This window comes from Klebsiella sp. CN_Kp091, assembly GCF_040065095.1.
GTDB lineage: Bacteria > Pseudomonadota > Gammaproteobacteria > Enterobacterales > Enterobacteriaceae > Klebsiella > Klebsiella aerogenes.
Genome location: NZ_JBEAIO010000010.1, coordinates 114,550 through 160,232, shown reverse-complemented (window position 1 = coordinate 160,232; position 45,683 = coordinate 114,550). Strand labels below are relative to the sequence as shown.

Below are 45,683 nucleotides of genomic sequence, written 5' to 3'. Positions count from 1 at the left end.
TTTTCTCTTCAACCGAACCGGCTGTTTGTGTGAAGTGATTCACATCTGCCGTGTCAGTGGGAGCGCATTATAGGGAGCTGCTGAGATATAGCAAGCCTTAAAATACAAAAAACTTATCAAGCGCTCATTAATTAAGCTTTTCACGTTTATCCGCGGTAAGACCGAATCGACAAAACCCAGTATTCATGCGGCCTGCAGCGCATTTCCTACCGAAACCACTTTTTTGCGAAAACGCGATTTTTCTCGTTTCCCCACCGCCGCTATCACGCCAATGGTGAATTAAGCACCACTCTTGACCCATGACAAAGCGCCCCGCTTCGTCATCTTTCTATAATCAGAGCCGTTTCTTCCTATTGGTAATAATCTATGGCTTATCAACTCAACATTAACTGGCCCGAGTTTTTAGAGAAGTACTGGCAAAAGCAGCCGGTCGTATTAAAGAAGGCGTTTCCGAACTTCATCGACCCCATCACGCCAGACGAGCTGGCCGGGTTAGCCATGGAGCCGGAAGTCGATAGCCGGCTGGTCAGCCTGGTTAACGGTAAATGGCAGGCCAGTAACGGCCCATTTGAGCATTTCGACGGGCTGGGCGAAAGCGGCTGGTCATTGCTGGCCCAGGCGGTAAACCACTGGCATATGCCGGCCGCCGAGCTGGTGCGCCCGTTCCGCGTGCTGCCTGACTGGCGTTTAGACGACCTGATGATCTCCTTCTCCGTCCCCGGCGGCGGCGTAGGCCCGCATATCGATCAGTATGACGTCTTTATTATTCAGGGCATGGGCAGCCGCCGCTGGCGCGTGGGCGATAAACTGCCGATGCGTCAGTTCTGTCCGCATCCGGCACTGCTGCACGTCGATCCGTTCCCACCGATCATTGATGAAGATCTGGAGCCGGGCGACATCCTCTATATTCCACCGGGATTCCCGCACGACGGCGTAACTCACGAAACGGCGCTGAACTACTCCGTCGGCTTCCGCGGTCCAAATGGCCGCGACCTGATCAGCAGCTTCGCCGACTATGTGCTGGAAAACGATCTCGGCGGCGAACACTACAGCGATCCGGACCTCACCTGCCGCGACCATCCGGGCCGGGTTGAAGAGTATGAACTCGACCGTCTGCGCAACATGATGATCGACATGATTCGCCAACCAGAAGACTTCAAGCAGTGGTTCGGCAGTTTCGTCACCACGCCGCGTCACGAGCTGGATATTGCTCCGGCGGAACCGGCATATGAAGAAGAGGAAGTGGTCGATGCGCTGCTAGGCGGCGAAAAGCTTTCTCGCCTGAGCGGACTGCGCGTTCTGCATATCGGCGACAGCTTCTTCGTACATAGCGAACAGCTGGATACCACCGATGCCGAAGCGCTGGATGCATTGTGCCGCTATACCTCATTAGGTCAAGAAGAGCTCGGCAGCGGCCTGCAAAATCCAGAATTCGTGAGCGAGCTGACGCGGCTGATTAATCAGGGCTACTGGTACTTCGAAGAGTAAAAGAACGGCAATACTGCGGGCAGCCGCCTGGCGCTGCCCGCTTGCTTTCAGCCGTTATTGCGCATATTTCGGCAGCACGATAATAAAGCGCGTAGAGCGCAGATCGGACTGCACCGCTACGCTGCCGTGATGGGCGCTGACAATCGATTTTACAATCGCCAGACCGATGCCGCTGCCCTCGCCTTTGCGCTGGCGCGACGGGTCGACGCGATAGAAACGGTCAAACAGGCGCGGCAAATGTTCAGCAGCAATCGGCGCGCCGGGGTTCTCCACCACCAGACGGATCTTTTCGGCACTTTCGCTCAACTGAATGGTCACCGCCTGTCCGGCCGGCGTATAGCGGATCGCGTTCGACAGCAGGTTGCTGATTGCCCGCCGCAGCATCAGCGGGTCGCCAATCACCCGGCAGTGGCTACCGACAAAACGCAGCGCCACCTCTTTCTCTTCCGCCCACGCTTCAAAGAACTCAAACACCTTATTCACTTCCTCGGCCAGATCCAGCGCCCGTTGTTCAGGGATTAACTGGTTATTATCCGCCTGGGCAAGGAACAGCATATCGCTGACCATCCGCGACATGCGCGAAAACTCTTCGAGATTGGAATAGAGCACCTCTTCCAGCTCCTGCTGGCTGCGGCTTTGGCTCAAGGCGATTTCGGTTTGCGTCACCAGGTTGGTAATCGGCGTACGGATTTCATGGGCGATATCGGCGGAGAAATTAGACTGGCGGGTAAAGACATCCTCTATCCGCTCCAGCATATGGTTAAACGACAGCGCCAGCCGTTCCAGCTCGATGGGCACCGCCTGCGGGTCGAGGCGCACATCGAGATCCCGCGAGGTAATATTCTGGATCTGGCGGCTGATTTGGCGAATCGGCTTGTGCCCCTGATAGACCACAAACAGCACGATGGCGATAATCAACAGGCTGATTATCGACGCCGCGGAAATCAGCTTCGCTTTGAGTTCATTAATATAGTGCAGGTGAAAGTCGATCGATAAAGCCATCAGCAGATGCCAGGCCGGTTTACCGTCCGACTGCTTGCCGAGCGGCAACATGATTAGCCGCCAGGAGCGGGTCTCCATTTGATGATTATCATGAACCATTTCCCGCGGCTGCGGGTCAGTCCATGAAATCACATTACCGTCGCGCAACTTCATCGCCAGCCCCGGCGTACTCATAATATGGCTGAGTTCCGGGCCGTCTGGCGACTGAAATAAGATATTGCCCTCGGCATCATCCAGACAGATAAAGACGTTAGCGTAGCCGCCGATCACGTTTTTTAAGATCTCCAGCCGCCGCTCCTGCGGGTAGTCGGCGTGGTTGAGCACCGTCTCAAGCGTGGTGCTGAGCTGCTTGAGATCGTGAACGTCGCGCTCTTCAAAATGAGCCTTCACCGAATGGATCATGATCCAGGTGAAGGCAAAGAAAGCGATGATAGTGGCGAGGCTGATAAAGAAGGTCAGCCGGGTGGCCAGCGAAAAGGGGCGCTTAGCGGCCATCCGGCACCTCAAGCATATAGCCGACGCCGCGCACGGTCTGGATAAGCTTCGGCTCGAAGTCGTTATCGATTTTGGCGCGCAGCCGCTTCACCGCCACGTCGATGGCGTTAGTGTCGCTGTCGAAATTCATATCCCACACCTGCGACGCGATCAGCGAGCGGGGTAGCACCTCGCCCTGATGGCGCAGGAAGAACTCCAGCAGAGTGAATTCTTTACTGGTCAGGGTGATACGAGTCGCGCCGCGCATCACCTTGCGGCTGACCAAATCAACGCTGAGATCGGCCGCCTGAAACTGGCTTTCTACTATTACCGCCGCTCCGCGACGCAGCAGAGTGCGCACCCGCGCCAGCAGTTCCGCAAAAGCAAAGGGCTTCACCAGATAGTCGTCGGCGCCCAGCTCCAGCCCCTTCACCCGATGCTCGATAGTGCCAAGCGCGGTGAGCAGCAGGATCGGCATCCCTTTATTGGCGGCGCGCAGCATGCGCACGATATCCCAGCCGTTGACGTCCGGCAGCATGATGTCGAGGATCAGCAGATCGTAGTCGCTGGTCATCGCCAGGTGATAACCGTTAAGGCCGTTGTCGGCCAGGTCGACGACGAATCCGGCTTCGGTAAGCCCTTTGGTCAGGTACTCCCCGGTTTTCTTCTCATCTTCGACAATCAAAATCTTCACGGCTGGCTCCTTCACGCGCGCTCTGTGCGGGTATTCAATTTTAGAGGAGCCCCTCCGGATAGCAATGAAATATCAGGAAAATGACAGCTTTGTCATTTTCCTGTCACGCGTTGAACAGAGCCCGCTGCGTAAAGTATCCGCCATTGATAAATCGCCGAAAACCGTCTGCCGTCATGCGCCCAATTAAGCTTCTTTCTCTCAGCGTGATATTCGCCTTAACCGGCTGTCTGTCACTTGCTCCGGACTATCAGCGCCCCACCGCGCCGGTGCCGCAGCAGTTCTCTCTCAGCCAGAACAAACTGGTTACTGCGACTGCGGGCTACCAGGAAACCGGCTGGCGTACCTTTTTCGTCGACCCACAGGTAAAAAGCCTGATTAGTACCGCGCTGACCAACAATCGCGATCTACGGATGGCGGCGCTGAAAGTGCAGGAAGCCCGCGCCCAGTACCGGGTGACCGACGCCGACCGCTACCCGCAGCTTAACGGCGACGGCAGCACCACCTATGGCGGCAAGCTTAAAGGCGATACCACCACCAGCAGCAATTATGCCGCTGGCTTGAATCTCAGCTACGACCTCGACTTCTTTGGCCGGTTGAAAAACCTTAGCGAGGCCGACCGACAGAACTTCTTCGCCAGCGAAGAGGCGCGGCGCGCGGTGCATATCCTGTTGATTGCTAACGTTTCACAAAGCTACTTCAACCAGCGGCTGGCGGCGGCGCAGTTGCAGGTGGCGAACGACACCTTGCAGAACTATCAGCAGTCTTACGCCTTCGTTGAAAAACAGCTGCTGACCGGCAGCACCACCGTCCTGGCGCTGGAACAGGCGCGCGGCATGATCGAAAGCACTCGCGCCGATATCGCCAAACGGCAAGGTCAACTGGCGCAGGCTAATAACGCCCTGCAGCTACTGCTCGGCAGCTATCAACGGCTGCCGGACGATAGCGCCAGCAGCGCGGTGGACCTGAAAGGCGTAACCCTGCCGCCGTCGCTCTCCTCAGAGATCCTGTTGCAGCGGCCGGATATTTTAGAGGCCGAACACAGCCTGCTGGCGGCCAACGCCAATATCGGCGCCGCGCGGGCGGCCTTCTTCCCGTCGATTACCCTGACCAGCTCGCTCTCCGGCAGCAGCAGCGAGCTCTCCAGCCTGTTTAACGCCGGCAGTGCGATGTGGAACTTTATCCCCAAAATTGAACTGCCGATTTTCAACGCCGGGCGTAATCAGGCCAACCTCGATCTGGCGGAGATCCGCCAGCAGCAGCAGGTGGTCAACTATGAGCAAAAAATACAGTCCGCCTTTAAAGAGGTGGCCGACGCGCTGGCCCTGCGCCAGAGCCTGGCCGATCAAATTGCCGCCCAGCAGCGTTATCTCGCTTCACTAAATATCACTCTGCAGCGCGCCACCGCGCTCTATCGTCACGGCGCGGTCAGCTACATCGAAGTCCTGAGCGCCCAGCGCGACATTTTCACCACCCGACAAACCCTGCTGGAACTCAACTATTCCCGTCAGGCTAATGAAATCACCCTGTTCACCGCCCTCGGTGGCGGCTGGATGGAATAACCCGAGGAGTCTTGATTATGAATTCACTGTCTAAAATCGCCCTGTTCACGCTGTTATCCGGTGTGATGTTCGTGGCCCAGGCCGCCGACCCACACGCCGGTATGGCAATGCACGAGCAGCCCGCAGCCACGCAGACGCAAAGCATCACTGGCAAAGGCATCATTAAAGCCATTGATATGGATAATAAAAAAATCACCATCGCCCACGAAGCCATCCCGGCGGTGAACTGGCCGCCGATGACCATGCGCTTCACCATCACCCCGCAGACACAGCTCAACAATGTGAAGAACGGCGACAGCGTGGATTTCACCTTCGTTCAGCAGGGCAATCTGTCGCTGTTACAGGATATCCGCGCCCAATAACGGCCCGGCGACGGTAGGCTCCTCAACAACTGAATGGACGACACATGGCATCCCTGACACTGAAAAATACGGCGCTGATCCTCGGCAGCATGGTAATTGGCGGCGCGCTTACCGCGGCGCTGTATACCCGACTGACGCCGCCCCTGAATAGCGCATCCGCGACCGAGCAGCAGCGCAAAGTGCTGTTCTGGTACGACCCGATGTACCCGAATACTCGCTTTGATAAACCGGGTAAATCGCCGTTTATGGATATGGATCTGGTGCCGAAATACGCTGATGAGGAGAGTGCCGCCGCCGGTGCGCCGGGGGTGCGTATCGACCCGACGCAGACCCAGAATCTCGGCGTAAAAACCGCCGCGGTCAGCCGCGGGCCGTTGCGCTACGCCCAGACCTTCCCGGCCAACATCAGCTATAACGAGTATCAGTACGTAATTATGCAGGCGCGGGCTGCGGGCTTTATCAATAAAGTCTATCCGCTAACCGTCGGCGACAAAGTCAAGCAAGGCACGCCGTTACTCGAGCTGACCATCCCAGACTGGGTGGAAGCGCAGAGCGAATATCTGTTGTTGCAGGAGACCGGGGGCACCGCCACGCAGGTCGAGGGGATCCTCGAGCGTTTGCGCCTCGCCGGAATGCCTGATGACGATATCCGCCGCCTGAAAACCACGCGTAAAATCCAGACCCGCTTTACCCTCAAAGCGCCGATCGATGGCGTTATTACCGCCTTCGATCTGCGTGCCGGAATGAATATCGCCAAAGATAATGTGGTGGCGAAAATTCAGGGCATGGACCCGGTGTGGGTCAGCGTGGCGGTGCCGGAATCCATCGCCTGGCTCATTAAAGACGCCTCGCAGTTCGCCATTCAGGTTCCCGCCTGGCCGGGCAAAACCTTCAACATCAACAAATGGACCATTCTCCCCAGCGTCGATAGCGCCACCCGTACCCTGCAGCTGCGCCTGCAGGTCAACAACCCGGATGAAGCGCTGAAGCCGGGGATGAACGCCTATCTGAAACTGACCAGCGAAAGCGCGCCGATGCTGCTGATCCCATCAAAAGCGTTGATCGACAGCGGCAACGAGCAGCGAGTGATTACCATGGATAACGAGGGGCGCTTCGTGCCGAAGCTCGTGCAGGTATTCCACGAATCCAATGGCGTTACGGCCATTCGTAGCGGGCTACAAGAGGGTGAGCAGGTGGTCGCCAGCGGCCTGTTCCTGATCGACTCGGAAGCCAATATCTCCGGCGCGCTGGAGCGCATGCGCGCGCAGGCTCCTGATGTCACAGCCCCTGCCGCCCACGCGCACTGAGGAACGGAACAATGATTGAATGGATTATCCGCCGCTCGGTGGCCAACCGTTTCCTGGTGATGATGGCGGCGCTGTTTCTCAGCATCTGGGGGACCTGGACTATCGTCCATACCCCGGTAGACGCCCTGCCGGACCTCTCCGACGTACAGGTAATCGTCAAAACCAGCTATCCGGGGCAGGCGCCGCAGATCGTTGAAAACCAGGTCACCTGGCCGCTGACCACCACCATGCTGTCAGTCCCTGGCGCCAAAACGGTGCGCGGCTTCTCGCAGTTTGGCGACTCCTACGTGTACGTGATTTTTGAAGACGGCACCGATCCTTACTGGGCGCGCTCGCGGGTGCTGGAGTATCTCAACCAGGTGCAGGGCAAACTGCCCGCCGGGGTCAGCGCCGAAATGGGCCCGGACGCCACCGGCGTTGGCTGGGTCTTCGAGTACGCGTTGGTCGACCGCAGCGGCAAACACGACCTCGCCGAACTGCGCTCGTTGCAGGACTGGTTCTTAAAATATGAGCTGAAAACCATTCCTAACGTCTCGGAAGTGGCGTCGGTAGGCGGCGTGGTCAAGGAGTATCAGATTGTCGTCGACCCGATGAAGCTGACCCAGTACAGCATCAGCCTCGGCGAGGTGAAATCGGCGCTGGATGCCTCTAACCAGGAGGCGGGCGGCTCTTCCGTCGAACTGGCGGAAGCCGAATATATGGTGCGCGCCAGCGGCTACCTGCAGACGCTCGACGACTTCAAAAATATCGTGCTGAAAACCGGTGACAACGGCGTGCCGGTCTATCTCGGCGACGTCGCGCGGGTGCAGATTGGCCCGGAGATGCGCCGCGGTATCGCCGAGCTTAACGGCGAGGGCGAAGTGGCCGGCGGCGTGGTGATCCTGCGCTCCGGCAAGAACGCCCGCGAGGTGATCTCGGCGGTCAAAGAGAAGCTGGCGTCGCTGCAAAGCAGCCTGCCGGAAGGGGTTGAAGTGGTCACCACCTACGACCGCAGCCAACTTATCGACCGCGCCATCGACAACCTCAGCCACAAGCTTCTGGAAGAGTTTATCGTTGTCGCGCTGGTCTGTGCCCTGTTCCTGTGGCACGTGCGCTCGGCGCTGGTGGCGATTATTTCGCTGCCGCTCGGCCTGTGCTTCGCCTTTATCATGATGCATTTCCAGGGGCTCAACGCCAACATCATGTCGCTGGGCGGGATCGCCATTGCGGTAGGGGCGATGGTCGATGCCGCCATCGTGATGATCGAGAACGCCCATAAGCGGCTGGAGGAGTGGGAACATCAGCACCCGGGAGAGAAGCTCGGCAACGACATCCGCTGGAAAATCATTACCGATGCGTCGGTGGAGGTCGGCCCCGCTCTGTTTATCAGCCTGCTGATCATTACTCTGTCGTTTATCCCGATTTTCACCCTCGAAGGCCAGGAGGGCAAACTGTTCGGCCCGCTGGCCTTCACTAAGACCTGGTCGATGGCCGGGGCGGCGCTGCTGGCGATCGTGGTGATCCCGATCCTGATGGGCTTCTGGATCCGCGGCAAGATCCCTGCGGAGAACAGCAACCCGCTGAACCGCTTTTTGATCCGCATTTATCACCCGCTGCTGCTGAAGGTACTGCACTGGCCGAAGACTACCCTGCTGATTGCGCTTCTGTCGATCCTGACGGTGATTTGGCCGCTTAACCGGGTCGGCGGCGAGTTTCTGCCGCAGATCAACGAGGGCGATCTGCTGTATATGCCGTCAACGCTGCCGGGGATCTCCGCTGCGCAGGCGGCGGATATGCTGCAGAAAACCGATAAGCTGATCATGACGGTGCCGGAAGTGGCGCGGGTGTTCGGCAAAACCGGCAAGGCCGAAACCGCCACCGACTCGGCGCCGCTGGAGATGGTAGAGACCACGATTCAGCTCAAGCCGCAGGATCAATGGCGACCGGGGATGACCATGGAGAAGATCGTCGAGGAGCTGGATAAAACCGTGCGTTTGCCGGGGCTGGCAAACCTGTGGGTGCCGCCGATCCGCAACCGCATCGACATGCTCTCCACCGGCATCAAGAGCCCGATCGGCATTAAAGTTTCCGGCACTAACCTGGCCGATATCGACGCCATCGCCGAACAAATTGAAGTGGTGGCGCGCACCGTGCCGGGAGTCACTTCGGCATTAGCCGAGCGGCTGGTCGGCGGGCGCTACCTCAACATTGATATTCAGCGTGAGAAGGCGGCCCGTTACGGCATGACCGTCGGCGACGTGCAGTTGTTTGTTTCGTCCGCCATCGGCGGCGCGATGGTTGGCGAAACGGTAGAGGGCATCGAGCGCTATCCGATCAACATCCGCTACCCGCAGAGCTATCGCGACAGCCCGGAGACCCTCCGCCAGTTGCCGATCCTCACGCCGCTGAAGCAGCAGATCGTGCTCGGCGACGTCGCCGAGGTTAAGGTCGTTATCGGGCCATCGATGCTGAAGACCGAGAACGCCCGCCCGACCAGTTGGATCTACATCGACGCTCGCGACCGCGACATGGTATCGGTGGTGCGCGATCTGCAGCAGGCCATCGGCAAAGAGGTGAAGCTGAAGCCGGGCATCAGCGTCTCCTACTCCGGGCAGTTTGAGCTGCTGGAGCGCGCCAATCAGAAGCTGAAGCTGATGGTGCCGATGACGCTAATGATTATCTTCGTGCTGTTGTACCTGGCGTTCCGCCGCTTCGGCGAGGCGCTGCTGATTATCACCAGCGTGCCGTTCGCCCTCGTCGGCGGGATCTGGTTCCTCTACTGGATGGGATTCCATCTGTCGGTGGCCACCGGTACCGGCTTTATCGCCCTGGCCGGGGTGGCGGCGGAGTTTGGCGTGGTGATGCTGATGTATCTGCGCCACGCCATCGAGGCGGAGCCATCGCTGGAGAACCCGCAGACCTTCAGCGCCGATAAGCTCGACGAGGCGCTGTATCAGGGCGCGGTACTGCGCGTGCGGCCAAAGGCGATGACCGTGGCGGTGATTATCGCCGGCCTGCTGCCGATTTTATGGGGCACCGGTGCCGGTTCGGAAGTGATGAGCCGTATCGCCGCGCCGATGATTGGCGGGATGATCACCGCGCCGCTGCTGTCGCTATTTATCATTCCGGCGGCATATAAGCTGATGTGGCTGTACCGGCATCGGGGCAAGCGCGGAGAATAAATAAAGGCAAGCCCGTTGGTATTTCACCGGCGGGCTTTTTTATTATTAGACCCACAAATAATTACCTCATTTAACCCTCACCCGTTCTCATATTATCTCATCCTCTGCGCCAATCGGCCTTCACTCCTCGTTATCCCCTTTAGCTTCATTGATTTTCCTGCTCTCCCTGGCTGCGTATTTATCACGTGGAAAAAAGGTGGGCCTTAATTCAATGAGCGCTATCGATGAACCAGAATCCTTTTCCACCTTGTTTATTTTTGCTGTTATTACTTTCCACCCTGAGCACGATATCCCCCTGCCATGCCGCGACAGTAAAGATGGATAATTGCGAAGTTGGCTGCCCAACCGGCGGCAGCCAACAGACGCTCTTCCGCGCGGCCTACACCCTGAACAACAACCCTCACCGTAAGCTGGCCAACTGGGTAGCGTATAAAATCACCCGCGCCAGCGAGGCCAGTAACCGGGAGAGAGTATGGAAACAGGACCCCGATCTCCCCGCTGCCGATACCCTGGCGCCCGCCGACTATCGCCGGGCTAATACTTTACTGGCGGTCGATCGAGGCCATCAGGCGCCGCTGGCGAGCCTCGGCGGCGCGGCGGACTGGCCTGCGCTGAACTATCTGTCGAATATCACCCCGCAGGAAGCGGCGCTGAATCAGGGAGCATGGGCGCGGCTGGAAGACGCGGAGCGCGCGTTAGCCGAGCGCCCGGAGGTGACGGCGGTTTATGCGGTTACCGGACCGCTGTTCGAGCGGCATATCGCCACCCTGCCCGCCGCGCCGGGCGTGGAGATCCCCAGCGGTTACTGGAAGATTATTTTCCTCGATAGCGGCCCGCAGAGCGGGCAGTATGCGGCATTTGTGCTGGACCAGGCAACGCCGCGCGATGCTAATTTTTGCGACTATCAGGTGACGGTGGAAGAGATCGAGCGCCGCACCAGTCCGCATTTGACGCTGTGGCCGGCATTGCCGGCGGCCGTTGGCGCAATCTTAAAAACGCAGCCGGGGAGGTTGGCGCGGGAAATGGGTTGCAGGTAGGGAACGGAGGGGTAAAGTTGTCGACCTGTCGCGATTAACAATCGGCGTCTTACCGCCAGCTAGCAAACCAGGTATAGTTGCCGTCTCTGCCACCGCTAAGCGCTGTTGATATTGTATGAAGCTCGGTTATTTTTGTTACTTCCTGCTGGCCATCGCCGCCGTCGGCAGCGTGTTGCTACCCTATTCCATCGCCATGTGGTTCCTGCTGGCGAACGTGCTAACCTGGCTTATCTACGGCATCGATAAATTAGCCGCCCGTAAAGCCTGGAGCCGGATCCCGGAATCCACCCTGCTGACGTTCGGCCTGCTTGGCGGATGGCCCGGCGCGATTGCCGGGCAGCAGTGTTTTCGCCACAAGACCCAGAAGCAGCCATTCAGGACATATTTCATTATTAGCATCGTGCTGAATGTTGTGGTGCTGGTTGGCGGATATTGGCTGTACCGGGATTATGGGGTGTAGGGTTGGTGTAATTTATTATCACTACATTTACGCTCAATATGCTCAACACCAGGTCTGCAAACGCAGCGTTGAGCAATATTTTTTACTACCTATTGCTCTACTTTTTCAATAATAAAACCATCGCGTCGTAAAAAATCAATTACACGCTGGATATTACCAAGCCCCCATTGGTTCGATATTGCGATAACTTCGCCAGATTGAAGCTCAATTACCGCATCTTCACTCAAATGATATCGATTCTTTCGCCCATCAGGAACTTGATCAGCCAAAACAATTGTTCGATTTTTGAGAATTTCACCCAGCTTAGTATAAATGTCCTCAAGGCTGTGGGGATTATGCTTATTTATCCAATCAGTAAATAGTTCAAGGGCTAACTTACGCTTATTATAAACACCACCATTATACCTATATTCAGAGTAATCTTTTTCAGACTTCTGGCTACTTATATTTTGCTCAACCAGCTTTTCCCTGAACTTAACTTGATATTCTTCTAATTCTGGAACCGGAATTATTTGCTCCGCATTTATTAGTATATCATCGTTAAACTTGTAAGGTGTAAGACGAACACAACGAATATCAACACCTTTATCTCTCAGCCAAATCGCTGTAGTGGTCAGTTCTTTCCCAAAATCAGCTGAAGCAAGAACAATTCTAACATCCTTACCAAAGTCAGAGAGCTCATTCTCCTCAAGACCAATAAATTCTAATATTTTTGCTTTAGCATTAACATCTGAATCAGTACCTAAATATGACTGATAATATTCGCATGCTTTTGTAAAACTCATTGTAGAAATCATAGCTGCATAACGCAATGCTTGTAATTCCATATGAGCGCCGATTTCATCTCGCTTTAACTCTATTACGACAAGATTAGCCTGCTTATCAATCGCTAATAAGTCAATCCGTCTTCTGCTGTCCTCCCAATCTGAAAACTCCTCAGCAATGACAAGACAATCAGGTGCAAGGATATCAATATTATTTTTTATAGCTTCTTGCAAATCGTAACGTTCCTGAAGCCCCTCTATTGAGTAGGTAGTTTTTTCCAGCGCAACTAAATTTTTATCAGCAATATTATATAATGCCATTTTTCAAATCCGTTTATGAAAGTATTACTATGATTGTATCAGAGTTTTTAATTCATCTGGCGTATATGGCGGGTTTCGCCGATGCAGCATCGCGTGACAGTTGGGGCAAACTGGGATCAGGTCAGTTTTCGGATCCAAACGATAGTCCTGTTTAATCTCCGATAGCGGCACCAGATGATGAATATGGATAAAGCCCTGGCCGATATCACCGTAGCGCTTAGCCATATCAAGGCCGCACACCTGACACCGGGTACCGTGATAGCGCAACGCAGCCTCGCGGGCCTGGCGATCGCGCTCATAGCGGTTAACCATAACCTGAACCGCAGCCCCTTCCACAAACTCACTTTTCGGCTGTAGCTCGTCGGGAAAAAGGGTAATGCCGGCATCATCTACTCGCTCCTGAACGATCTTGAATCCTTGTTCCAGCAACAGACGGACGCATTTGGATTTGATCCCACCGCTGAAATCCGCCGGGGTGAACTCCGTTTTCGTCGCCATGGTGGCCGCTATCCCAACGATAGCTTTAGAGGGATAACGACGTCCTTCGAATTCGACTTCATACAGACGCGCGTCTTTAAACTGATGCGCTATACCCTCGTCGTATGCGCGGATGGCTTCGATGATGCATTCTCGCGATAGATGATCTGGCAACCGTTTCATATGGCTGAGCTATTTGATGATGAGTGACCTCATTATAGATAGAAAGCGGAATAAATTTCGAATAGATAAATCATGGTGATAGTTGAAAAGAGACCTGGGTTGGATATCGAATCCCGGTGGCTTGATCGACAGCAGTTTTGCGAGCATCATCGCAATTATTTAGCAAAATACGTAACGCGATGCCTTCTAGTAAAACTCTGCAACAAGCGATCGCCAATATCACTATCTGGCGCAAAGGCGAACAGCGCGCGCCGCATAAACCTCTGCTATTGTTGCACGTGTTGTCTCATTACCAGCACGGACATACGCGGATGTTCGATTACGCCTCTGAGGTTCGTGATGAGTTACATAGTCTGCTGGAGCGTTTTGGTCCACAGCGCGCGCAATACCGCCCCGATATGCCCTTCTGGCGTCTAAAAGGCGACGGCTTCTGGGAATTACGCAACGCTGAGCAATGTTCAACTGAAGGCAGCAGACAGCCACCCTCTAAAGAACTGGAAACCTATCACGTCGCGGGCGGCTTTGACGAAGAGCACTTCGCGCTGCTGAGCAAGAATAAGAGGCTGATTAACACCTTGGCGCATCAGATCCTGCAGGCCCATTTCCCGGAGAGTATTCAGGAAGAGATCGCCGATGAGATGGGGTTTGATATCCAGCAAATTCGCAAAGAACGCGACCCGCTGTTCCGCCAGCAGGTGCTACGCGCTTATAACTATGAATGCGCTATCTGCGGCTTTAATATGCGCCATGACAACACCTCCGTCGCGCTGGAGGCTGCGCATATCAAATGGAAGCAGCACGGCGGCCCATGTGAAATTCCCAACGGTCTGGCGCTATGCGCCATTCACCACAAAGCGTTTGATAAAGGTTCGATTGGCCTGGATGAGCATATGCGGGTACAGATTTCTCCCGCGGTTAACGGCGGCGGGATTGTCGGAAAGCTGTTCTGGGACTTTGATGGTAAGCAAATTGGATTGCCTCAGGGGAAGGACTGTTACCCGAAAGAGGGATTTGTGGAGTGGCACAGGAGAGAGGTATTTAGGGGGTGAGGTAAGGCACGCGACTATATGTCACGGAGTCACCCCTCCGCTATTTAGTCAACGTCCCAGCACTATCAATAAAGAATTCATGAACATATTTTTTATTATTTAAACCGTAGTTAATGACATAAGTATGATTCTTCTTCCATTCAATATCGATGCAATTGTCAGGATATGATGACATTAACTTGTCATAACCAGAACTCATTACCGTTTGCGTCTTACCGTTTTCGCCTGAATCAATAGTGTAGTAATTCAATACATCCCTTTTATCCAAACTAAAGCAAAGATGCTCTCCATTAATAATGGTATCTCTTGGGTGTGGCGCAGGATTACCACCAGGACAACCGGAAATAAGAAAAGTTAAAGGTAAGATAGCGAATCTCTTCATTGTGGAAATCCCTTCATAACTAATTTATATTTTTGAAGCAATATATAGTCAGATTCTTTATGATCATAATCTCGTAATGCAGGCAGATACAGATAATTTTTAAAACCGTAAGCTTGCAACAACCAGTAATCACTAACTAATGAAGCCTGCTGTTCTAAGCTATAATGTCGTATGTTCTCCTTGTCTAAACTGTAACTGTAATCAGCAAATCGGGAGAACAACCCTCTGGTTCTAACAAACATTCCGTGCTGCGCTTGCCATACATGCATTAACTCATGCATGAATCTATGTTTTTTTTGCACATCAACTTCCATTGAAAAATCATGGGAGTAGGTGTCTTCCCTAAACCACATTTCTCCGTTAGGACTCATAGCAATATCAGTAGGCTGCAGATTGAACGGCAAATAACTTTCCCGATGAATCCACACTGTATTGTACCGGAGACCGTAGCTAAATAGCGTTCTTGCTAACCCAATCTCACCAGTGGTTATAAGCCTCGTTCCACCGGGCTTAATACGTGTCCCGGATGTCGCGTTAATCCTCTCGTTTACAGGCATTCAAAATCCCTCTGAATTGCAGCGGTATTGTTTATTTATCGTACGCCAATGCAATCGACAAGGGAAAGATTTTTATCCGAAAAAATTTGCAGCTGACTTAGCATAGTTAATGGGAATACAATACTCACATGCGTTACACGAAGTGTTTAAACAGATACTGAATTTCCGGCACAAAAAGATGCCTTCAGGTGAATTGGTTGTCGATTGGGTTCGAAGGCCGGACTCGAATTTCACACCTAACAAACTGATATTAATGTATTTTACAATCAGGAATAAGTAATTATACCCGCACTTGTACCCACAAATCAGAATCCATACAAAAAATAGACATTGCGAGTGGATACAATATCAGTAGACCACCGATAAGGCCCTTAAGCAAGGGCATGCATTTAAAATGACACCTTCTTAGTTACTTTATATTTATCCATTTCAACAGTTCGTAATTGACATTAAAAATATAATCTGTATCCATAACTGTTTCTGTTTAATAAAAAACATAAAACCTGTACCTGTACCTGTACCTGTACCTGTATCTGTATCTGTATCTGTATCTGTATCTAAATTTTATTTACCCTGTATGTTACTCAATATTAAAAGCATGAAAGAGCTATAATATTGCAACAGCTTCTGTACCATCTTCCTTTAGTACAGTTTCAAAAGCAGGCCATATATCAAAAAACGGATAAGAGAATTTTATGTCTCCGCACTGGACATTATATGCAAGCTGCTTTACTCTTCGACGCTTTGCAGTAATAGATGGTAATTCATTCAAGAAGCCAAGCATTTTTTCAATAGTAATCTCACCATGGTAAAAACGATCACTTTCAGGAATTATCTGTGTACGCATTCCATTTTTCACTTCGGTAGTTACACTCACCATACGCTCAATAAAGCTATAAAATGCAGTTTTATCGACAACAAAGCACCCCTCTTGATGATAAATCCCCCCAAACACCGAGGTGGTGACAATCATTTTATGAAAACACTTTGGCTTCCATCCCGCGGGTAAACCTAGAGCATTTCGGACCAATTCTAATTGAGTAGAATAATAATTAGCATATCGTGTCACTTGTTTAATCCAAGAGGTTTTAGTTTTCTGTGCAACATTACCACCATTAATATTCACAAGCGTCTGGTAATAGCGATTAAAATGTACCGGATGTCCATTAGATTTCAACTCAACAAAGAATAAATGATCTTGAATCACCATTGCGCAGTCACAGTCATAATCTTTTCGTACTGAAAGTTGAGCAGCACAAATTTTAGAATTCCTGACCTTCTGAATAAACTCTCGTTCGTGAACTTTTCCCTTATCATCGATTGAAATATTTTTGGCACTAAAAAGTGATAATAGTGAGCGAGTCACACAACTCATTGAAACAATGGAAGGCAACATACAAAGACCATCGTTACATTGTAGTAACGGGCAATCATTTATATCTAAAGCTTTATCATCAAATGTAAAGTAATCAGTGACTAATGCCGCAGTAACCCAACAAAGGCCGCCCTCAACAAAAAGTCGTATCCATTCATCACGAGTATGATAAATAACCCAATCTTTAAGTTGTAATTTCCCAGGCGTTGTTCTGCGGAAACGTTCAACCATCTCCTGTTTCGCTATCGCCACTAATATTCCATATGCATGTATCCATGCATAAATATTAACTCCCCCATACTCAATATATAAATCCTCCGGTGACATATTTTCCATTTCACTAAAATAAGCGATGGGGAAAAAATCGTTTTCATTAATCCACTCAGGAACTATCGACTTCAGTTGTTCAATGAAATTAGGATTTTCTTCCAAAACCCTCTGAATTTCATAATAGACCCCCGTCCCCCTCATGGTAAATCTTGAGCGTGCAACCTCATAATCCTTATAAATACAATCCTCATTCACTTCTATGGAGATGTTATTCAAATCTAAATAGTTAACCTTTGCATTACAAAACCGGAAAAGATCACTGATACGATTAAGTGAATCGTAATCGTCCCATTCTTTTATCCAACCACCTGCATTTTTTACTGCTTCCTCTGAACAATGATGTTCAATTTCAAGAAAATTAGAATGCCGTAACTCTTTAAATATGTTACCAGTATAACTGCACACTTGGTCAAATATCATACTGATTGATTTTACATTATGTGGAGTGACATCTTCCGACAGTGGAAGTCCATGCATTCTAAATATGATGGGAAAAATTGATTCAAGCCGACTGCTTGGTATATCATCAAGGAGTGAGCACATAACACTCAAGCTTATTTCAGAAAAAATTAAAAATGCACTAAGCTTATATTCCTCTTTCCTGTAAAAACGTTCATTCATAACCCTAATGCGTCTAAAAAAATCATTATATGCCACATGAATAGTACGGCAGTCCTTCTCCATCTTTAAAATCTCATCACAATGAGAAGGAAAACGGACTAAAAGCAGATAGATACATTGACCAAAATAACACGTATAATCATCTTCAGATTGTTCAGATAAGCGATTATAGTAAAGCGCTGAAATTTTGAGAACATTCAAAGCTGGTTCAAGCTCTACTTTATCAATCCACTCCTGAAAAAACACAATAAATCCCTCAGCATCTTCGGCTAATTTTTTTATCACCCGCGCATCATAGTAAGTCATTGAACTATACCATTAAGAATATATTATTGTTTTATAAGTATGTAATAGAACAGTCACTAATTGCCAGTATTTTCTATTAAAAATTGCACACCAGAGGTGTTGTAAGCACACCTGTTTTAGTTCCACGCACTTTTTGAGAGCTCCGGGTTTTTGACCCTGGCCCAAATTCAGTGCAGTGCTAAATCAGAGATCTTCGTCTTTTTGCAGACTCCGGATAAATTCAGCCGGAGTCATGTCATTTAGTGATGAATGCGTCCTCTCATGATTATATTCCCTGCGCCACTTGTCGAGTTTGTCCTGCGCATCTTCCAGTGACAGGAACCAGTGAATGTTCAGACATTCGTCCCGCAGGCTGCCGTTAAATGACTCAATAAACGGGTTATCGGTCGGTTTCCCGGGACGGGAGAAGTCCATCGTGACACCGTGCTCATACGCCCATTTATCCAGACTTTTCGAGATGAACTCGCTGCCGTTATCCGTCTGGATACGTACCGGCAGGCGTTTATCCAGCACCCGTAATGCTTCCACTATGCTGACCACATCCTCGCCTTTCAGCGATTTTCCGGCATGGATCGCCAGACACTCCCGACTATAATTATCCACTACAGTCAGCGCCCGAAAACGCCGCCCGTTAAACAGACTATCCGACACTAAATCCATACTCCAGCACTGATCGATATGCGTCAGGGCCGGGCGCTGCTGGCGGCGTGCGGCACTGACATGCCTGCGGGGGCGCTTTCTGCGCAAATTCAGGCCTTCCAGACAATAAATCCGGTGTGTTTTCTTGTGGTTAATCTGCCAGCCTTCCCGCCGCAACTGGATATGAATACGCGGGCAACCGTACCGTATCCGGGTTTCCGCTATTTCCCGGATACGCAGGGTTATCGCCCGATCGTCACGCCGGCTCTGCCAGTGGTAGACAGTTCTGCTCTGCATCAGCAACCCGCATCCCCGGCGGACACTGATACGATAGGCCTCCTGCAGAAAATGCACCGCCTGGCGCTTCTGAGCCGGCCTCAGAACTTTTGTTTCAGTACCTCCTGCAGCATCTCCTTGTCCAGACTCAGGTCTGCCACCAGTTTCTTCAGCCGCTGATTTTCATCCTCCAGTTGCCGTAGACGGCGCAGTTCCGTTACGCCCAGACCGGCGAATTTCTTCTTCCAGTTGTAAAACGTGGCCTCAGAAATGCCCATCTTTCTGCAGACTTCCCCGACGCGGGTGCCGGTTTCGGCCTGTTTCAGCGCAAACGCGATCTGTTCTTCGGTATAACGGGTCTTTTTCATGGCGATGTGCCTCTCTGTGAGATCGAAGAAAGACCGGAGACTTCAGTTTAGACTGGTACTGTTTTCAGGGAGGAGATCACACTGAGAGCACATGAGTGCATGTCTATGGCGCATGAAAACGCATGAGTCTTATGCACTATTTTTGGCACGAAAGCCCTTGGGGGTCGGTTCTGAGACGATTTGCAGGATGCATGAAAACCATTCTGTTAAGCTAGGCGGGCGAGGCTGCGCACGGAGATGCCAAAACTTGAGATCGAGTGGCTACTGTAACCTATGATGCCTTGCACTGATGCAGATTGAAAATGAGCGTACAAAAACATTATTTATCATAAAGATACACATGAAATCTTATTTCTATTATGATGACTATGCTGCACTTTCCGTACATCATCAAAAGATTTCTTAGTTTTGAAGTCCCTGTTATACTTTTAACAAGAACCTTGTTTAACTGATTGACGAACGGGATTTTTCATTACAAGGGTCAATTATGTTTAACAAATTTGCTTGCGTTATAAATTAAGTACGGTGTTTCTATGATTCTGAATGATAAAGAAATAAGATGTGGTTTAGTGGAAATGCTATTATCTAGAAAACAAAAGCCCGCACGTATCATTCATGAATTGCCCATAGATAATGGAAATGCCATAGCGGATGTTGTAGCTGTATACAAGCAGCTTCATTGTTATGAAATTAAAGGCGACGGTGATAAAATCGAACGACTTCATTCACAAGGTTTTTTTTACAATCAAACATTTCCCAAAATAACTTTGGTTACTACTGAAAAACATTTAATTCGAGCTTTGAATATTGCACCCTCATTTTGGGGAATAATTATTGCTTTCCATCATAATGGCCAAGTTAAAATGAGATATATTAGAAAAGCGGCTGAAAACATTAATATTTCTAAAAACTCTGCCTTACAAACATTATGGAAGGAAGAAATGATATCTCTCATGGATGATTATGGCCTACATCTAAAAAAATCGGAAATGAACAGAACAAATATTTCTAGAGAAATATCCTTAAAAATTAATAAAAAGGAACTGAACGAAAAAATCAGTTCCTTACTTGAAAAAAGAAAGAGTTCATTTATTAAACATATAAACCAGATGTAGATTAACTAAATGAGGGACTATAGTTGATGCAGTTGCTGGCTTTCCTATATTATTAGCCTTGTCATGTAAATAACCGTCACCAGTAGAATAAGGCTTGCCTCGATAAATCGTCGTTTTGGCGATTAGTTTTTTTGCCAATTTACCTAATTCCCCTCTATCGGTTTTGAACTTTCCACCGCGAATTAAAAGAATTTTTTTATCGAATGGATAAATTAATTTAGCTGTTGTAACATTATCCATATCCTCATCAAACAATTCAACATCTGAATATTCAGGACTGACGCAAGTATAATCTCCTAAATATATAACCGCATCTACCTCTAAAGATTTTAATAAAACATTTTCATAAATCAAAACCTCTTCTCTAATTACTTCTTTTTCATCTCTTGTTTGAATTATGTCAGATATAGATGCGGGAATAGTCGAACCAGTTACAATAGTTTTAGAAAAATAGATCCCATCATTTTTAAGTGAAACTAAAAATTCCATTATTTGTGAATGCAAGATAATTGATGAATTTTCCTTACAAATCCTACAATCGAAAACAACATCAACATCATCAAATAGCGAATATAGTTCTCTTAATAAATTAATTAATGAGGTTCGACATAGTGCATAACATTCAAAATCATCTTGTGTTAATCTTACGGCAACTCTATTTACAATAAGGGAACCATTAGTCAAGCCATTTTTAATAGCCGATAGATGGTCAGGATGCCTATCTAAACCTATAACCGAGATCATTCCTAGAGGGCCGAAAGTATCAATAATACCGACATAATTATATGCCCCATTGTACTTTATAGTATCCTCAACATCATAATTATCCATATAAAAATGATTTAAGAATTTTAAATTTATCTCGAACTTTCTATGCAACCTAATCAGATCCCCAGCAAACAATTCCTCTTTGTTCTTAATAGCGGCTTCAGGTTCACGCCTTGATTTTTTAAGTTTTTTCCTTGGAAAATCAAAGAATGGTTCAGGATTAATTTGTGGGTGTGTAGAATGCAAATTTTTTAATGCACTGATCTCACTACCTTTGAGCTTCAAAAATGGAATGTAATTATTCATTAAAACAAGTCCTTTCGTAAATCTTCTTTATAAATTAAATCCGTAAATATTGTATAGTTAGCTCTTTCTCTTCTAATCCTTCCAGCTATTATCGCTGGGTGAATATTTACTTCATCCGCAAACTGTTCAACCTCAAATGTTGAGTTTGAATATTTTATAGGACAACTTCGCCAAATTCTTCTAGGTATTAACAATTCCCCAGCTAACTTATTCGCTTCGAATTCTTTTCCTTGAGTATGTGCAATAGACTCATCTATATCATCAATTATTACTTCATTTAATTTATCATAATGAAGAATAATATGGGCCAACTCATGTGCTAAAGTAAACCAAAAGTTATCTGCTCGATTGTGACGGAGACTTAAAGCGATTATAGGATTACCTTGCTTATTTGTGTATACAGCCCCATCAAGATTGAGTCCAGGAAAAGACTCTTCAAAAACAACCAATATCCCTAGCTTAATTAGTTCGGCTGAAATTTTAATATGTCCATTTTTCTCTGAACTAATCTTCAATATTTCAGAAACAATTGCCTCATCTACTTTATTATAAGTGGGTAATGAAAGCATTTCAAGAACACGAACTTTGTTCCTTACCTTACATAACCAAAGATCAATAATAAAGTCTTTCGCTTTATCAGACTTCCTGAATAGAATCTGACTATTTTTGTCCTTATAACTATTAAAAAGCACTGCAAGCTTATTATAATCATAAGTTTTATCATCATGCATAAACTGCTTTCTGACGTTTGCCGGAGCAGTATTCAGTCTATTAATAAACTCTTTATACTCTAAATAAAAACCACTGAAATCGTTAGAACTATAACGGCCTAAAAAAAGCTCATCATCATTAACCATTATATAGCCCTCACAAAGTCAAGATATTTATCCTCATGCATTTCATAGTACCACAAGCCATCTTTATCTGCCTGAACATAGTGGATCATTTTAAGTTTATGCTCATAAAAACCTTGTGCTTGCGGTAAAGAATGTAAGCACATTCCCGGTTGAAATTTTAAAACATCCTTACAATGTCTCATTATTTCCTTTAAGAATACAGTGCCTACTCCTGAGAATTTTTTATCACCCAGTGAATGATATCGATTCCAAGGGGCTACAGCTATAAATTCAACATAAAAGAGTTTCTGAGTAGAAAGTACCGATTGCTTAGGATGGTAGATTAAGCAAGCAGCCTGTATCTCATCATCGACTCTAAGAAAGAACCATTTATACTCATCACTTTTTAGTAACAGTGATTTATTAAACCATTCCCAATGATCATCTTCGCTTTGAATCTTCTTTTCTTCTTCTGCTCTTTCATCTTCAGATAGCGTATCCAAATATGCAGCTAACTGTAATCTGAAAGCTTTCCATTTTATATCGCAGGAGTAAGCCGTAAAAATATCCCAGCCAAAGGTTATTCTGAAATTTTCGTTTTGCCCGGTGTAGTTGTTAGTAAAAGATCCCTTAGATATTTCTTCTTCCGGAGGTTTACTAGCAATTTGTAACTTTATTAGTTGGCTAAGTTCATTACTATCCATTAGAACACCTAAAAGTTATTCACATTTAGGATTTTTTACCTTGATTTATAAGGTATTTCAAGAGCATTTTGATTTTAATTTGTTATTATTCAAATACAAATAATTACATCTCTAGTTATTTACATGACTTTTAAAATGCTCACTAGATTTTAGAGCTTCCAAAATCGTAAGGAGTGATGGGGTTTATCTTGGTAGTATCAAGATAGTCAGCCCACCATTGCAACATCAATCGACGTTCATCCAAATGCTCAGAAGTATGTATATAAGCCGCACGGACATTATTACGCTCAGTGTGGCTCAACTGACGTTCAATTTCATCATCGCTCCATAACCCTGACTCACCGAGCGCACCACGCGCCATCGTCCTAAAACCATGTCCGCAAACTTCGGTTTTCGTATCATAACCCATGGCACGCAACGAACTATTCACCGTGTTTTCACTCATAACTTTGGCGGCGTCGTGATCCCATGGGAACAGCAGTTCTTTATCACCACTAATCTGCTTAAGCTGCTCTAACAAAATCATCGCCTGTCGACTGAGAGGAACGATATGCTCCTCTTTCATCTTCATACCCCGGTTTGAGTAACGCACGACTTTAATTTCTTCTCGCTTTGCAGGTACACGCCAGAGAGACTTATCGAAGTCGAACTCATCCCAACGCGCGAAACGTAATTCACTGGAACGCACAAAAGTTAGTAAGGAAAGCTCAACCGCGATCCTTGTCATTACACGGCCATGATATGCAGCAAGACGAGCAACAAACTCAGGGAAGCGGCTAGAGGCTAAAGCAGGATAGTGTCGTGCTTTGGTTGTTGATAAAGCACCAACCATATCACTGGCCGGGTTAGAGTCGATGTAATCGTTCTGTACGGCATAACGCATAATTGCCGTGACACGCTGCTGAAGACGCTGTGCGACGTCATGTTTGCCACTGGCATCAACTTTTTTAATCGGGCCTAACAGGTGGCTGGTTTTGAGCTGGCGAATGTCGGACGAACCGATATGAGGGAAGATATAAAGCTCAAGATAGCGAAGAACGCACGATCGATGATCTTCACTCCAGCGCTTGTTACTGGCATTCCATTCACGGCAATAGTTTCGAAAGTATATGCCCCGAATTCTCGGCCTGAGCTTCTTTTTGTTCGGCTTTTGGGTCAATGCCCTGCACTAATAGCTTTTTAGCTTCATCGCGCTTTGCTCTTGCCTGAGCAAGCGTCACCGTAGGCCAAACACCAAAGGCAAGGCGATCCTCTTTTTTGTCAGAGGGGCGTCTGTATTTCATGCGCCAGTATTTAGAACCCTTGGCCGAAACCTCAAGATACAAACCGCCGCCATCGGTCATTTTGTAGGTTTTGTCTTTTGGCTTTGCGGTCTCGACCTGTCTGGCGTTGAGCTTCATCTGGGGGCACATTTCTTATCGAAGTTAAGATGCCCCCAATTATGCCCCCAATGACATCCGGATTTCAACGGACAACCTCGGACGACTCAGGACGTAAAAATCGCTGTAAGCATTGATTTTTAAGGGGTAATTGGACTTTCTCGGATGGTCCTGGAAGTACTAATGGTGCCGAAGGCCGGACTCGAACCGGCACGTATTTCTACGGTTGATTTTGAATCAACTGCGTCTACCGATTTCGCCACTTCGGCACTGAAGGGATACGGAAAACGTTTTGGATTATACCTGTCGATAGCCGCCATGCAAGCGACAGCGTGCATCAGTCGTGCTAAGTGTTGAAAAAAACAGCGTAATCCTACAAACGAGCGGTGCGGTGTCACATTTTTCAGCCATCAATGCGCAGCAAACCGGCTTCCTGGCCTTCACTTCCCTGCCCCTACGAACAACACATCACCAATCTCGCCCCAATTTTTCTCAAATCCATCTCACATTACCCCCTCATCGCGCCAACGTTTTATCGCCGCCAACCATAAGCATTTACGCTTCCTCAAACACTCAATATAAGATTCCAGAATAATTAAAGTAATTAATTTATATATTCCATAAAAAACTATCCCATCGCTTTTTCTTATTACCGCAATCCTTAAGAATTTATTAATTACGTCAATATTTTTATAACTTTACATTAATGAAAAGTTTTGTTTTCGCTCTTTATTCCAGGATTTTCCTCAGGCGTGAAAGTTCCGGTAAATACTATTTTTACTAGTCGCTGTACGAGTCTCGATGGACATCTTCACTCGGTGAATTTACTCAGGAGAAAGACTGTGACTACCTTAAAACCTTTACTGGCGCGTAACCGCAGCTGGGCGCTGCAGAAGTGCCAGCATGACCCGGAATATTTTGAAAAACTGGTAGCCGGGCAGCGGCCGCATTCGCTGTGGATTGGCTGCTCCGATAGCCGCGTTCCCGCCGAAGTGCTCACCGGCAGCCATCCCGGCGAACTCTTCGTCCACCGTAATATCGCTAACATGATTGACCCTGCCGACGACAACTTTATGAGCGTACTGCAATATGCCCTCCACTATCTCGAGGTCGAACGGGTGGTGCTCTGCGGCCACTACGGCTGCGGCGGCGTGCAGGCGGCGCTGTCGTTGCCGGAGATGCCGCTGGCCCACGAGTCCTCGGCGCTGGCCCGCCGCATCGGCTCGCTGCGCGATACCCTGCAAGGTGATATCGCTGCTCTGACGCTCACTGACACTGACACCGACGCGGCCGAAGCGCTCAACGCCCTGGTGGAGGCCAACGTTCGCGCCCAGTTCAGCCGCCTGCTTGGCTGTGACCCCGTACAGACGCTGCTCGCCAGCGGACGGCCGCTCAGCCTGCACGGCTGCGTCTACGATCTGGCATCTGGCCATCTGACCACTCTCGTCGAACACCTCTCACCTCAGGAGCATGCCCCATGAATACTCTTCGTCAGGACTCTCTCGCAGGCATTGTCGTCTTCCTTGTCGCCCTGCCGCTGTGCCTCGGCATCGCCCAGGCCAGCGGCTTACCGCCCTTTGTCGGTCTGCTGACCGGTATCATCGGCGGCCTGGTCGTCACCGCCCTCAGCCCCTCCCGCTTCGCCGTCAGCGGCCCCGCCGCCGGACTGGTCACCATCGTCGTCGCCGCCATCGAATCCCTGGGTTCCTTCTCCATCTTCCTGATGGCGCTGGTGCTGGCCGGCGTGCTGCAGCTGCTGTTCGGCATTCTGCGGGCCGGGCGCTTTATTTCGCTGGTTCCCGCCAGCGTCATCAAAGGTATGCTTGCGGCGATCGGCATCCTGCTGATTATGCAGCAGATCCCCGTCGCGCTTGGCAGCGCAGAAGAGACCGGGCTCGCCGATATCGTACAGGGTAACGCCACCTTCTCCCTCAGCGCTATCGCCGTCGCCCTGGGCGGCCTGCTGGTGCTATGGCTGTGGGGTTCGCCGCTTATCCGCCGGGTGACGAGCCTGCGCTGGATCCCCGGCCCGCTGATCGCTGTCCTGCTCGGTTGTGCCACCACCGTATTAATGACCCAGGCCGCGCCACAGCAGCTTGCCTCCCTGCCGCGCATTACCCTGCCGGAGTTCGGTAGCCTCGGCGATCTGCTGGGCGAGCTGGAGTCTCCTGCGTGGAGCGCGTGGCGTAATCCGTCGGTGTGGGTGGTGGCACTGACCCTCGCGCTGGTCGCCAGCCTTGAAACCTTGCTCAGCCAGGAGGCGCTGAAAAAACTGCGTCCGCAAAATCCGCCGCCTTCGCCGAACCGCGAAATGGTCGCCCAGGGCGTCGGCAACCTGCTCTCCGGCATACTCGGGGCGATGCCGATCACCGCAGTCATCGTCCGCAGCTCGGTCAACGTCAGCAACGGCGCACAGAGCAAACTGTCGATCTTTATCCACGGCGTGCTGCTACTGATCTGCGGACTGTGGTTTAGCGGCCTGCTGACGTTAATCCCGCTTGCCAGCCTCGCCGCCGTGCTGTTGTATACCGGCTATAAGCTGGCGACGCCGCGGCTGTTCATTGAACAGTTCCGCCAGGGCGCCGCACAGTACGTCCCCTTCCTTGCCACCATTGGTGGGATTATCGGCTTCGGCATGCTGGCGGGGATCGGGATTGGTCTCGCCACCCAGGTGGCGTTCAGCATCTGGCGTAGCCATCGCCATTCACTACAGCTGGCGCGCTACGACGACCACTACGTGCTGCGCATCCAGCAGAACCTGACCTTTTTACACAATCCACATCTGCTGGCGCTGCTGGCGAAAATTCCGGAAAAGAGCGTGGTGATCGTCGAGCACGATAACGTCGGCTATCTTGACCCGGATGTGCAGGCGGTGCTGGATGATTTTGCCGAGAGCGCGCCGCAGCGCGGCATCCGCCTCAATCAGTGGCCGCTTGCCAGCCGCTGACCGTCTCCCGGGCGGCTGGTCCGCCCGCTTATCCACCCCTCCTAATGCCAAGCGACGCCTGTTGCCATGCTCTACACTTTCTTCGTTACTACGCCAACCCCAAGGAAACAAACATGAGCATCATTAAAAGTTACGCCGCCAAAGAAGCGGGCGCCGATCTGTCGCTGTGGGAGTACGATGCCGGCGAACTGTTGCCGGAAGATGTTGAAGTCGAAGTGGAGTACTGCGGGATTTGTCATTCGGACCTGTCGATGATCGACAACGAATGGGGCATGTCGAGCTACCCGCTGGTCGCCGGTCACGAGGTGATTGGCCGGGTGGCGGCGCTGGGCAGCGCGGCGCAGGATAAAGGGCTGAAGATTGGTCAGAAGGTCGGGATCGGCTGGACAGCGCGCAGCTGCGGCCACTGTGACGCCTGTATCAGCGGCAATCAGATCAACTGCCTGGAAGGCTCTGTGCCGACCATCATGAACCGCGGCGGCTTCGCCGATAAGCTGCGCGCCGACTGGCAATGGGTGATCCCGCTGCCGGAGAGCATCGATCTGGCTTCCGCCGGCCCGATGCTGTGCGGCGGCATCACCGTCTTCAAACCGCTGCTGACCCACCACGTGACCGCCACCAGCCGCGTCGGCGTGATTGGTATCGGCGGCCTCGGCCATATCGCCATTAAACTGCTGCGGGCAATGGGGGCGGAAGTGACCGCTTTCAGTTCCAACCCGGCTAAAGAGCAGGAAGTGCTGGCAATGGGGGCCGATCGTGTGGTGAACAGCCGCGATCCGCAGGCGTTAACCGCGCTGGCCGGTCAGTTCGATCTGATCATCAACACCGTGGCGGTGGATCTCGACTGGCAGCCGTACTTCCAGGCGCTGGCTTACGGCGGCAACTTCCACACCGTCGGCGCGGTAATGAAGCCTTTCCCGGTTCCGGCCTTTACCCTTATCGGCGGCGACCGCAGCATCTCCGGCTCGGCGACCGGTAATCCGTCCGAACTGCGTAAGCTGATGAAATTCGCCGGGCGTAGCAAAGTGGCGCCAACCACCGAACTGTTCCCGATGTCGCAAATTAACGAAGCCCTGAAGCACGTGCGCGAAGGCAAAGCCCGCTATCGCGCGGTACTAAAAGCCGACTTCTGATTGGTATTTATCGCCGGGCGTCCCGTGCGCCCGGCGCTTTTCTCCTTGCTTCATCAAACCGTCATCTCCCCGCCATTCCCCTGTAGTCATCGCTTCCCACAATCCGGGCTTCCATAAACGCCTGAACGAGACGCCCGTCACCATGAATAAGCGCTGGCTCCCCTGGCTGATACTGTCGCCTTCCCTGTTGTTTTTACTGCTGTTTACCTGGTTTCCGCTTGGCCGTTCGGTCTATGACAGCCTGTTTGATACCCGCATGGCCAGCGACGGCGCGCAGTACGTCGGGCTGGATAACTTCGCCCGCCTGTTTGCCGACGGCGTTTTCTGGCAATCGCTGGTCAATAATCTGCTCTATATCCTGCTGACGGTGGTACCCGGCGTGACGCTCGCTCTGCTGCTGGCGGTGGCGCTGAGCGAGAATCACCGCGTCAACCGCTGGTTGCGCACCGCCTTTTTCTTCCCGATGATTATCCCAATGGTCAGCGCCGCCGCGCTGTGGCTGTTTATTTTTATGCCCGGCCTCGGCCTGCTCGATCACTATCTGGCGAAGCTATTTGGCCCTCAGAACAACAACTGGCTGGGGCGCAGCAACAGCGCGCTGCTGGCGCTGGCGCTGATTGGCGTGTGGAAATTCGCCGGCTACTACATGCTGTTTTTCCTCGCCGGGTTGCAGAGCATTCCGGCCTCGACGCGGGAAGCCGCGCTGATGGAAGGGGCCAGCCGCACCCAGGTGTTTTTTAAGGTCACACTGCCGCTGCTGCGCCCGACGCTGAGCTTTGTTATCACCACCGCGCTGATTTACTCCATTACCCAGATTGATCACGTCGCGGTGATGACGCGCGGCGGGCCGGATAACGCCACGACCGTGCTGCTCTATTACATCCAGAATCTCGCCTGGGATACCCACGACCTCGGCAAAGCCTCCGCCGCCACCTTCCTGACGCTGGCCGGGCTGTTTGCCTTCTCGCTGATTAACCTGAAATTGCTGGAAAAAGGAGCCCACTATGAGCGCTGAAATCTCGCCGCTGATGGTCCGCTCGCCCGCCGCTGCGCGTCCGCTGTGGTTGCGCCTGCGTCGCTCACAGCCCTTTACCCTGACGGTAATCATGTGCTGCCTGGCGCTGCTATGGGTGAGCCCGTTTATCTGGATGCTGGCGACCTCGTTCAGCGCCACCACCTTCGGCGAAGATATGGCCTCATTGCTGCCGCGCCTGCCGCTGACCCTCGATAACTTCCGCGACGCCTGGGACAGCGCCGACTGGCTGAGCCTGTACGCCAACACCCTTATCTTTACCTTCGGCACTTTCTTCGTGCAGCTACTCACCATCACCACCGCCGGCTACGTCTTCGCCTGCCACGAATTTCGCGGCAAGAAAACGCTGTTTCTGCTGTTTCTCGTCCAGCTGATGATCATGCCGGTGGTGATGATGGTGCCGAACATGCTGACTCTGAAAACCTTCGGCCTGCTCAACACTCTGACCGGCGTGATGATGCCTTACTTTACCTCGGCGTTCGGCGTGTTTCTGATGCGCCAGGCGTTCCTCGCCATCCCGAAAGAGCTGGAAGAGGCAGCGCTGATGGAGGGATGCCGCTGGTGGCAGGTGCTATTCCGCGTACTGCTGCCGATGTCCTGGCCATCGGTGCTGGCCTTCGCCACCGTCAGCATTACCTACCACTGGAACGAGTACCTGTGGCCGCTGATGATGCTCAACGATCCCGATAAGCAGGTGCTGACGGTCGGGCTGGTCTCTTTCGCCATGGGCGCTGAATCCGGCGGCCAGTGGGGCACCATCGGCGCCGGGACGCTGATGGTCTGCCTGCCGCTGATGCTGGCGTTCATCCTTTTCCAGAAACAGTTCCTGCGAAGCTTCGGCTTCTCCGGGATCAAATAAGGAGTTATTCATGCTGTTAGCGCACATTTCCGATACTCATTTCCGCAGCCGCGGCGAGAAGCTATACGGCTTTATCGACGTCAATGCCGCCAATGCTGATGTGGTTTCTCAACTTAACGCGCTGCGCGAACGCCCGGATGCGGTGGTGGTGAGCGGCGATATCGTCAACTGCGGCCGTCCGGAGGAGTATCAGGTCGCCCGCCAGATCCTCGGCAGCCTGAACTATCCGCTGTATCTCATCCCCGGCAACCACGATGATAAAGCGCTGTTTCTGGAGTACCTGCAGCCGCTGTGCCCACAGCTCGGTAGCGATGCCAATAATATGCGCTATGCGGTTGACGACTTCGCTACCCGCCTGCTGTTTATCGACTCCAGCCGCGCCGGCACTTCAAAAGGCTGGCTGACCGACGAGACCATTAGCTGGCTGGAAGCGCAGCTGTTCGACGGCGGCGACAAACCGGCCACGGTGTTTATGCACCACCCGCCGCTGCCGCTGGGCAACGCGCAGATGGACCCGATTGCCTGCGAAAACGGCCACCGTCTGCTGGCGCTGGTGGAGCGTTTCCCGTCGTTGACGCGCATCTTCTGCGGCCATAACCATAGCCTGACCATGACCCAGCATCGCCAGGCGCTGATCTCCACCCTCCCCGGCACCGTCCATCAGGTACCGTATTGCCACGAAGACACTCGCCCGTATTACGATCTCTCGCCGGCTTCGTGCCTGATGCACCGCCAGGTCGGCGAACAGTGGGTGAGCTACCAGCACTCGCTGGCCCACTACGCCGGGCCGTGGCTGTACGACGAAAACATCAGTTGTCCAACGGAAGAGCGCTAACCGCCATGCTCAGTCTGCAAAACATCAGTAAACATTTCGACGGTAAACCGGCGCTCAGCGCGCTGTCGCTTGATATCCACGAAGGTGAATTTGTGGTGCTGGTCGGCCCGTCGGGCTGCGGTAAAAGCACCCTGCTGCGCCTGCTTGCCGGGCTGGATCAGGTCAGTGAAGGCGAAATCTGGCTGCATGATGAGAACATCACCGACACCACGCCGCGCGAACGCAATTTTGCGATGATCTTCCAGAACTATGCGCTGTTTCCACATCTCTCTGTGCGCGACAACATCACCTTCGGCATGAAGGTGCGTAAGGAAGAAAAAAGCGGCTGGCAGCCGCGGGTAGATAAAGTCGCGCAGATGCTGCAGCTGGAGGCGCTGCTCGATCGCAAACCGGCGAAGCTCTCCGGCGGCCAACGGCAGCGGGTAGCGATGGCGCGGGCGATCGTGCGTAATCCGCGGCTGTTCTTAATGGATGAACCGCTGTCCAACCTCGACGCTCGCCTGCGCAGCGAAGTCCGCGACAGCATTATGGACCTCCACCAGCAGTTAAAAACCAGTACCGTCTACGTCACACACGATCAAACCGAGGCCATGTCGATGGCCGACCGCATCGTGGTGATGAACGGCGGCCACGTGCAGCAGGTGGGGCGGCCAGAGTATCTGTATGCCAACCCGGCCAATCTGTTCGTGGCCGGATTTATCGGTTCGCCAGCGATGAACCTGCTATCGCTCCCCTGCGTCGACGGCAACGTTCAGCTTGGCGAACTACGCCATCCGCTACCGCCGCGCCACCGCAGCCAGACCCGCGCCTGGCTGGGCATTCGCCCGGAACATATTACCGACAGCGTGGAGCAAGGCCATCTGCGCCTGCCGGGCACCGTCCTGCAACGAGAACTGATGGGAGCCGATTATCTGCTCCACGTCAGCACGCCGATCGGCACCCTGCGCTTTAGCCGCCGCCACCGCGGCACGGTACCTGAAAAAGGCGAATCGCTGATCCTCGGCTTCTCGCCTGCCGATGTGCATCTTTTTCATGCTGAGACCCAGCATAATTTACTGATGGAGACAGACCATGTTTAACCCCCTCACCGCCCTGACGGTTGGGCTCAGCCTCGCCCTGAGCGGCGCGGCGCTGGCGAAAGAGAAAATAGACTTCATGTTCCCGGCCCCGGTCGATGGCAAGCTGACGATGGAGATGACACGCGTTATTAAAACGTTCAACGACTCGCAGCAGGATGTCGAAGTTCGCGGCATCTTCACCGGCAACTATGACACCACCAAGATCAAAGCCGAATCCGCACAGAAGGCCGGACAACCGCCGGCGCTGGTGATCATGTCCGCCAACTTCACCACCGATCTGGCGCTGAAGGGTGAGATCCTGCCGATGGACGAACTGTTTAAATATGGCGATCAAAAGGCTGGCGATTTTCTGCAAAAGGAGTTCTGGCCAGCGATGCATAAGAACGCCCAGGTGATGGGCACCACCTATGCGATCCCATTCCATAACTCGACGCCGATCCTCTACTACAACAAGACGCTGTTCGATCGGGCTGGGATCGCCCAGCCGCCGCAGACCTGGGCCGAGCTGCTGGCCGATGCCAAAAAGCTGACCGACGAGAGCAAAGGCCAGTGGGGGATCATGCTGCCGTCGACCAACGACGACTACGGCGGCTGGATCTTCTCGGCGCTGGTGCGCGCCAACGGCGGTAAATATTTCAATGAAGACTATCCGGGTGAGGTTTATTACAACTCGCCGACCGCTATCGGCGCTCTGCGCTTCTGGCAGGATCTGATCTACAAAGACAAAGTGATGCCTTCCGGGGTACTGAATTCGAAGCAGATCAGCGCCACATTCTTCTCCGGCAAGCTCGGAATGGCGATGCTCAGCACCGGCGCGCTGGGCTTTATGCGCGAGAACAGTAAAGATTTTGAACTCGGTGTCGCCATGCTACCAGCCAAAGAGCAGCGCGCGGTGCCGATCGGCGGCGCCAGCCTGGTGAGCTTTAAAGGCATCAACGACGCGCAGAAGAAAGCGGCCTACCAGTTCCTGACTTATCTGGTGAGCCCGCAGGTGAACGGCGCGTGGAGCCGCTTTACCGGCTACTTCTCGCCGCGCAAGGCTTCTTACGATACGCCGGAGATGAAAGCATATCTGCAGCAGGATCCGCGGGCAGCGATCGCCCTTGAGCAGTTGAAGTACGCGCATCCGTGGTACTCCACCTGGGAGACCGTCGCCGTGCGTAAGGCGATGGAGAACCAGCTGGCGGCGGTGGTCAACGATGCCAAAGTAACGCCGGAAGCTGCGGTACAGACGGCACAGAAGGAAGCTGACGCGCTAATGAAACCTTATGTTGATAAGACCGCGCTGGGAGAAGTGAAGTAGCGCAGGTATGTAGCGGGGCGCCCGGCTTGCGGCGTAAACGCCCAAGCCGGGTGACCAACCGCCCCCAGCGCAGAATGCGCCGGAGAGTTTTTGCGAAGCCTTAGATTTTATCCGCCTGCGACGAAGCCCAGGATTTACGCGCGTAGGCTTTTCCCGCCGGGCTGGTATCCAGCTTCTCACGCAGATAGTGCTCGATCTGCTCAAGGCTGCGGTTGCGCGTTTCCGGCACGCATTTGATCACGAAGATCGCGCCGAAGATGCCGATTGCCGCAAAAATAAAGAAGGTTCCGGAGAGGCCGACCCACGACAGTAGCATCGGGAAGAACAGCGAGATCAGGAAGTTGGCAATCCACATTGAGAACACCGCCCCACCCATAAACATCCCGCGCATCCGGGTTGGGAAAATTTCCGACAACAGCAGCCAGGTCACCGGTGACAGCGCCCCCTGCTGGAAGCTCAGGAACAACAGCATTCCCGCCAGTACCATATAGGCGCGCAGCGCATCCGGCTGACCATTGACCGTTTCCGGCAGCAGGTAGCTCACCGCGCCGATAAACACCAGGCAGGCGGTACAGCCGAACTGGCCGATCATGGTCATCGGGCGACGGCCTATCTTCCCCAGCATCCAGATGCCGACGAAGGTCATCAGCACCGAAACCACGCCGTTGGCAATGGTGGCGAACAGCGCGGCGTTATCGGTCATACCGACCGAGGTCAGCACCGTCGGCGCATAGTACATAATGGTATTGACGCCGGTCAGCTGCTGAATAACCGCCACGCCGATACCGATCATGAACAGCTTAAACAGCCACGGAGTCATGATTTCACGAATTTTGGGCTTACCGAGATTGCGCTGCTCGTCGAGAGTTTCCGTAATCTCCATTAGCTCCCATTCGACATCATCTTTACGCCGCGTACGCTCCAGCACCCGGCGCGCTTCCGCCAGCCGGCCTTTCATCGCATACCAGCGCGGGGTATCCGGCATAAACATCATGCCAAACCACAGCAGCACGGCAGGTAGCGTCGCCACCGCCAGCATCCAGCGCCAGGTACTTTCACCGCCCCAAAGCTCATGGAAGGTGGCGTTAGAAATATAGGCCAGCAGTTGGCCTGAGACGATCATCAGCTCCTGCAGCGTGACCAGTTGCCCGCGTTTGTTGGCGGGCGCCATCTCAGCGATATATACCGGCACCGTTGCCGCCGCGCCGCCAACCGCTACGCCGAGAACCAGGCGGAAGAAAATCATCCAGTTGACGTCCGGCGCGAGGGCGGTTCCCACCGCGCCGATAGCGAAGATCACCGCCAGCCAGAGGATGATTTTCTTTCTGCCTGCGGCGCTGGCCAGATGGCCAGAAAGCAGTGCGCCGAATGCGGCTCCGAACAGCAGCGAGCTGGTCACCAGCCCGGTGGTAAACGGCGTGAGATGCAGCTCCTTACCCATAAACAGTAGGGCGCCGGAAATCACCCCGGTGTCGTAGCCAAAGAGTAAACCGCCTAAGGTCGCAATCAACGCAACGATCTTAACAAACGGCGTTGCCGGGGCGTCGCTATTCGGCCCCGACGCTTTATTGAGTGTGAGATATTGTTCCTGTGACATAGAAGACTCCAGTAACCTACCTTGTAGGGGGAAGATATGCTCTTGTCTGAATACAGAGGCCTCCTGCCTCACGGACGTGTCGTTCTCGTGTGGTTCTCTTGAGGTTTAGAAAAAGCGGGCCACGCAGCTGTGTGGCCCGAAATGCATCAACGATCAGATTCCTGCCGTTTCGCGGATGTATTTACGCGCCTTTACGGCGTATTCGAAGGGGTTCGCCAGCGCGGGGTCTTGTTCGGCTTCCACCACCATCCAGCCCTTGTAGCCGTAGTCATCCAGCAACTGGAAGACCGGACGGAAATCTATTTCGCCATCTCCCGGTACGGTAAAGGTGCCTTTCTTGACGCCGTCGAGGAATGAGAGCCCTTCGCGGCGCACCTGCTCGATCACCGCGGGGCGGACGTCTTTCAGATGCACGTGGTTAATGCGCGGCAGATATTTTTTCAGGATTGCCAGCATCGGCGCCTTGCCGCCTTCCGAATACCAGGCGTGACCGGTGTCGTAGAGCAGGAAGACGCGTTCATCCACCAGCGACATAAACTTGTCGATCTCCGCGGTAGTCTGAATGCCGGTGCCCATATGGTGATGCAGGCAAACCTGCATCCCCTTTTCTGCCGCCAGCTTGCCAAGCGCGTTATAACCTTCGGCTACCCGCTGCCACTCTTCGTCGCTAAAGCACGGCTTCGCATCGCCGAGAATCGGTTTATCGAGCCCCTGGATACTGCCGCTTTGCTCAGAGCAGCCAATCACCTTCGCGCCCATCGCATGGAGAAAATTCATGTGATTAACGAATTCATCGATGGTTTTTTCTTTTTGGCCATTCGCGAAGAAGGTGCTGAACCAGGCGTTGCAAATTTGCATGCCGCGAATATCCAGCATCGGCTTCAGCACCGCCGGATCGCGCGGATATTTGCTGCCGACTTCGCTGCCGGTAAACCCGGCCAGCGCCATTTCGCTGACCGTTTGCTGGAAGGTGTTTTCGCTTCCCAGCTCAGGCATATCGTCGTTAGTCCAACCGATAGGGGCGATAGCCAGTTTGACATTGTCTTTGTTCATTTTGATGCTCCTACCGCCGCGCCTTACCGGCGCAGCAGTTCACGTTCGATAAGTTCACGCGTTTCCACGGCCTGGTATTTCATCTTTTCCGGGTAACCAAACAGCGAGGTGCAGACGATCGGTTCACCGCCAACTTTGAAGGTCTGTTCAGCGAAGCGCATATCGCGCAGGGTGCGGAACAGGGCATCGAAATCGACATCCCCCTCACCGACGCCGACGTGCTGGTGTACGGCGGCGTCAACGCCCGGCGGATTAACGATATAGCGGCAGTGTTTGGTGTGGTTGCGGGTATCGGCAATCAGCACGTGCGACAGGTCCTGACCGGCATAGCGCAGCATCTTCTCGACTTCACCTTTACCTTTGTCGTAGAAGAAGGTGTGCGGCACGCTGTAGACATACTTCACGTTGTCGCTGCGAAAGGACTTCACGATATCCACCGTCTCGTTGTTTTCTTCGCAGAAGTCCCACGGGTGGGCCTGGATTTCGACGCGGATACCTTCACGTTCGAATATCGGCAGTAATTCTTCCATCGAGCGGTAGAACATTTCTTCGCAAATTTCCGGCTGGTTAGGATCGCCGGAAAATTCGGTATTGATAACCTGCACGCCCATCTCCACCGCCACTTCGATTAACCGCTTCCAGTTCTTCACCGCCGCCTGACGACGCAGTTCATCCGGGCCGGACCAGCGATATACGCAGATGAACGAGGAGAGCTCAACGCCGTTGTCGCGCAGCGCCTGCTTGTACTCGGCCATGATCTCTCGGCTGGCGCGCGGATGTTTGTAGAACGGGTTAATCTGCGGGTGCGGCGATTGCTCAATGTATTTGTAGCCCCACTCGGCCACCTGCTGGACCATTCTGGTGATCCCGAGATCGCGAATCACATCGACATCAAAAGCAATTTTCATCGTCGTTACCTGTTTGAAACGTTACGTCGGTGAAGGAGGATTTAGCGTTGGTAGAATGCCGGGCATTCAGGCAGCGTCACGGCTACCGGTTCGTTACACTCCTGCGCTTTCAGACAGGCGTCGGCGGCAACCGATGCCGCATAGCCGTCCCAAGCTGAGGGGCCCTGCAGCTTGCCGGCTTTCACATCATTGATAAATGCCTGCAGTTCGACGTCGTAGGCTTTGATGAAACGGTCTTTCCAGTCGGTGAGGATGGCGGTAGACAGGCTGGCGGCTTTACGCATCTCCACCGCCGACGGTTCCGGCAGGCGCGCAATGCCCGTTTCGCCAACGACTTCGCACTGAATGTCGTAGCCGTACTGGCAATTTACGAAGACTTCGACGTCGATCAGGGTGCCCTTTTTCGTTTCAAACGAGACGATCTGTGGATCTTTCAGCCGCGCATGGGTATGGGAGGTCGAACGCGGGAAGCGTACCTGTACGGAGCGGTAGTCGTCATTTAGCAGCCAGCGCAGCACGTCCAGCTCGTGGATCAGGGTGTTGGTGATCGCCATATCGGTGGTGTAGTTCTCGCCGACCGACTGGTTGCGGTGGGCGCAGCGCAGCATCAGCGGCGCGCCGATATCGCCGTCATCAATGACTTTCTTCAGCGCCAGATAGCCTTCATCGTAAGGACGCATAAAGCCAACCTGAACGAGGCGACGCCCGGCTTTCATTTCCGCATCAACGATGCGGCGGCAGCCTTCCGCGCTCATCGCCAGCGGTTTTTCGCAAAATACGGGCTTACCGGCCTCAATAGCCGCCAGGGTGTACTCTTCATGGGTTGGATCCCAGGAGGTCACCAGCACGGCGTCAACGTCGCTGGCTTTAATCACATCATGACCGTCGGAGTAGACTTCCGCCTGCACGCCCGGCAGCGCTACTGCCGCACGGGCGTTATCGGCGTTGATATCGGAAACGGCGACCACGGTCGCCCCCTGTAGGACCTGGGTGCAGCGACGGATATGTTCTTTACCGATGGCGCCTGCGCCGATGACACCTAATTTGAGTGACATGATGGTTCTCTCCGTAGTTCTGTAGGGTTCAGGGTTCGTGTTCTTTGTTAGTAATCCCGCGCCTGGGCGCGTTTTTCATTAATCATTTCAGCGACTTTACGGATACGTTCCGACAGCGCCGTCTGCGCCACGCCGACGTTCCACCAGCTACCGTATTTGTGGACCATAGTTTTCGGCAGTACTTTAATGTCGATGAGCGTGCTGACGGTTTCACGGCGAGCGGCATCCAGCGCGTGGCGTAGCTCTTCAAGGGTGGTGACCCGCCAGGTCTTGCAGCCGTAGCCGGAAGCGATCGTGGCGAAATCCACCGGCACCAGCCCGCCCTGCAACCGGCCGTTTTCCGCCGAGCGGTAGCGGAACTCGGTGCCAAAGCTATCCATACCGTGTTCCAGCTGCAGGTTGTTGATGCAGCCGTTCGCCATGTTGTCGAGCAGGATGACGTTGATCTTCGCCCGCTCCTGCAGGGAGGTGACCAGCTCAGAGTGCAGCATCATGAAGGAGCCATCGCCGACCAGCGAATAGACTTCACTCTGCGGCTGCGCCAGCTTAACGCCGAGGGCGGCGTTGACCTCATAGCCCATGCACGAGTAGCCGTACTCGACGTGATAGGTATTCGGCGCGCGGTTGCGCCAGACGCGTTGTAAATCCCCCGGCAGGCTGCCCGCCGCCGCCACAATGACCGCATCCGCCGCCAGCGACTCGTTCAGGAGGCCAAGAACGCTACTTTGGGTCAGGGTGGAATCCGTGATTTGACGGAATTCGCGATAAACCGATTCACGGTCAATATGGTCGTCAATTTCTGGTACGAAATCCGTTTCCCGCCAGACCGCCTGGTAGACGCGCTGGGTCTCTTTCATCTGCCGGCTCTGCACGCTTGCAATCTGCGCGCCCCATCCTGCCTGCCAGGGCTCGTTCGCCAGCGCAGCGCTGAGCGCGCTGAGCGCCTCGCGGGCGTCCGCCAGCATTGGGATGCCGTCCAGCTTCCAGGCATCAAAATTACTGACGTTAACGTTAAGGAAGCGCACGCCCGGGGATTGGAATATCCATTTCGAGGAGGTGGTGAAATCGCTAAAGCGCGTGCCGATACCGATGACCAGATCGGCTTCTTTCGCCAACAGGTTGGCAGCCAGACAGCCCGTTTCACCAACGCCGCCGACGTTCAGCGGATGCGATGAAACCACCGTGCCCTTTCCGGCCTGCGTTTCCGCAAACGGGATGTCGTAACGTTCGGCGAAGCTCACCAGCGCTTCGCCTGCCGCGGAATATTTCACGCCGCCGCCGCAGACGATGAGCGGTTTACGGCTGGCTTTAATTGCCGCTACCGCATCCGCCAACTGCGCCGCGCTTGGCGGACGGCGATCCAGACGGTGGACACGGCGGGCAAAAAAGGACTCGGGATAATCCCAGACTTCACCCTGCACGTCCTGCGGCAGACACAAGGTGACGGCGCCGGTTTCCGCCGGATCCGTCAGCACGCGCATGGCATTAATGCAGGCGCTCATGAGCTGTTCCGGGCGGGTAATACGATCCCAGTACTTACTCACCGCGCGAAATGCGTCGTTAGTCGTGATACTCAGATCGTAGCTCTGTTCGATTTGCTGCAGTACCGGGTCCGGCTGGCGGGTGGCAAAGACATCGCCCGGCAGTAATAACAGCGGGATACGGTTGGCCGTTGCCGTCGCCGCGGCGGTGATCATGTTGGCCGCTCCCGGACCGATGGAAGAAGTGCAGGCAATGATCTGCCGGCGCAGTGACTGGCGGGCAAAGCCGGTGGCCGCATGGGCCATGCCTTGTTCATTACGCCCCTGGTAAACCCGCAGTTCGCCGCTGTTCTCTTCCAGCGCCTGGCCTAAGCCCAACACATTGCCGTGACCAAAAATAGCGAAAATCCCTTTCACGAATTTCTGCGCTTCGCCGTCCACCTCCAGATACTGGTTATCAAGGAACTTCACCAGCGCCTGCGCCATTGTCAGTCTCAGTTTGCCCATGTTGCCTAATCCTTATCGTTCAGTATTTGTCGTGTGAGTTAGCGCTTTGCTCGCCAAAGAAGATGGCGTAGGTGCGGGAAAGCCGTTAACGTCCACTGGAATATTTTTGGATTATAGGCAAACATTTTTTTCATTAAACACAAATACAGAAGAAATGTTTCATTTTGCGAGAAGGATCAAACTCTCTACCCATTTCACACGTTTCACTTACATCTCCTTCGCGAGCAGGTTTCCAAACAAAAGAGGAAAAACAAGATTATCTACATGAAAATTATGGATAATATTGGTATTTAAAAAAGGAGAACATGGGTAAGCGGGACGCAGACAGCATGTATGGGTGGGCAGCTGCGTACCCACGCAGAGTGGTAGATCCTTCACACTTTTGGTTTTTTAATTTCGATTAGATTTGAAAATGAAATATTTATTTCTCAAACTAGAGATAACTAATAACCATCAGGCTGTTCACGGCAGACCGTCACTCATGCGACCTTCTCCTGGCAGCAGATTTGCAAAAGGAAACCCTAGCGATGAATGCAGCAGTTAAGCGGCTCGACGTCATCTGTATTGGCCGGGTGGCCGTCGATCTCTACGCCCAGCAGATAGGGGCAAGGTTGGAAGATGTGGCCAGTTTCGCCAAGTATCTCGGCGGTTCCTCGGGCAACGTCGCCTTTGGTACCGCGATTCAGGGATTAAAATCGGCGATGCTGGCGCGGGTTGGCGATGAGCACAACGGCCGGTTTCTGCGTGAAACCCTCCGCCGCGCAGGTGTCGATACCGAATATCTGATCACGGATAAAGAACGGCTGACCGCATTGGTGATGCTGGGCATTAAGGATCAGGATACCTTCCCGCTGATTTTCTACCGCGACAACTGCGCCGATATGGCGCTGACGCCTGACGATATCAATGAAGAGTACATCGCCTCTTCACGCGCTCTGGCGGTGACCGGCACCCACCTTTCACACGCCAATACCCGCGATGCGGTACTGAAGGCGCTGGAATACGCCCGCCGCCACGGCCTGCGTACCGCGCTGGATATCGATTACCGTCCGGTGCTGTGGGGGCTTACTTCGCTGGGCGACGGTGAAACGCGTTTCATTGAGTCGGGTCCGGTGACCCGTCAGTTGCAGGAAGTTCTGCACCTGTTCGATTTAGTCGTCGGCACTGAAGAAGAGTTTCATATTGCCGGCGGCAGCACCGATACCCTCACCGCGTTGAAAAACGTTCGCCATGCCACCAACGCGACGCTGGTCTGCAAGCGCGGGCCGATGGGCTGCGTGGTGCTGGAGGGCGCCATCCCGGATAGCTGGGACGAAGTGCCGCTGCAGCAAGGCGTTCGCGTCGAAGTACTCAACGTACTCGGCGCCGGCGACGCTTTTATGTCCGGACTGCTGCGCGGCTGGCTTAATGATGAAGGCTGGGAACAGGCCTGCCGCTACGCCAACGCCTGCGGCGCGCTGGTGGTGTCACGTCACGGCTGCGCGCCGGCGATGCCGACGAAAGTGGAGCTTGATGATTATCTATCGCGGGCCGGTGCCGTTCCACGCCCGGATATCGACGCGCGGCTTAATCATTTGCACCGGGTGACCAGCCGACGCCAGTCGTGGCCGGAACTGTGTATCTTCGCCTTTGACCATCGTAAACAGCTGGCGGATCTGGCATTAGAAACCGGGCGCGACCCGGCCTGTATTCCCGAACTCAAACTGCTGCTGTTGGCCGCCGCCGAGGCGGCCGCTACAGAGGCCGGGCTGGATCGGCGCAGCGGCATCCTCGCCGATGGTACCTATGGTCAACGTTCACTTAACGCCATTACCGGTAAAGGCTGGTGGATCGGTCGGCCGATTGAGCTTCCCAGCTCGCGTCCGCTACGTCTTGAACATGGTAATATTGGCTCACAGCTGATCGACTGGCCGCTTGAGCACGTCGTCAAATGCCTGGTCTTTTACCACCCGGATGACCCGGCGGCGCTGCGCGCCGAGCAGGATGCGCTGCTGCTGGAAGTCTGGCAGGCCTGCAATAAGTCCGGGCACGAGCTGCTATTGGAAGTGATCCTGCCGGAGAACGGACCGGACAAAGATGAACGCCACTACCACACTATGCTGGAGCACTTCTATCAGTTGGGCATCCAGCCGGACTGGTGGAAGCTGCCGCCGCTGGCCAGCGCCCAGTGGGAGCGGATCTCAGCGCTTATCGAGCGCGAAGATCCGTGGTGCCGGGGCATCCTGCTCCTGGGGCTGGATGCGCCATCGGATCGATTGCGTTCAGGTTTCGCCGAAGCGGCCGGGCACCCGATGATCAAGGGTTTTGCCGTCGGCCGAACCATCTTTGGCCAGCCTTCGCGCCGCTGGATGCAGGGCGAACTGGATGACGCAGCGCTAATCGATGAAGTGAAACGCAACTATCTACGGCTCATCGGCTACTGGCGCGAAGCGCGCGGCTAACCTCCTTCAGGCCCGCCACTTCCTTGAAAGCGGCGGGCCTGCGGTTTCTTCGTGAAATGAATCGCGTATTTCATCGCAAAAAATGAAAAATTCGCTTCATTTGGTACACTGGAAGCCATATTCCTTCCATTTTCTCAGAGCGCAACTTATGGCTAATAATCCGACCCAACTGACCATCCTGCAGGATGAAATCAGACGGCGCTACGACACGCTCAGCAAACGTCTGAAGCAGGTGGCGCGCTATATACTGGATAACAGTAATAGCGTTGCTTTCGATACCGTAGCCTCCATTGCGCAACAGGCTGACGTTCCGCCCTCAACGCTGATTCGCTTCGCTAACGCCTTTGGCTTCAGCGGCTTTAACGAAATGAAGCAGATGTTCAGGCAGCATCTGATGGAAGAGACCGCCAACTACACCGAGCGCGCACGTCTGTTCCGCCAGACTACTAACGACGAAACAACGCCGCCGGAAACGCCGACGGAAATCCTCAACATGTTCAGCATGGTCAATACCCAGGCGCTGCAGCAACTGGCAATGCAGACCTCCGGCGAAGACCTCAACCGGGCGGTAGATTTACTGGCGGATGCGGAAAATATCTATGTTATCGGTCTGCGTCGCTCGTTCAGCGTCGCCTCTTACCTGACCTACGCGCTGCGCCATCTGGATCGCAAAGCCTTTCTGATCGACGGCCTCGGCGGGATGTTCACCGAGCAGCTCAGTCTGGTGGGGCCGAAGGATGTGGTCGTGGCGGTGAGCTTCTCGCCCTACGCCCGTGAAGTGGTGGAGCTGGTTGAGCTTGGCGCCCAGCGCAAGGCGCGACAAATCGCCATTACCGATAGCCAGGTAAGCCCGCTTGCCGCCTTCAGTGATGTGTGCTTTGTGGTGCGTGAAGCGCAGGTTGATGGTTTCCGCTCGCAGGTGGCCTCGCTGTGCCTGGCGCAGACGCTGGCGGTATCGCTGGCATTGAATAGCAGCAAAGAGCCGCAGCAGCACCGCGCCTGATTACCCGTTGCGCTAGCGGTAAACAGGGGCAATCAATAGACAAAAAAGCCGGGGACATCCCCGGCTTTTCTCGTATATCGCGCGCTATGAATAGCGATCGCTGTTGATCCAGGCGTGATCGTCTTCCCAGGTAAATAGCCACTTACGATCCGGCCCCGCCATCACGTTCAGATAATAGCTGTTGTAACCGGCGATCGCCGCTACCGGATGGTAGCCGCGTGGCACCATCACCACATCATGGTTATAGGGCGCCATACAGGCATCCAGGCTGCGGTCATCGGTGTACACTCGCTGAAAGGCAAAACCTTGCGGCGGATCGAAACGGTGGTAATAGGTTTCTTCCAGCTGGGTTTCCTGCCCCGGCAGCGCGGTATCGTGCTTATGCGATGGCCAGGAGCTGGTCGCCCCTTCTTCGGTGTAGACTTCCACTACCAACAGGCAATCCGCCTGGGCGTTATCCGGCAGAATATTATGTACCAGCCGCTGGTTGCGCCCTTTACCGCGATGCTCTACGCCGACATCCTCAGGCCGTATCACTCGCGCCGGGAAGCTGCCTTTGCCCGGCGCGCTGCAGACCGCCAGCTCAAGATCGGAATCTGCAGTGACCTCGACCTTATCCTGCGGCGGCACATAGACTGACCACGGCGGCGTACGCTCGAATGGCGACATGCGTTTACCGAGGTCGGGAAAATCGGCGTGCTGAGTTTTGATCGAGGCCAGCCCGGAGACCAGAACCAGACATAGCTCACGTTCACCGCTCTCCAGGGTCACGGTTTGCCCCTGTTTTAACATCCAGACATCAAAGCCAATATAATGCCACCCCGCGCTCTGCGGGGTGATGTGCTGGATATGTCCCTCTTTTTGCGCTTTAGCCAATAACGACATAGCGTTCTCCTTCGCCGATTAACCTAACGTCGGCATACTGAATTCAGATACGGTTTGCTGCCCCTGCGGCCAGCGCACGGTGGCAGTTTTCATACGGGTATAGAAGCGAACGCCGTCAGGCCCGTGGACGTTCAGCGCGCCAAATACCGAGCGCTTCCAGCCGCCAAAGCTATGGAAGGCCATTGGTACCGGCACCGGTACGTTGACGCCAACCATGCCGGCCTGTACATCATGAACGAACTCGCGGGCGGTATGGCCATTGCTGGTAAACACGGCGCTGCCGTTACCAAATTCATGGCTGTTAACCAGCGCCAGCGCGCTTTGGTAATCAGCAACGCGGACGATCCCCAGCACCGGGCCAAAAATCTCTTCACGCCAGATGGTCATTTCCGGAGTGACATGGTCAAACAGCGTACCGCCAACGTAATATCCGTCCTCATGCCCGGCCACGCGCAGCCTGCGGCCATCCACCACCAACGACGCCCCTTCGCTGACGCCCTTATCAATATAGCCGAGTACTTTTTTCTGATGCGCTTCGGATACCACCGGCCCCATTTCGTTTTCGTCTTTGCCGCGCAGGCAACCAGGTCCCACTTTCAACGACTCGACTAATGGTTTCAGGCGGGCAATGAGCTTATCTGCGGTCTCGTCACCGACGGCCACCACTACCGGCAGGGCCATACAGCGCTCGCCTGCGGAACCATACGCGCCGCCCATTATGGCATTCACGGTCGCATCAAGATCGGCGTCCGGCATCACGATGGCATGGTTTTTCGCCGCGCCAAACGCCTGGACGCGTTTTCCGTGAGCGCTGGCGGTTTTATAGATATATTCCGCTACGCCAGAGGAGCCGACAAAGCTGACGGCGGCCACACGCGGGTCGGTATAAAGCTGTTCGGCATCTTCATTGCTGCAATGAATGACGTTAAAAACGCCGTCCGGCAGACCGGCTTCTTTCAGTAATTCAGCCATGCGTACCGCCGCGGTCGGCGCCAGCGCCGGTGGTTTCAGCACGAAGCTGTTGCCGCAGGCCAGCGCGATGGGGAACATCCACATCGGCACCATAGCCGGGAAATTAAACGGCGTTATCCCCGCCACCACGCCCAGCGGCTGCATGAGCGAATAGCTGTCGACGCCGGTACCCACGTCGGAAGAAAACTCACCTTTAATGAGATGCGGAATACCGCAAGCGAACTCAACCACTTCCATGCCGCGGGTCAGCTCGCCCAACGCATCGGACCACACTTTGCCGTGCTCGCTAACG

At 53.2% G+C, this 45,683-nt stretch carries 38 protein-coding genes, 1 tRNA gene and 1 pseudogene (1 of these 40 running past the window's edge); 20 read left to right on the top strand and 20 right to left on the bottom strand.

The annotated features are described in order from the left end of the window. The first annotated feature begins 366 nt into the window (after nt 1–366). Nucleotides 367–1,488: a cupin domain-containing protein gene (locus ABLV17_RS10685; protein WP_087858382.1), complete on the top strand. Its 1,122-nt coding sequence runs from the start codon at nt 367–369 to the stop codon at nt 1,486–1,488. 54 nt (nt 1,489–1,542) lie between these two features. Here ABLV17_RS10685 and ABLV17_RS10680 read toward each other — a convergent pair whose 3' ends face one another. Next, nucleotides 1,543–2,985, bottom strand: a complete 1,443-nt coding sequence (locus tag ABLV17_RS10680; protein ID WP_087858381.1) for a Cu(+)/Ag(+) sensor histidine kinase — start codon at nt 2,983–2,985, stop codon at nt 1,543–1,545. Beyond that, a complete protein-coding gene (gene cusR, locus ABLV17_RS10675; RefSeq protein ID WP_047046104.1) occupies nt 2,975–3,658 on the bottom strand; it encodes a copper response regulator transcription factor CusR in 684 nt (227 codons plus the stop codon). Before cusR ends, ABLV17_RS10680 begins: the two co-directional genes overlap by 11 nt. Before the next feature lie 64 nt (nt 3,659–3,722). On the opposite strand from cusR, the gene ABLV17_RS10670 reads away from it, so the two are divergent. The 7 genes from ABLV17_RS10670 (at nt 3,723) to ABLV17_RS10640 (ending at nt 11,544) form a co-directional block, all read left to right on the top strand. Next, the gene (locus tag ABLV17_RS10670) at nt 3,723–3,845 is read left to right on the top strand and encodes a hypothetical protein (protein WP_257394921.1); all 123 of its coding nucleotides are present in this window, start codon (nt 3,723–3,725) and stop codon (nt 3,843–3,845) included. Next, nucleotides 3,832–5,217, top strand: coding sequence for an efflux transporter outer membrane subunit (locus tag ABLV17_RS10665; protein WP_308958991.1), 1,386 nt, complete (start codon nt 3,832–3,834; stop codon nt 5,215–5,217). The genes ABLV17_RS10670 and ABLV17_RS10665 overlap by 14 nt, the downstream gene beginning before the upstream one ends. A gap of 17 nt (nt 5,218–5,234) precedes the next feature. Further along, on the top strand, nt 5,235–5,579 hold the full coding sequence (gene cusF / locus ABLV17_RS10660) for a cation efflux system protein CusF (protein WP_348854238.1): 345 nt from the start codon (nt 5,235–5,237) through the stop codon (nt 5,577–5,579). 44 nt (nt 5,580–5,623) lie between these two features. Further along, nucleotides 5,624–6,886 carry an efflux RND transporter periplasmic adaptor subunit gene (locus tag ABLV17_RS10655; RefSeq protein WP_308958989.1) on the top strand — a complete coding sequence of 421 codons (1,263 nt, stop codon included), beginning with the start codon at nt 5,624–5,626 and terminating at the stop codon, nt 6,884–6,886. Between the two features lie 11 nt (nt 6,887–6,897). Further along, nucleotides 6,898–10,047: a CusA/CzcA family heavy metal efflux RND transporter gene (locus ABLV17_RS10650; RefSeq protein WP_308958988.1), complete on the top strand. Its 3,150-nt coding sequence runs from the start codon at nt 6,898–6,900 to the stop codon at nt 10,045–10,047. A 317-nt stretch (nt 10,048–10,364) separates the two neighbouring features. Then, nucleotides 10,365–11,084, top strand: coding sequence for a DNA/RNA non-specific endonuclease (locus ABLV17_RS10645; RefSeq protein ID WP_348854237.1), 720 nt, complete (start codon nt 10,365–10,367; stop codon nt 11,082–11,084). Between the two features lie 115 nt (nt 11,085–11,199). After that, complete coding sequence (locus ABLV17_RS10640) at nt 11,200–11,544, top strand: DUF1294 domain-containing protein (RefSeq protein ID WP_308958174.1); 345 nt, start codon at nt 11,200–11,202, stop codon at nt 11,542–11,544. A gap of 89 nt (nt 11,545–11,633) precedes the next feature. Here the strand turns inward: ABLV17_RS10640 and ABLV17_RS10635 are convergent, their stop codons facing one another. Together ABLV17_RS10635 and ABLV17_RS10630 are read right to left on the bottom strand one after the other, a co-directional pair. After that, on the bottom strand, nt 11,634–12,629 hold the full coding sequence (locus ABLV17_RS10635; protein WP_045386873.1) for a membrane protein: 996 nt from the start codon (nt 12,627–12,629) through the stop codon (nt 11,634–11,636). Nucleotides 12,630–12,656: 27 nt separating this feature from the next. Continuing rightward, complete coding sequence (locus ABLV17_RS10630; protein ID WP_047046119.1) at nt 12,657–13,289, bottom strand: HNH endonuclease; 633 nt, start codon at nt 13,287–13,289, stop codon at nt 12,657–12,659. Between the two features lie 179 nt (nt 13,290–13,468). Here ABLV17_RS10630 and ABLV17_RS10625 point away from each other — a divergent pair, with 179 nt between their 5' ends. Further along, a complete protein-coding gene (locus ABLV17_RS10625) occupies nt 13,469–14,338 on the top strand; it encodes a phosphorothioated DNA-binding restriction endonuclease (RefSeq protein ID WP_047066029.1) in 870 nt (289 codons plus the stop codon). Between the two features lie 40 nt (nt 14,339–14,378). On the opposite strand, the gene ABLV17_RS10620 is transcribed toward ABLV17_RS10625, so the two are convergent. From ABLV17_RS10620 to ABLV17_RS10605, 4 genes are all read right to left on the bottom strand, one after another. Then, nucleotides 14,379–14,720, bottom strand: a complete 342-nt coding sequence (locus ABLV17_RS10620; RefSeq protein ID WP_047075944.1) for a putative T6SS immunity periplasmic lipoprotein — start codon at nt 14,718–14,720, stop codon at nt 14,379–14,381. Continuing rightward, the gene (locus ABLV17_RS10615) at nt 14,717–15,277 is read right to left on the bottom strand and encodes a type IV secretion protein Rhs (RefSeq protein WP_308958173.1); all 561 of its coding nucleotides are present in this window, start codon (nt 15,275–15,277) and stop codon (nt 14,717–14,719) included. Before ABLV17_RS10615 ends, ABLV17_RS10620 begins: the two co-directional genes overlap by 4 nt. Before the next feature lie 607 nt (nt 15,278–15,884). Beyond that, on the bottom strand, nt 15,885–17,909 hold the full coding sequence (locus ABLV17_RS10610; RefSeq protein WP_308958172.1) for a hypothetical protein: 2,025 nt from the start codon (nt 17,907–17,909) through the stop codon (nt 15,885–15,887). A 183-nt stretch (nt 17,910–18,092) separates the two neighbouring features. Then, nucleotides 18,093–19,192, bottom strand: a protein-coding gene (locus ABLV17_RS10605) for an IS3 family transposase (protein WP_308958171.1) whose coding sequence is annotated in 2 segments (ribosomal slippage) — nt 18,093–18,937 and nt 18,937–19,192 — 1,101 coding nt in all. Because the reading frame shifts where the segments join, the coding sequence is not laid out codon by codon here. A 533-nt stretch (nt 19,193–19,725) separates the two neighbouring features. On the opposite strand from ABLV17_RS10605, the gene ABLV17_RS10600 reads away from it, so the two are divergent. Continuing rightward, nucleotides 19,726–20,307 (top strand): sce7726 family protein, encoded by a 582-nt coding sequence (locus ABLV17_RS10600; RefSeq protein ID WP_308958170.1) that lies wholly within the window; start codon nt 19,726–19,728, stop codon nt 20,305–20,307. On the opposite strand, the gene ABLV17_RS10595 is transcribed toward ABLV17_RS10600, so the two are convergent. The 5 genes and pseudogenes from ABLV17_RS10595 to ABLV17_RS10575 form a co-directional block, all read right to left on the bottom strand. Continuing rightward, nucleotides 20,278–21,381, bottom strand: a complete 1,104-nt coding sequence (locus ABLV17_RS10595; RefSeq protein WP_308958169.1) for a hypothetical protein — start codon at nt 21,379–21,381, stop codon at nt 20,278–20,280. The genes ABLV17_RS10600 and ABLV17_RS10595 overlap by 30 nt on opposite strands. After that, nucleotides 21,381–22,238 (bottom strand): ImmA/IrrE family metallo-endopeptidase, encoded by an 858-nt coding sequence (locus tag ABLV17_RS10590; RefSeq protein WP_308958168.1) that lies wholly within the window; start codon nt 22,236–22,238, stop codon nt 21,381–21,383. The genes ABLV17_RS10595 and ABLV17_RS10590 overlap by 1 nt, the downstream gene beginning before the upstream one ends. Continuing rightward, entirely contained in the window at nt 22,238–22,921 is a 684-nt protein-coding gene (locus tag ABLV17_RS10585) for a hypothetical protein (protein WP_308958167.1), read from the bottom strand. The genes ABLV17_RS10590 and ABLV17_RS10585 overlap by 1 nt, the downstream gene beginning before the upstream one ends. A 142-nt stretch (nt 22,922–23,063) precedes the next feature. Beyond that, nucleotides 23,064–24,321: pseudogene (locus tag ABLV17_RS10580) on the bottom strand (integrase arm-type DNA-binding domain-containing protein). Between the two features lie 163 nt (nt 24,322–24,484). Continuing rightward, nucleotides 24,485–24,569 (bottom strand) — tRNA-Leu (locus tag ABLV17_RS10575). A gap of 573 nt (nt 24,570–25,142) precedes the next feature. Between ABLV17_RS10575 and ABLV17_RS10570 the strand changes: the two genes are divergently transcribed. From ABLV17_RS10570 to ABLV17_RS10535, 8 genes are all read left to right on the top strand, one after another. Continuing rightward, nucleotides 25,143–25,781 (top strand): carbonic anhydrase, encoded by a 639-nt coding sequence (locus ABLV17_RS10570; RefSeq protein ID WP_348854236.1) that lies wholly within the window; start codon nt 25,143–25,145, stop codon nt 25,779–25,781. Then, complete coding sequence (locus ABLV17_RS10565) at nt 25,778–27,247, top strand: SulP family inorganic anion transporter (protein WP_348854235.1); 1,470 nt, start codon at nt 25,778–25,780, stop codon at nt 27,245–27,247. The genes ABLV17_RS10570 and ABLV17_RS10565 overlap by 4 nt, the downstream gene beginning before the upstream one ends. A 113-nt stretch (nt 27,248–27,360) precedes the next feature. Then, a complete protein-coding gene (locus tag ABLV17_RS10560; RefSeq protein ID WP_032709732.1) occupies nt 27,361–28,380 on the top strand; it encodes an NAD(P)-dependent alcohol dehydrogenase in 1,020 nt (339 codons plus the stop codon). A gap of 142 nt (nt 28,381–28,522) precedes the next feature. Next, nucleotides 28,523–29,395 (top strand): sugar ABC transporter permease, encoded by an 873-nt coding sequence (locus ABLV17_RS10555; protein ID WP_015368525.1) that lies wholly within the window; start codon nt 28,523–28,525, stop codon nt 29,393–29,395. Further along, nucleotides 29,385–30,272: a carbohydrate ABC transporter permease gene (locus tag ABLV17_RS10550; RefSeq protein ID WP_046654732.1), complete on the top strand. Its 888-nt coding sequence runs from the start codon at nt 29,385–29,387 to the stop codon at nt 30,270–30,272. The genes ABLV17_RS10555 and ABLV17_RS10550 overlap by 11 nt, the downstream gene beginning before the upstream one ends. A gap of 10 nt (nt 30,273–30,282) precedes the next feature. Next, a complete protein-coding gene (locus ABLV17_RS10545; protein WP_049052627.1) occupies nt 30,283–31,107 on the top strand; it encodes a phosphodiesterase in 825 nt (274 codons plus the stop codon). Nucleotides 31,108–31,112: 5 nt separating this feature from the next. Then, complete coding sequence (locus ABLV17_RS10540; RefSeq protein WP_308958164.1) at nt 31,113–32,186, top strand: ABC transporter ATP-binding protein; 1,074 nt, start codon at nt 31,113–31,115, stop codon at nt 32,184–32,186. Beyond that, on the top strand, nt 32,179–33,489 hold the full coding sequence (locus tag ABLV17_RS10535; RefSeq protein ID WP_308958163.1) for an ABC transporter substrate-binding protein: 1,311 nt from the start codon (nt 32,179–32,181) through the stop codon (nt 33,487–33,489). The genes ABLV17_RS10540 and ABLV17_RS10535 overlap by 8 nt, the downstream gene beginning before the upstream one ends. 100 nt (nt 33,490–33,589) lie before the next feature. Here the strand turns inward: ABLV17_RS10535 and ABLV17_RS10530 are convergent, their stop codons facing one another. From ABLV17_RS10530 to iolD, 5 genes are all read right to left on the bottom strand, one after another. Then, nucleotides 33,590–35,086: a sugar porter family MFS transporter gene (locus ABLV17_RS10530; protein ID WP_015368530.1), complete on the bottom strand. Its 1,497-nt coding sequence runs from the start codon at nt 35,084–35,086 to the stop codon at nt 33,590–33,592. A 153-nt stretch (nt 35,087–35,239) separates the two neighbouring features. Continuing rightward, nucleotides 35,240–36,139: a myo-inosose-2 dehydratase gene (gene iolE / locus ABLV17_RS10525; RefSeq protein ID WP_308958162.1), complete on the bottom strand. Its 900-nt coding sequence runs from the start codon at nt 36,137–36,139 to the stop codon at nt 35,240–35,242. Between the two features lie 23 nt (nt 36,140–36,162). Further along, a complete protein-coding gene (locus ABLV17_RS10520) occupies nt 36,163–37,047 on the bottom strand; it encodes a sugar phosphate isomerase/epimerase (protein ID WP_015368532.1) in 885 nt (294 codons plus the stop codon). A gap of 41 nt (nt 37,048–37,088) precedes the next feature. After that, nucleotides 37,089–38,102, bottom strand: coding sequence for a Gfo/Idh/MocA family oxidoreductase (locus tag ABLV17_RS10515; RefSeq protein ID WP_087858356.1), 1,014 nt, complete (start codon nt 38,100–38,102; stop codon nt 37,089–37,091). A 47-nt stretch (nt 38,103–38,149) separates the two neighbouring features. Then, nucleotides 38,150–40,090, bottom strand: coding sequence for a 3D-(3,5/4)-trihydroxycyclohexane-1,2-dione acylhydrolase (decyclizing) (gene iolD, locus ABLV17_RS10510; RefSeq protein WP_308958161.1), 1,941 nt, complete (start codon nt 40,088–40,090; stop codon nt 38,150–38,152). Between the two features lie 527 nt (nt 40,091–40,617). On the opposite strand from iolD, the gene iolC reads away from it, so the two are divergent. Then, nucleotides 40,618–42,531, top strand: coding sequence for a 5-dehydro-2-deoxygluconokinase (gene iolC / locus ABLV17_RS10505; protein WP_308958160.1), 1,914 nt, complete (start codon nt 40,618–40,620; stop codon nt 42,529–42,531). A gap of 148 nt (nt 42,532–42,679) precedes the next feature. Then, entirely contained in the window at nt 42,680–43,534 is an 855-nt protein-coding gene (locus tag ABLV17_RS10500; RefSeq protein ID WP_015368536.1) for a MurR/RpiR family transcriptional regulator, read from the top strand. Between the two features lie 84 nt (nt 43,535–43,618). Here the strand turns inward: ABLV17_RS10500 and iolB are convergent, their stop codons facing one another. After that, nucleotides 43,619–44,419, bottom strand: a complete 801-nt coding sequence (iolB, locus tag ABLV17_RS10495) for a 5-deoxy-glucuronate isomerase (RefSeq protein WP_045386797.1) — start codon at nt 44,417–44,419, stop codon at nt 43,619–43,621. 18 nt (nt 44,420–44,437) lie between these two features. Further along, a protein-coding gene (locus tag ABLV17_RS10490; protein ID WP_032713568.1) for a CoA-acylating methylmalonate-semialdehyde dehydrogenase crosses the window boundary here: on the bottom strand, nt 44,438–45,683 show its 3' portion. Its footprint extends 260 nt past the window's final position; only the last 1,246 of its 1,506 coding nucleotides appear in the window; its start codon lies beyond the right edge, outside the window — the gene reads right to left on this strand; its stop codon occupies nt 44,438–44,440.

Coding starts and splice junctions, on each gene's coding strand:
- ABLV17_RS10615 (WP_308958173.1), bottom strand. CDS start 15,277: ATGCCTGTAAACGAGAGGATTAACGCGACATCCGGGACACGTATTAAG.
- ABLV17_RS10610 (WP_308958172.1), bottom strand. CDS start 17,909: ATGACTTACTATGATGCGCGGGTGATAAAAAAATTAGCCGAAGATGCT.
- cusF (WP_348854238.1), top strand. CDS start 5,235: ATGAATTCACTGTCTAAAATCGCCCTGTTCACGCTGTTATCCGGTGTG.
- ABLV17_RS10680 (WP_087858381.1), bottom strand. CDS start 2,985: ATGGCCGCTAAGCGCCCCTTTTCGCTGGCCACCCGGCTGACCTTCTTT.
- ABLV17_RS10515 (WP_087858356.1), bottom strand. CDS start 38,102: ATGTCACTCAAATTAGGTGTCATCGGCGCAGGCGCCATCGGTAAAGAA.
- ABLV17_RS10625 (WP_047066029.1), top strand. CDS start 13,469: ATGCCTTCTAGTAAAACTCTGCAACAAGCGATCGCCAATATCACTATC.
- ABLV17_RS10645 (WP_348854237.1), top strand. CDS start 10,365: ATGGATAATTGCGAAGTTGGCTGCCCAACCGGCGGCAGCCAACAGACG.
- ABLV17_RS10530 (WP_015368530.1), bottom strand. CDS start 35,086: ATGTCACAGGAACAATATCTCACACTCAATAAAGCGTCGGGGCCGAAT.
- ABLV17_RS10650 (WP_308958988.1), top strand. CDS start 6,898: ATGATTGAATGGATTATCCGCCGCTCGGTGGCCAACCGTTTCCTGGTG.
- ABLV17_RS10545 (WP_049052627.1), top strand. CDS start 30,283: ATGCTGTTAGCGCACATTTCCGATACTCATTTCCGCAGCCGCGGCGAG.
- ABLV17_RS10585 (WP_308958167.1), bottom strand. CDS start 22,921: ATGGATAGTAATGAACTTAGCCAACTAATAAAGTTACAAATTGCTAGT.
- iolE (WP_308958162.1), bottom strand. CDS start 36,139: ATGAACAAAGACAATGTCAAACTGGCTATCGCCCCTATCGGTTGGACT.
- iolD (WP_308958161.1), bottom strand. CDS start 40,090: ATGGGCAAACTGAGACTGACAATGGCGCAGGCGCTGGTGAAGTTCCTT.
- ABLV17_RS10670 (WP_257394921.1), top strand. CDS start 3,723: ATGAAATATCAGGAAAATGACAGCTTTGTCATTTTCCTGTCACGCGTT.
- ABLV17_RS10640 (WP_308958174.1), top strand. CDS start 11,200: ATGAAGCTCGGTTATTTTTGTTACTTCCTGCTGGCCATCGCCGCCGTC.
- ABLV17_RS10555 (WP_015368525.1), top strand. CDS start 28,523: ATGAATAAGCGCTGGCTCCCCTGGCTGATACTGTCGCCTTCCCTGTTG.
- ABLV17_RS10685 (WP_087858382.1), top strand. CDS start 367: ATGGCTTATCAACTCAACATTAACTGGCCCGAGTTTTTAGAGAAGTAC.
- ABLV17_RS10540 (WP_308958164.1), top strand. CDS start 31,113: ATGCTCAGTCTGCAAAACATCAGTAAACATTTCGACGGTAAACCGGCG.
- iolB (WP_045386797.1), bottom strand. CDS start 44,419: ATGTCGTTATTGGCTAAAGCGCAAAAAGAGGGACATATCCAGCACATC.
- ABLV17_RS10500 (WP_015368536.1), top strand. CDS start 42,680: ATGGCTAATAATCCGACCCAACTGACCATCCTGCAGGATGAAATCAGA.
- ABLV17_RS10620 (WP_047075944.1), bottom strand. CDS start 14,720: ATGAAGAGATTCGCTATCTTACCTTTAACTTTTCTTATTTCCGGTTGT.
- ABLV17_RS10665 (WP_308958991.1), top strand. CDS start 3,832: ATGCGCCCAATTAAGCTTCTTTCTCTCAGCGTGATATTCGCCTTAACC.
- ABLV17_RS10600 (WP_308958170.1), top strand. CDS start 19,726: ATGATTCTGAATGATAAAGAAATAAGATGTGGTTTAGTGGAAATGCTA.
- ABLV17_RS10565 (WP_348854235.1), top strand. CDS start 25,778: ATGAATACTCTTCGTCAGGACTCTCTCGCAGGCATTGTCGTCTTCCTT.
- ABLV17_RS10655 (WP_308958989.1), top strand. CDS start 5,624: ATGGCATCCCTGACACTGAAAAATACGGCGCTGATCCTCGGCAGCATG.
- iolC (WP_308958160.1), top strand. CDS start 40,618: ATGAATGCAGCAGTTAAGCGGCTCGACGTCATCTGTATTGGCCGGGTG.
- ABLV17_RS10590 (WP_308958168.1), bottom strand. CDS start 22,238: ATGGTTAATGATGATGAGCTTTTTTTAGGCCGTTATAGTTCTAACGAT.
- ABLV17_RS10630 (WP_047046119.1), bottom strand. CDS start 13,289: ATGAAACGGTTGCCAGATCATCTATCGCGAGAATGCATCATCGAAGCC.
- ABLV17_RS10520 (WP_015368532.1), bottom strand. CDS start 37,047: ATGAAAATTGCTTTTGATGTCGATGTGATTCGCGATCTCGGGATCACC.
- ABLV17_RS10550 (WP_046654732.1), top strand. CDS start 29,385: ATGAGCGCTGAAATCTCGCCGCTGATGGTCCGCTCGCCCGCCGCTGCG.
- ABLV17_RS10635 (WP_045386873.1), bottom strand. CDS start 12,629: ATGGCATTATATAATATTGCTGATAAAAATTTAGTTGCGCTGGAAAAA.
- ABLV17_RS10595 (WP_308958169.1), bottom strand. CDS start 21,381: ATGAATAATTACATTCCATTTTTGAAGCTCAAAGGTAGTGAGATCAGT.
- ABLV17_RS10560 (WP_032709732.1), top strand. CDS start 27,361: ATGAGCATCATTAAAAGTTACGCCGCCAAAGAAGCGGGCGCCGATCTG.
- ABLV17_RS10535 (WP_308958163.1), top strand. CDS start 32,179: ATGTTTAACCCCCTCACCGCCCTGACGGTTGGGCTCAGCCTCGCCCTG.